Annotated in this window: 48 protein-coding genes and 5 tRNA genes (1 of these 53 only partly in view); 17 read left to right on the top strand and 36 right to left on the bottom strand. The window is 69.8% G+C overall.

Annotated elements, in window-relative coordinates:
- The 5 genes from G447_RS0108275 to glgA all read right to left on the bottom strand — a co-directional run.
- Window positions 1–959: the 5' portion of a glutamine synthetase family protein gene (locus G447_RS0108275; RefSeq protein WP_026430706.1), read on the bottom strand. It extends 379 nt beyond the left edge of the window; only the first 959 of its 1,338 coding nucleotides appear in the window; its start codon is at window positions 957–959; its stop codon lies beyond the left edge, outside the window.
- Window positions 960–1,037: 78 nt separating this feature from the next.
- The gene (locus tag G447_RS0108270) at window positions 1,038–1,985 is read right to left on the bottom strand and encodes an SPFH domain-containing protein (RefSeq protein WP_005871637.1); all 948 of its coding nucleotides are present in this window, start codon (window positions 1,983–1,985) and stop codon (window positions 1,038–1,040) included.
- Between the two features lie 16 nt (window positions 1,986–2,001).
- Window positions 2,002–2,439, bottom strand: coding sequence for an NfeD family protein (locus tag G447_RS0108265; RefSeq protein WP_005871639.1), 438 nt, complete (start codon window positions 2,437–2,439; stop codon window positions 2,002–2,004).
- Between the two features lie 22 nt (window positions 2,440–2,461).
- The gene (locus G447_RS0108260) at window positions 2,462–3,256 is read right to left on the bottom strand and encodes an ABC transporter ATP-binding protein (protein ID WP_026430705.1); all 795 of its coding nucleotides are present in this window, start codon (window positions 3,254–3,256) and stop codon (window positions 2,462–2,464) included.
- Between the two features lie 9 nt (window positions 3,257–3,265).
- Window positions 3,266–4,489 (bottom strand): glycogen synthase, encoded by a 1,224-nt coding sequence (gene glgA / locus G447_RS0108255; RefSeq protein WP_005871652.1) that lies wholly within the window; start codon window positions 4,487–4,489, stop codon window positions 3,266–3,268.
- A 167-nt stretch (window positions 4,490–4,656) separates the two neighbouring features.
- On the opposite strand from glgA, the gene G447_RS0108250 reads away from it, so the two are divergent.
- Together G447_RS0108250 and serB are read left to right on the top strand one after the other, a co-directional pair.
- Window positions 4,657–5,895: a glucose-1-phosphate adenylyltransferase gene (locus G447_RS0108250; protein WP_026430704.1), complete on the top strand. Its 1,239-nt coding sequence runs from the start codon at window positions 4,657–4,659 to the stop codon at window positions 5,893–5,895.
- Window positions 5,892–6,575 carry a phosphoserine phosphatase SerB gene (serB, locus tag G447_RS0108245; RefSeq protein WP_026430703.1) on the top strand — a complete coding sequence of 228 codons (684 nt, stop codon included), beginning with the start codon at window positions 5,892–5,894 and terminating at the stop codon, window positions 6,573–6,575. Before G447_RS0108250 ends, serB begins: the two co-directional genes overlap by 4 nt.
- Before the next feature lie 14 nt (window positions 6,576–6,589).
- Here serB and G447_RS0108240 read toward each other — a convergent pair whose 3' ends face one another.
- The 10 genes from G447_RS0108240 to G447_RS0108195 all read right to left on the bottom strand — a co-directional run bounded on the left by G447_RS0108240 (window position 6,590) and on the right by G447_RS0108195 (window position 17,032).
- Window positions 6,590–7,129 carry an NUDIX hydrolase gene (locus G447_RS0108240; protein WP_005871657.1) on the bottom strand — a complete coding sequence of 180 codons (540 nt, stop codon included), beginning with the start codon at window positions 7,127–7,129 and terminating at the stop codon, window positions 6,590–6,592.
- Window positions 7,126–8,412 (bottom strand): PrsW family intramembrane metalloprotease, encoded by a 1,287-nt coding sequence (locus G447_RS0108235; RefSeq protein ID WP_026430702.1) that lies wholly within the window; start codon window positions 8,410–8,412, stop codon window positions 7,126–7,128. The genes G447_RS0108240 and G447_RS0108235 overlap by 4 nt, the downstream gene beginning before the upstream one ends.
- A 1-nt stretch (window position 8,413) precedes the next feature.
- A complete protein-coding gene (locus G447_RS0108230; protein WP_026430701.1) occupies window positions 8,414–9,037 on the bottom strand; it encodes a hypothetical protein in 624 nt (207 codons plus the stop codon).
- Window positions 9,034–10,206 (bottom strand): glycosyltransferase family 4 protein, encoded by a 1,173-nt coding sequence (locus G447_RS0108225; protein WP_026430700.1) that lies wholly within the window; start codon window positions 10,204–10,206, stop codon window positions 9,034–9,036. Before G447_RS0108225 ends, G447_RS0108230 begins: the two co-directional genes overlap by 4 nt.
- The gene (locus G447_RS0108220; RefSeq protein ID WP_026430699.1) at window positions 10,203–11,129 is read right to left on the bottom strand and encodes a phosphatidylinositol mannoside acyltransferase; all 927 of its coding nucleotides are present in this window, start codon (window positions 11,127–11,129) and stop codon (window positions 10,203–10,205) included. Before G447_RS0108220 ends, G447_RS0108225 begins: the two co-directional genes overlap by 4 nt.
- Window positions 11,126–11,755 (bottom strand): phosphatidylinositol phosphate synthase, encoded by a 630-nt coding sequence (pgsA, locus tag G447_RS0108215; RefSeq protein ID WP_026430698.1) that lies wholly within the window; start codon window positions 11,753–11,755, stop codon window positions 11,126–11,128. The genes G447_RS0108220 and pgsA overlap by 4 nt, the downstream gene beginning before the upstream one ends.
- Before the next feature lie 3 nt (window positions 11,756–11,758).
- Complete coding sequence (locus G447_RS0108210; protein ID WP_034476799.1) at window positions 11,759–12,361, bottom strand: HIT family protein; 603 nt, start codon at window positions 12,359–12,361, stop codon at window positions 11,759–11,761.
- Window positions 12,362–12,363: 2 nt separating this feature from the next.
- Entirely contained in the window at window positions 12,364–14,361 is a 1,998-nt protein-coding gene (thrS, locus tag G447_RS0108205; protein WP_026430697.1) for a threonine--tRNA ligase, read from the bottom strand.
- Window positions 14,362–14,447: 86 nt separating this feature from the next.
- Window positions 14,448–15,473 carry a lipid II:glycine glycyltransferase FemX gene (locus tag G447_RS0108200; RefSeq protein ID WP_026430696.1) on the bottom strand — a complete coding sequence of 342 codons (1,026 nt, stop codon included), beginning with the start codon at window positions 15,471–15,473 and terminating at the stop codon, window positions 14,448–14,450.
- A 308-nt stretch (window positions 15,474–15,781) separates the two neighbouring features.
- Entirely contained in the window at window positions 15,782–17,032 is a 1,251-nt protein-coding gene (locus G447_RS0108195; RefSeq protein WP_026430695.1) for a carboxylate--amine ligase, read from the bottom strand.
- A 168-nt stretch (window positions 17,033–17,200) separates the two neighbouring features.
- Between G447_RS0108195 and G447_RS12390 the strand changes: the two genes are divergently transcribed.
- The 3 genes from G447_RS12390 to G447_RS0108180 all read left to right on the top strand — a co-directional run bounded on the left by G447_RS12390 (window position 17,201) and on the right by G447_RS0108180 (window position 19,800).
- Window positions 17,201–17,365, top strand: coding sequence for a hypothetical protein (locus tag G447_RS12390; protein WP_005871647.1), 165 nt, complete (start codon window positions 17,201–17,203; stop codon window positions 17,363–17,365).
- Window positions 17,366–17,495: 130 nt separating this feature from the next.
- Window positions 17,496–18,047, top strand: coding sequence for a hypothetical protein (locus G447_RS0108185; protein ID WP_243441583.1), 552 nt, complete (start codon window positions 17,496–17,498; stop codon window positions 18,045–18,047).
- A 25-nt stretch (window positions 18,048–18,072) separates the two neighbouring features.
- Entirely contained in the window at window positions 18,073–19,800 is a 1,728-nt protein-coding gene (locus tag G447_RS0108180; protein WP_026430694.1) for an alpha-glucosidase, read from the top strand.
- An 82-nt stretch (window positions 19,801–19,882) separates the two neighbouring features.
- On the opposite strand, the gene G447_RS0108175 is transcribed toward G447_RS0108180, so the two are convergent.
- From G447_RS0108175 to G447_RS0108150, 6 genes are all read right to left on the bottom strand, one after another.
- Complete coding sequence (locus tag G447_RS0108175) at window positions 19,883–21,514, bottom strand: Ig-like domain-containing protein (RefSeq protein WP_026430693.1); 1,632 nt, start codon at window positions 21,512–21,514, stop codon at window positions 19,883–19,885.
- Between the two features lie 546 nt (window positions 21,515–22,060).
- A tRNA-Val gene (locus G447_RS0108170) sits at window positions 22,061–22,135 on the bottom strand.
- 1 nt (window position 22,136) lies between these two features.
- A tRNA-Cys gene (locus G447_RS0108165) sits at window positions 22,137–22,207 on the bottom strand.
- 35 nt (window positions 22,208–22,242) lie between these two features.
- Window positions 22,243–22,315, bottom strand: a tRNA-Gly gene (locus G447_RS0108160).
- 62 nt (window positions 22,316–22,377) lie between these two features.
- Window positions 22,378–22,448 (bottom strand) — tRNA-Val (locus tag G447_RS0108155).
- Window positions 22,449–22,455: 7 nt separating this feature from the next.
- A tRNA-Gly gene (locus G447_RS0108150) sits at window positions 22,456–22,528 on the bottom strand.
- Window positions 22,529–22,694: 166 nt separating this feature from the next.
- Here G447_RS0108150 and glgX point away from each other — a divergent pair.
- From glgX to G447_RS0108135, 3 genes are read left to right on the top strand one after another with little or no spacing between them, the layout of a single operon-like run.
- A complete protein-coding gene (glgX, locus tag G447_RS0108145) occupies window positions 22,695–24,806 on the top strand; it encodes a glycogen debranching protein GlgX (RefSeq protein WP_026430692.1) in 2,112 nt (703 codons plus the stop codon).
- A gap of 47 nt (window positions 24,807–24,853) precedes the next feature.
- On the top strand, window positions 24,854–25,426 hold the full coding sequence (locus G447_RS0108140; RefSeq protein ID WP_051226290.1) for a DUF3000 family protein: 573 nt from the start codon (window positions 24,854–24,856) through the stop codon (window positions 25,424–25,426).
- A gap of 1 nt (window position 25,427) precedes the next feature.
- Window positions 25,428–26,672, top strand: a complete 1,245-nt coding sequence (locus tag G447_RS0108135; protein WP_026430690.1) for an HRDC domain-containing protein — start codon at window positions 25,428–25,430, stop codon at window positions 26,670–26,672.
- A gap of 309 nt (window positions 26,673–26,981) precedes the next feature.
- Here G447_RS0108135 and dxs read toward each other — a convergent pair whose 3' ends face one another.
- The gene (gene dxs, locus G447_RS0108130) at window positions 26,982–28,880 is read right to left on the bottom strand and encodes a 1-deoxy-D-xylulose-5-phosphate synthase (protein WP_026430689.1); all 1,899 of its coding nucleotides are present in this window, start codon (window positions 28,878–28,880) and stop codon (window positions 26,982–26,984) included.
- 96 nt (window positions 28,881–28,976) lie between these two features.
- On the opposite strand from dxs, the gene G447_RS0108125 reads away from it, so the two are divergent.
- Window positions 28,977–30,977, top strand: a complete 2,001-nt coding sequence (locus G447_RS0108125; RefSeq protein WP_026430688.1) for a S9 family peptidase — start codon at window positions 28,977–28,979, stop codon at window positions 30,975–30,977.
- Window positions 30,974–32,836: a chloride channel protein gene (locus tag G447_RS0108120; RefSeq protein ID WP_081697889.1), complete on the top strand. Its 1,863-nt coding sequence runs from the start codon at window positions 30,974–30,976 to the stop codon at window positions 32,834–32,836. The genes G447_RS0108125 and G447_RS0108120 overlap by 4 nt, the downstream gene beginning before the upstream one ends.
- Here G447_RS0108120 and G447_RS0108115 read toward each other — a convergent pair.
- Together G447_RS0108115 and G447_RS0108110 are read right to left on the bottom strand one after the other, a co-directional pair.
- Complete coding sequence (locus G447_RS0108115) at window positions 32,823–34,160, bottom strand: class I SAM-dependent RNA methyltransferase (protein ID WP_207382545.1); 1,338 nt, start codon at window positions 34,158–34,160, stop codon at window positions 32,823–32,825. The two genes, G447_RS0108120 and G447_RS0108115, sit on opposite strands and share 14 nt — an antisense overlap.
- Before the next feature lie 78 nt (window positions 34,161–34,238).
- Window positions 34,239–36,233, bottom strand: a complete 1,995-nt coding sequence (locus G447_RS0108110) for an APC family permease (RefSeq protein WP_243441527.1) — start codon at window positions 36,231–36,233, stop codon at window positions 34,239–34,241.
- 173 nt (window positions 36,234–36,406) lie between these two features.
- Between G447_RS0108110 and G447_RS0108105 the strand changes: the two genes are divergently transcribed.
- On the top strand, window positions 36,407–37,057 hold the full coding sequence (locus G447_RS0108105) for a potassium channel family protein (protein ID WP_034476792.1): 651 nt from the start codon (window positions 36,407–36,409) through the stop codon (window positions 37,055–37,057).
- Between the two features lie 4 nt (window positions 37,058–37,061).
- Complete coding sequence (locus G447_RS0108100) at window positions 37,062–37,751, top strand: potassium channel family protein (RefSeq protein WP_026430684.1); 690 nt, start codon at window positions 37,062–37,064, stop codon at window positions 37,749–37,751.
- Window positions 37,752–37,834: 83 nt separating this feature from the next.
- On the opposite strand, the gene G447_RS11355 is transcribed toward G447_RS0108100, so the two are convergent.
- From G447_RS11355 to G447_RS0108080, 4 genes are read right to left on the bottom strand one after another with little or no spacing between them, the layout of a single operon-like run.
- Window positions 37,835–38,575, bottom strand: a complete 741-nt coding sequence (locus G447_RS11355) for a DUF3159 domain-containing protein (protein ID WP_081697888.1) — start codon at window positions 38,573–38,575, stop codon at window positions 37,835–37,837.
- Window positions 38,575–38,934: an OB-fold nucleic acid binding domain-containing protein gene (locus tag G447_RS0108090; protein WP_005867834.1), complete on the bottom strand. Its 360-nt coding sequence runs from the start codon at window positions 38,932–38,934 to the stop codon at window positions 38,575–38,577. Before G447_RS0108090 ends, G447_RS11355 begins: the two co-directional genes overlap by 1 nt.
- Window positions 38,935–38,953: 19 nt before the next feature.
- On the bottom strand, window positions 38,954–39,595 hold the full coding sequence (locus G447_RS0108085) for a DUF3710 domain-containing protein (RefSeq protein WP_026430683.1): 642 nt from the start codon (window positions 39,593–39,595) through the stop codon (window positions 38,954–38,956).
- A gap of 8 nt (window positions 39,596–39,603) precedes the next feature.
- The gene (locus G447_RS0108080; RefSeq protein WP_005867830.1) at window positions 39,604–39,906 is read right to left on the bottom strand and encodes a DUF4193 domain-containing protein; all 303 of its coding nucleotides are present in this window, start codon (window positions 39,904–39,906) and stop codon (window positions 39,604–39,606) included.
- 162 nt (window positions 39,907–40,068) lie between these two features.
- Here G447_RS0108080 and sepH point away from each other — a divergent pair, with 162 nt between their 5' ends.
- Window positions 40,069–41,388, top strand: coding sequence for a septation protein SepH (sepH, locus tag G447_RS0108075; RefSeq protein WP_026430682.1), 1,320 nt, complete (start codon window positions 40,069–40,071; stop codon window positions 41,386–41,388).
- 41 nt (window positions 41,389–41,429) lie between these two features.
- On the opposite strand, the gene G447_RS0108070 is transcribed toward sepH, so the two are convergent.
- Window positions 41,430–42,572 (bottom strand): alkaline phosphatase family protein, encoded by a 1,143-nt coding sequence (locus G447_RS0108070; RefSeq protein WP_026430681.1) that lies wholly within the window; start codon window positions 42,570–42,572, stop codon window positions 41,430–41,432.
- Window positions 42,565–43,101: a DUF5998 family protein gene (locus G447_RS0108065; RefSeq protein WP_005867827.1), complete on the bottom strand. Its 537-nt coding sequence runs from the start codon at window positions 43,099–43,101 to the stop codon at window positions 42,565–42,567. Before G447_RS0108065 ends, G447_RS0108070 begins: the two co-directional genes overlap by 8 nt.
- A 70-nt stretch (window positions 43,102–43,171) precedes the next feature.
- Between G447_RS0108065 and G447_RS0108060 the strand changes: the two genes are divergently transcribed.
- Complete coding sequence (locus G447_RS0108060) at window positions 43,172–45,637, top strand: DNA gyrase/topoisomerase IV subunit A (protein ID WP_026430680.1); 2,466 nt, start codon at window positions 43,172–43,174, stop codon at window positions 45,635–45,637.
- Window positions 45,638–45,797: 160 nt separating this feature from the next.
- Here G447_RS0108060 and G447_RS0108055 read toward each other — a convergent pair whose 3' ends face one another.
- The 5 genes from G447_RS0108055 to G447_RS0108035 form a co-directional block, all read right to left on the bottom strand.
- The gene (locus G447_RS0108055; RefSeq protein WP_026430679.1) at window positions 45,798–46,748 is read right to left on the bottom strand and encodes a PfkB family carbohydrate kinase; all 951 of its coding nucleotides are present in this window, start codon (window positions 46,746–46,748) and stop codon (window positions 45,798–45,800) included.
- Window positions 46,741–48,216, bottom strand: coding sequence for a sugar porter family MFS transporter (locus G447_RS0108050; protein WP_005871085.1), 1,476 nt, complete (start codon window positions 48,214–48,216; stop codon window positions 46,741–46,743). The genes G447_RS0108055 and G447_RS0108050 overlap by 8 nt, the downstream gene beginning before the upstream one ends.
- 418 nt (window positions 48,217–48,634) lie before the next feature.
- Window positions 48,635–49,660, bottom strand: a complete 1,026-nt coding sequence (locus G447_RS0108045) for an N-acetyltransferase (protein WP_026430678.1) — start codon at window positions 49,658–49,660, stop codon at window positions 48,635–48,637.
- 34 nt (window positions 49,661–49,694) lie between these two features.
- Entirely contained in the window at window positions 49,695–50,714 is a 1,020-nt protein-coding gene (locus tag G447_RS0108040) for a GNAT family N-acetyltransferase (RefSeq protein ID WP_026430677.1), read from the bottom strand.
- A 192-nt stretch (window positions 50,715–50,906) separates the two neighbouring features.
- On the bottom strand, window positions 50,907–53,024 hold the full coding sequence (locus tag G447_RS0108035) for a DNA gyrase/topoisomerase IV subunit B (RefSeq protein ID WP_026430676.1): 2,118 nt from the start codon (window positions 53,022–53,024) through the stop codon (window positions 50,907–50,909).
- 155 nt (window positions 53,025–53,179) lie between these two features.
- Here G447_RS0108035 and G447_RS0108030 point away from each other — a divergent pair, with 155 nt between their 5' ends.
- Window positions 53,180–53,395 carry a DUF7455 domain-containing protein gene (locus G447_RS0108030; protein ID WP_026430675.1) on the top strand — a complete coding sequence of 72 codons (216 nt, stop codon included), beginning with the start codon at window positions 53,180–53,182 and terminating at the stop codon, window positions 53,393–53,395.
- 298 nt (window positions 53,396–53,693) lie between these two features.
- On the opposite strand, the gene G447_RS0108025 is transcribed toward G447_RS0108030, so the two are convergent.
- Window positions 53,694–54,695, bottom strand: coding sequence for a DUF6318 family protein (locus G447_RS0108025; protein ID WP_026430674.1), 1,002 nt, complete (start codon window positions 54,693–54,695; stop codon window positions 53,694–53,696).
- Between the two features lie 811 nt (window positions 54,696–55,506).
- Between G447_RS0108025 and G447_RS0108020 the strand changes: the two genes are divergently transcribed.
- Window positions 55,507–56,037, top strand: coding sequence for a hypothetical protein (locus tag G447_RS0108020; protein WP_026430673.1), 531 nt, complete (start codon window positions 55,507–55,509; stop codon window positions 56,035–56,037).
- 397 nt (window positions 56,038–56,434) lie between these two features.
- Window positions 56,435–57,258, top strand: an 824-nt coding sequence (locus G447_RS12645; RefSeq protein ID WP_243442341.1) for a DUF6318 family protein, incomplete at its 3' end; no start/stop codon positions are given.

Genomic DNA, 57,258 nt, shown 5'->3' with positions numbered 1-57,258 from the left:
ACGCGGACCAGCGCCGAGCGGTTCAAGTGCCCCCAGCACACGTAGGAGGGCGCCTCGCCCCCGCCCCACAGGCGCTTGTAGGAGTTCACGTGCTGGTTGGTGATCGCCGCGATCTCGCCCGCGTGGGCCAGCAGGCCCGCGATGAACCGCCGTCCCGTCTCCGACAGCTGGTAGCGGCCAGTCGGCGCGTGGAAGGCGTTCTCGTCCCCCTCGAAGAGGGACAGGTGGGTGTGCATCCCGGAGCCGGGGTGGTCGATGAACGGCTTGGGCATGAAGGTCGCCATGAGGTCCTCCCCCAACGCGACCTCCTCGATAATGGTCCTGGCCGTCATGATGTTGTCGGCGGCGCGCACGGGGTCGACGGCGCGCAGGTCGATCTCGTTCTGCCCCGGGCCGCCCTCGTGGTGGCTGAACTCCACGGGAATGCCCATGTCCTCCAGGATGCGCACGGCGCGGCGGCGGAAGTTGTTCGACGTGCCCCGCACGACGTGGTCGAAGTACCCGGCGTTGTCGACGGGCACCATGCGCTCGACGGACACCGGCTGGCGCAGCAGGTAGAACTCGATCTCCGGGTGGACCATCACCGTGAAGCCGAGCTCCTGGGCGCGCGCCACCTGCCGGGCCAGCACCCCGCGGGGGTCCGAGGCGGCCTGCCTCCCGTCGGGCGTGTGCACGTCGCAGAACATGCGGGCCACGCGGTCGTCGTCGCCCCCCACCGAGGGGAGCAGCTGGAAGGTCGAGGCGTCGGGGCGCAGCAGCATGTCCGACTCGCAGACGCGGGTCAGGCCCTGTACCGCGGAGCCGTCGAAACCGATTCCCTCGTGGAAGGCGTCCTCGAGCTCGCCCGGGTCGATGGACACGGATTTGAGCACGCCCGCCACATCCGTGAACCAGAGCCGGATGAAGCGGATGTCCTTCTCGGCGACTTCCTGCAGGACGTGTTCTTGTGAGCGGTCCACGCTGCTCCTGTCCGATGGCGGGCGGATACGACTGGGCGGGAGCCGCGCACACGGCCGCCCCCGCCCAGTCTACTCCGGCTACCTGCCGCTGAAGCCCTTCGAAATGGCGTCGAGGGCCCCCGTGAGGTCGGAGGGGAGCACCCACACCTTCGAGGCCTGGCCGTCGGCGATCTTCGGCAGCATCTCCAGGTACTTGTAGGAGAGCAGCGCAGGGCTGGCCCCGCCGGTATTGATGGCGGCGAAGACCGTGGTGATGGCCTCCGCCTCGCCCTGGGCGCGCAGGATCTGGGACTGCCGGGAGCCCTCGGCCCGCAGGATCTGGGCGTCCTTGTCGCCGCGGGCCTGCAGGACCTGCGCCTCCTGCTGGGCGGAGGCAGCCAGGACGGCGGCCTGCTTGGCGCCCTCGGCGCGCTTGATCTGCGCCTCCCTCTCGGCCTCGGCGGAGAGAATGGTGGCGCGCTTGGTGCGCTCAGCAGTGATCTGCTGCTCCATGGCGGCCAGCACCCGCGGCGGCGGCTCGATGGACTTCAGCTCCACGCGGGTGACGCGGATGCCCCACGTGCCCGTCGCCTCGTCGAGGACGCCGCGCAGCTGCTTGTTGATGGAGTCGCGGCTGGTCTGGGTCTGCTCCAGGTCCAGGGAGCCGATCAGGTTGCGCAGCGTGGTGGCGGTGAGCTGCTCGATGGCCTGGATGAAGTTCGCGACCTCGTAGGTGGCGTTGCGCGGGTCAGTGATCTGGTAGTAGATGACCGAGTCGATGGAGACCATCGCCTGGTCGGCGGTGATGACCGACTGCGGTGGGAAGTTGGCCACTTGCTCACGCAGGTCGATGCGCGAGGCCACCCGGTCGACGAAGGGCACCAGTACGTGGAAGCCGCCGTAGAGCACTGCTTGGAAGCGCCCGAGGCGCTCGATGACGTAGGCCTGGGACTGGGGGACGATCCGCACGGAGCGGACCAGGGTGATGACGATTAATATGAAAAGCAGTACCAGAATGAATGCCGTTATCGGCAAACCGTATGACATTGTGCCTTTCTTCCTTTCAGTAGGGTTCCGTTGAGGGCGCGACGATGGCTGTGGCGCCATCGATTCCGATGATGACGACTGGGGCGCCCTCCGGGATCGTGCCCGCCTGGCTCCGCGCGCTCCACTCCGCGCCCCGCAAGCGGGCGCGCCCGTCTCGGACAGTGATCGTGGACAGGGCGTACCCGCCCGCTCCGACGAGGGCGTCCGTGTTGGTACGCACGTCCGGAGTGGACTGGTACAGGCGGCCCTTGAGGAAGGGGCGAACGGCCATGAGCAGCACGACTGACACGACTGCGAAAACGCCGACCTGAGGGTAGGCGCCGCCGCCCGCAGCGGCGACGACCGCCCCGGCCAGCGCCCCCACGCCGAGCATGAGGAACACGAAGCTGACGGAGAGCACCTCGATGATGCCGCAGGCCACTGCGACGACCACCCAGAGCCATACCGGATCCATGACTATCCCTCCTGATTCGTATTCAGTCCTGGGGCGAGGCGGCCCTGGCCCACCATCGCCCGTCCGCCATTCCAGCCAGCAGCGGCAGGGAGAACGCCTCGGACAGGACGACGCCCGTCAGCGTGTCGGCGATGGACCCCTGCGCGATCATCGCACCACCGCGCATCACCGCGCAATGCGTGATGCCGGTGGGGATCTCCTCGATCTGGTGGGTGACCAGGACGACCTGCGGGGAGCGCTTGCCCGCGATGATCTCGTCGAGGGCCGACACCAGCGTCTCGCGGGCGCCCAGATCGAGGCCGGCAGTCGGCTCGTCGAGGATGAGTACCTCCGGGTCGCTCATCAGGGCGCGGGCGAGTTGCACGCGCTGGGCCTCGCCCTCCGACAGGGAGCCGAAGGGGTGGTCCGCCAGGTGCGAGACCCCGAAAGCCGCCATCAGATCGCGGGCCCTCTCCTCGTCCTGGCCCTCGTAGTGCTCGTGGTGGGCGACGTGGACGCCCCACGCGGCGGAGCGGACCGTGTCGAAGGCGCTCTGAGCGCCGCGGATCCTCGACGCGACCGCCGACGAAGCGAGGCTGATCCGCGTCCCGAGCTCGGCGGGGTCGATCCGGTCGACGGGGGCCCCGCCGAGGGCGATGGACCCGGAGGTGAGCGCGACGCGGGCGCAAGCGGCCCGCACCAGGGTAGTCTTGCCCGCACCATTGGGACCCAGGACCACCCAGTGCTCGCCGTCACGGGTCTGCCAGGTCACGTCCTCGAGGATCCGGCGCTCCCCACGGACTACTGTTGCACGGTCAAACGATAGGACGTCGGTCATGTCGTAAGCCTAGACCAGCCTCTTGTAGAGCTCCACGGTCTTCGCGCCGATGGCCTCCCAGGAGAAATGGCTCCTCGCCCGCTCGAGGCCCGCCTGGCCCATGCGGCGCGCCATCGCCGGGTCGTCGAGGACCTTGATGAGGCGCTCGGCCATCGCCTGCTCGAAGGCCTCCGGGTCCAGCGGCGTCCCAGTCCCGTCGGTCTTCTGGTCGATGGGCACCAGGTACCCGGTCTCGCCGTCGACGATGACGTCCGGGATCCCGCCGGTCGCAGTGCCCACGACGGGCAGGCCCAGTGCCATGGCCTCGAGGTTGACGATGCCGAGGGGCTCGTAGACGGACGGCGTGATGAACACGTCGGCGGCGTCCAGGATCGCGGCGACCTCGGGTTGGGGCAGCATCTCCGTAATGAGGACCACTCCAGAGCGCTTCTCCTTGAGCTCGGCGACCAGGCCGTCGACCTCGGCCGCGATCTCCTTCGTGTCGGGGGCGCCCGCGCACAGGACGAGCTGCACGTCGTCGGGCAGTTCGCGCGCCGCCCGCAGGAAGTAGGGCAGCCCCTTCTGACGGGTGATGCGGCCGACGAAGACGACGGTGCGCTTGGACGGGTCAATGCCGTGCTCGGCCAGGACGCGCGCCTGGAGCTCCTCGCCCTGCGGCCCCACCGGGGCGTGCCACTTCGACAGGTCGATGCCGTTGTGGATGACGTGGACGCTATCGGGCTCGACGCGCGGGTAGCAGCGCAGGATGTCCTCGCGCATACCCCGGGAGACTGCGACGATGGCGGCGGCGGACTCGTACGCCGTCTTCTCGACGAAGGACGAAAGGCGGTACCCCCCGCCCAACTGCTCGGCCTTCCACGGGCGCAGCGGCTCCAGCGAGTGGGCCGAGACGACGTGCGGGATACCGCCCAGCAGTGATGCGACGTGCCCCGCGAAGTTCGCGTACCAGGTGTGCGAGTGGACCAGGTCCGCCCCCGTGCACGCGGACGCGATCTGCAAGTCGACCCCCAGCGTCGCCAGGGCCGGGTTCGCGCCCTCCAGCTGGGGCAGGTTGTCGAAACCGGTCACGCCCGGGTCGGCGCCGTCGGTGCCGGGCTGGCGGGGGCCGTCGAACGCGTGGACGCGCAGGTCGTCCACGAGCGGGCGCAGCACCTTGGCCAATTCGAGCACGTGCACGCCGGCTCCGCCGTACACGTGGGGTGGGTATTCGCGGGTGAGCAGATCGACGCGCATGGCATGTCCTTCCGGCGGTGACCACAGTGGTGAGGCCAGACTACCGAATCGAAAAGCGGAACGGCGCATTTTGAGATAGAAGCACACAGCTTCACATCGTGTACTACCATGTGAGAACCCCCACGGATGCAAAGGGGCTCCGTATCAACCGACATAGAGGTGGCCACATGGCGAAAAACCACGTTCTAGCAATAGTCCTGGCGGGCGGCGAGGGGAAGAGGCTCATGCCCCTGACCGAGGTGAGGGCGAAACCCGCGGTCCCCTTCGGCGGCCACTTCCGGCTAATCGACTTCGCGCTGTCGAACCTCGTGAACTCCGGCTACCTCAAGACCGTTGTCCTCACGCAGTACAAGTCCCATTCGCTCGACCGCCACATCACCAAGACCTGGTACACGATCCCTCTGCTGGGCGACTTCATCGCCCCCGTGCCCGCCCAGCAGCGCCGCGGCCCCCACTGGTTCCTGGGCAGCGCGGACGCCATCTACCAGTCGCTGAACATCGTCGACGACGAGCAGCCCGAGTACATCGTCATCATCGGCGCGGACAACATCTACCGTATGGACTTCTCCCAGATGGTCCAGCACCACATCGACTCGGGCCTGCCCGCGACGGTGGCCGGCATCCGCCAGCCCATCGAACTGGCGCCCGCGCTGGGCGTCATCGATGGCGAGGGCGGACGGATCAAGAAGTTCCTGGAGAAGCCCAAGCACGCCGAGGGCCTGCCCGACGACCCCACCAAGGTGCTGGCCTCCATGGGCAACTACGTGTTCACCACGAAGGACCTGGTGGCCGCCCTGCGCGAGGACGCGAAGGACCCCGACTCCAAGCACGACATGGGCGGGAACATCATCCCGTGGTTCGTGGAGCGCGGCGAGTGCGGCGTCTACGACTTCCAGGACAACGACGTGCCCGGATCCACCGACCGCGACCGCGACTACTGGCGCGACGTGGGCACCCTGGACGCCTACTACGAGGCGAACATGGATCTGATCAGCGTCCACCCGGTGTTCAACCTGTACAACCGCGACTGGCCGACCATGACCCTGATCAACGGCTCCCTGCCACCGGCGAAGTTCGTCTACGCGGACGAGGACGGGCGCGTGGGCGTCGCCACCGACTCCTTCGTCTCGCCCGGCGTCATCGTCTCGGGCGGGTCGGTCAAGCGCTCGATCCTGTCCCCGGGGACGTACGTGCACTCGTGGGCGGAGGTCAGCGACTCGGTGGTCATGAACGGCTGCCGCATCGGGCGGCACACGAAGGTCGTCAAGACGATCCTCGACAAGAACGTCGTCGTCGAGGAGGGCGCCATCGTGGGCATCGACTTGGCCCATGACCGCGAACGCGGCTTCACCGTCACCGAGTCGGGGATCACCGTCGTCCCCAAGGGCACGGTCGTCACCAAGTGAGTCCGACAGCCACCGGGCCGGGGCTCCCCCAGTTCTTCGCGGACGGGGGCCCCGGCCTGGTCGTCACCGACGTCGACTCCACGCTGATCGAGCAGGAGGTCATCGAGGAGCTCGCGGCCGCGGCGGGGGCCCGCGAGGCCGTCGCCCGGATCACGGCGCGGGCCATGAACGGCGAGCTCGATTTCGCCCACTCCCTGCGCCAACGGGTGGCGGCCCTGGCGGGGCTCCCCCTGTCCGTGTGCGCCCGTGTGGCCGGGCGCGTCACCGTGACCCGGGGCGCGCGCGAGCTCATCGGCGCTGTTCACCGCGCCGGGGGCCGTTTCGGAGTGGTGTCGGGGGGGTTCGTCGAGGTCGTCGAGCCCCTGGCGCGCTCCCTGGGCATCGACTTCCACGCGGCGAACCGCCTGGAGGCGTCGGACGGGGTCCTCACCGGCAGGGTCGCGGGCCGGATCGTGACCGCGGAAGTCAAGACCGCGTGCCTGCGCCGGTGGGCGGCTCAGTGCTCGGTCCCCCTTTCGCGGACCGTCGCTATCGGAGACGGCGCCAACGACGTTCCCATGATGCGCGAGGCGGGGGTCGGCATCGCGTTCTGCGCGAAGCCCGCCGTGCGCCGACTGGTGGCCCACCAGTTGAACGAGCCCCGGCTCGACGCACTGATCGCCCCCCTGGGGCTCGCCTAGCGGCCCCAGCGGTCTCAGGGCTCGCGCGCCCCGGTCAACGAGATGAGGCGGCCGTCCCAGCCGTCGCGCCATTCGCGAGCGAGCCCCACGAGCTGGCGCGGGTAGACCTCGGCGGCGCCGCCGAGGTCCTCCAACTCGTCCAAGTCCCACCACTTGAGCCCATCGAGGACTTCTTTCTCCAGGTCCGTCCACCCCTCGCGGCTCACCTCGGCGCACTCCGTGCGGGCAACGAAGAACCACTCGTCCTGGCGCGCGGTGACGGCGGCGAAGTCGAACTCGGCGGTGCGGTACATGACCGGCCCCACCAGGTCCTCGACGCCCAGGCGTATCCCCGTCTCCTCGCGGACCTCGCGGACGGCCCCCGAGGCCGGATCCTCGCCCTCCTCGATCCCGCCGCCGATGGTGAACCACCACTGGCGCGCCGGGTCGTCCGCGTCGTGACCGATGGCCAGCAGCAGGCGGCCGCGCTCATCGAAAAGGACGACGCGGGCCGCCTGCCTGTGCGGGTAGCCCTCCGAGTCGCGAGGCCAGTCGCCGGGCCCGTCGGCGCTCACTGGGCGCGCCCCACCGCTCCGGCGACGGCGGTCTGGTCGGAGGCGATTGCGGTCAGCCGCAGGAACTCGGCGCGGTGCTCAGCGGCCTGCGCCAGGAGCCTGCGGTCCTCCTCGATGCGGGCGGGGTCGGGCCCCACCCGGGTCATGAGGCTCTGGTCGAGGCCCAGCGACGCCAGCTCGTTCATGAACCTGCGCATGGCCTTGCGGGCCGGAGCCCCCCCGCGGGCCACCCACTTGCGGGCCGCCTTGCGTTTGCCGCGGTCGGTCACCATCGAGACCTCCGCCGGCAGGATCCACCCGGTGCGGACGTAGGGCACCAGGCCCCTCTTGATCGTCTCCGCCTCGCTGTTCGAAGTGCGGATCAGCACAGTGAGCCACGTGCCGAACAACGGGACCTGGATGAACAGGTACATCTTGAGCAGCGTGGACAGCATGCCGTCAGAGCCCATCGAGTTCCACAGCCCGTGCACCAGCATCGCCGCTCCCCAGCCCGCCAGGAACACGAGGATCCGCGACCACGCGTGTTTGGCGCGGATCGCCCCCCACGCCATCGCGACGCCCGTGAGCGAGGTGGCCATCGAGTGGAGGAAGGGGCTGAGCAGGCCGCGCATCACGAAGATCGCCACCAACGATCCCGTTCCGCTGCTGCCGTAGCGGACGAAGTACTGGATGTCCTCGACGAACATGAAGCCGGCCGCGACGATCCCGCCGTAAACGATCCCGTCGAGCAGTGAGTTGATCGACGTGCGCCGCGCCAGAATGATGACGAGCACGCCCAGGCCCTTGAAAGTCTCCTCCACCACGGGGGCGACGAACACCGCGGCGATGGCCTGCGCCTTCTGGGCGTCCCCGATGACCAGGGCAGTGTTCGTCATCAGGGCGGTGTTAATGATCATGGAGGACACGGTCGCGACGCCCCCGCCCCACAGGAAGGCGATGATCTTCATCTTCAGCGGCTCCGGCTCCCACCGGTCGATGAAGACCATGGCGGACATGACGATGAGCAGCGGCACCACGGCGATCAGGGTCATCACCGCAGTGGTGAGGCCGTCGGCGTCCATGGCGTAGACCATGAAGTAGACGATGCCGGCGACTCCGATGACCACCATGACGATCTCGAACCACGGGACCACCCTAACGGCCTTGGGCGTCTGCCAGATGGGCGCGGCATTGTCCGGGGAGGGCGCGTCCACGTGGATCTCCGCACGGGAACCGGTGCGGTTGATCCGGCTCAGGCGGTAGTCCTCACCGGGACCACCCCACTTCACGACTGCTTCGGTCATGTCAGTATCCTCGTCCGTCGTAGCGAGTGTCATCGTCGAAATCTATGGGCTCGGGCTCGGGGGCGTGCCCGGCCAGGTGGAAGACGCGTACCAGTGCGGTGCCGCGCAGGGAACGGACCTGGGTGACGTCCGTGTTGTGCGCCGAGCGCGCCAACTGGATGCGGTAGCACGTGGCGTCAAGGGCCTCCAGGCGTGCCCGCGCGGGCTCACGGGCCGCGAGCTGCCGGCGGGTGTCGTCGTCCAGGGTGTCGCGGATCGCGCGCGACAGTGCCGACGCCTTCTCCAGGCACCTGCGCACGTCCACGGGGTCGGAGGCGGGTGCGGCGCCGGAGCGCCGGTCGAGTCCGTCACAGCTGAGTTGGTCCGCCGAATCGGCGACCGAGGCGTTGGCGACCTCGGTGAGGCAGGTGCCCGCCCGCGCGCCCAGAGCGTCCTCGCGCGCGAGCAGCAGCGTCTCGGAGGCGCGGCGCACGAGCAGGCGGGACAGGGCGTCCCGATTGGCGAGTATGCGCTGGTGGAGGCGGTCGAGCCTTCTGGCGCCCATCACGCACAGGTAGGCCACGACGGCGGCGAGCACCACCACGACCACTGCGATGACGACGAGGTGCGTCTGGAGGTAGATCATCGGCTTTCCTCCCCTCTGCCGCGGATGAGGTTGCGGGCGCTGCGGCTCCCAGAGGCCGCCGGGCTGCCCGTGTCGATGGCGAGCTTGTACACCTCGTAGACCTTGTCGGCCACGACCTCCCAGTCGTACTGGAGGCTGGCCGCCTCCCCTGCCCTGGCGATCGTCTCCAGCCGCTGCGGATCGCCGAGCAGCGCGATCAGCTCGTCGGCCAGTGACTCGGCGCTGCCCGTCTCGAAGAGGGCGCCGAATCGCCCGTCGCCCAGCACGGCGCGGAACGCCTCGATACTGGAGGCGACGACGGCGGTGCCGGCGGCCATCGCCTCGACGAGGACGATCCCGAAGGACTCGCCGCCCGTCTGGGGGGCCACGTAGGCGCTGGCGCCCGCCAGCAGTGATTCCTTCTCGGGATCGCTGATGCCGCCCAGGAACTGGACGCTGTCGCCGAAGCGGGCGAGTCCGGAGCGGATCGCCTCCGCCTCGCCGCGTCCGGCGATGAGGAACCGCGCGCCAGGGATGGCCTCGAGCACGCGGGGGATGGCGCCGGCGAAGACTGGCAGGCCTTTGCGGGGCTCGTCGAGGCGCCCCAGGAAGACGACCACGGGGGCGCCGTCGCGGGCGCGCCACGGCTCGATGGGCTCTGCGCCGCGGAAGGAGGCCGTGTCCACGCCGTTGGGGATGATGACCGCGTCCCCTCCGTGGTGCTCGATGAGGGTGCGCCGTGCCTCGCTGGACACGGCGATCCGCACGGCGATCCGCTCCATGTAGGGGCGCATGGGCGCCGAGGCGATCGACCGCGACAGCGAGCGCGTGAGGGCAGCGTGGAACGTGGCGACCAGGGGGGCGCCCGACAGGATCGTGGCGGCCATGGACACCGAGGGGACAACCGGCTCGTGCACGTGGACGACATCGAAGTCCCCGTCGGCCAGCCACCTGCGGGTGCGGGCGAAGGCGGCGGGGTTGATCGAGATGTTGGCGACCGAGCCGTTGAAGGGGACTGAGACCGACGACCCGGCGCTGGTGACCCACTCCGGCAGACCGGAGGAGCTGGAGGGGCTGAGCACCCGCACATCGTGCCCGCGGCTGCGCAATTTGAGCGCCAGGTCGCGGATGTGGAAGCCCACTCCCCCAGGGACGTCCCACGAGTAGGGGTTGACGATGCCGATCCTCATTCCCCTGACCCCCTGCTCCGGTGGGCCGCGCGCGCGCGTGCGAGGCGCTCGGGGTCGAGGTCCTCGGTGTAGACCTTCTGCATCATGTGCCAGTCCTCGGGCTTCTTGGCGAGCATCCCCGTGAAGGCGTCCACCCACGCCTGGGTGAGCGCTTCGACTTCGTTCGCGCCCCTGCCCGATGCGGCCGTAATGGGGCCGACGGCCTCGACGCGCACGGAGGCGACGGGCGCATCCTCGTCCCCGTAGAACACGCACACGGCGTACAGGGGGCGCGAGAGCCTGTGGGCGAGGGCGGCGGGACCCGCTGCCACGAGGGCGCGGTGCCCCGCGAAGTCGACCTCGATCCCGGCTCCTGAGATGTCCCGGTCGGCCAGCAGCGGCACGATGACTGAGCGCCCCCTTACGCGCTCGACCAGGGTGTCGAAGACGGACTCGCCCTTGCCCACGCCGATGATCTCCATGCCCACGCCCTCGCGCAGCCGCACGAAGGAGTCGAACAGGGAGGGCGGTTCCACCCGTTCGGCGACGGTGACGACGGTGCGCCCGTGCGCGCAGACCCACGCCCCGGCCCGGTCCCATGATCCGGAGTGCCCGAGCGCGAGGACCACGGGGCCGTCCTCGGACGCCGCTTTGATGCGGTCGAAGTCCTCGAAGACGACACCCTCCAGTAGCGGCGCCCCCTTCGGGGAGCCGAGCATGAGCTGCTCGGCGTAGTTGCGGATGTGGGATTCGACGGCCCGCACCACCAGCGCCTGGTCGGGCTCCCCCCCGGTGAGGCGGCGCAGGTTGGAGCGCAACTGGTCCACATTGGCCCCGCCCCGGCGCGCCGCCAGCCGGGCGCCCGCCCGGGCCGCGGAGAGCACCCACCCCAACGGGAGGCGGGGGGCCAGGGCGAACGCCACCGACAGGGCGGAGAACCTCATGCGCCCTCCACCTCGTCGATGTGCCGCGCCGTGTACCACACGCGCTGCCCGACGGTGATGAACGAGGCCACCGCCACCCACGTCAGCCCCGCGACGAAGACCCACGCGCTGGCGCCCAGGTCCATGATCATCGCGGAGCCCATGGCGATGATGAGCCTATCGGTGCGCTCGGCGATACCGAGTTTCGCGATCACGCCGACGGACTCGGCGCGGGCGCGCGCGTAGGGGACGGCGGCGGCCCCGACGATGGAGGCGAGGCCCGCGACGACCGCCCACGTGCGGGCGGTCCCCTCCTCCATGTGGAAGACCGCGTAGTAGGTGAGGGAGGAGAAGACCGCGCCGTCGCCGAGGCGGTCCAGGGTCGAGTCGAAGAAGGCGCCGAAGCGGGTGCCGCCCGTCGTCATCCTGGCCAGGGTGCCGTCGACGGAGTCCCCGAACATAATGACCGCCAACGCGGTCCCGCCCTGCCAGATCCACCCCTGGGCGACGACGCCGAAGGCGACCGCGATCGTCGCAGCGGTGCCGAAGGCGGTCACCATGTTGGGGGTGACGCCCGCTTTGGCGAGGAGCCTGGCCAGCGGTGTGAAAACGGCCCTTGGGATGGAGCGCCCGTAGTTGCCCAGCATATGTCAGTCCTCCTGGTCCCACGCGGCGGCGAGGGCAGATCGCGCGTCCTCGAGCAGCTCAGGGACGGCCTTGGTGCGGGCGATGATCGGCAGGAAGTTCGCGTCGCCCGACCAGCGGGGCACGATGTGCTGGTGGAGGTGGGCGGCGATGCCCGCGCCTGCGACCTCGCCCTGGTTCATGCCCAGGTTGAAGCCGTGGGGGCCCGAGACTCGGCGCAGGAGGCGCATGGCGGTGGCGGTGAGCTCCCCCAACTCCACCCGCTCCCGGCCGGTGAGCTCCGTGTAGTCGGAGACATGGCGGTACGGGCACACCAGCAGGTGGCCGGAATTGTAAGGGAAGAGATTCATGACCACGAAGCACTCGCTCCCCCGGTGGACGATGAGTCCGTCGGCGTCCTCCTTGCCGGGGGCGGCGCAGAACGGGCACTCGCCACGGGAACCGTCGGCGGGCTTGCCCTCACCGTGGATGTACGCCATCCGGTACGGCGTCCAGAAGCGGTTGAAGGCGTCGGGGACGCCCGCCAGGGACCGGGAGTCCTCGGTGGGAAGCGGCGCTCCCGCCCCGAGGGGGCCCGCGCTGGTCGGTACCGGGGTCTGCTCGCTCATGGTCACGCCCGCTCGATGCCCTCGACGGTGTCGTGGTTGGCGCGCGAGGCCACGTGGCGGACGATGAGCTCCACCGCCCGGTCCACGGGGATCCCGTTGTGCTGGGAACCGTCGCGCAGGCGGAAGGACACGGCCCCCGCCTCGGCGTCCTCCCCGCCCGCGATAAGGGTGAAAGGCACTTTCTCCTTCGCGGCGTTGCGGATCTTCTTGCCGAATCGGTCGTCGGAGAGGTCCGTCTCCACGCGGATGCCGCGCTCGCGCAGCTTGCCTGCGACTTCCTCCACGTAGTCGTCGAAAGCGTTGGCCACGGGCACGAGCCTGACCTGGACGGGGGCGAGCCAGGCCGGGAACGCGCCCGCGTAGTGCTCGGTGAGCACGCCGATGAAGCGCTCGATGGAGCCGAACTTCGCGGAGTGGATCATGACGGGCTCGCGGCGCGTCCCGTCGGGGGCGGTGTACTCCAGGCCGAAGCGGTGCGGCTGGTTGAAGTCGTACTGGATGGTGGACATCTGCCACGTGCGCCCGATGGCGTCCTTGGCCTGGATGGAGATCTTCGGGCCGTAGAACGCGGCGCCCCCCGGGTCGGCCACGCACTGCAGCCCCGTGTCGGCGGCGCAGCGCTCCAGGATCGCGGTGGCCTGCTCCCACTGCTCGTCGGTGCCGATGAACTTGTCCTTCTTCTTGCCGTCGGTGCCGCGCGTGGACAGCTCCAGGTAGAAGTCGGTGAGTCCGAAGTCCTGCAGGAGGCGCAGGATGAAGGTGAGCAGGTGCTTGATCTCGGCCTCGGCCTGCTCGGGCATGACGTAGCTGTGCGAGTCGTCCTGGGTGATGGAGCGCACGCGGGTGAGGCCCTGGAGCACACCGGACTTCTCATCGCGGTAGACGGTGCCGAACTCGAAGAGCCGCAGGGGCAGCTCCCGGTAGGACCGCCCGCGGGCGCGGTAGATGAGGTTGTGCATCGGGCAGTTCATGGCCTTGAGGTAGTAGGCCTGGCCCTCGTCGTCCATCGGGGGGAACATGCCCTCGGCGTAGTAGGGCAGGTGGCCGGAGGTGTGGAACAGGTCCTCCTTGGAGATGTGGGGCGTGCCCACGTACTGGAAGCCGTTGGCGATGTGCGCCTCGCGCACGTAGTCCTCCATGACGCGCTTGAGGACACCGCCCTTGGGGTGGAAGACGGGCAGGCCGGGGCCGATCTCCTCGGGGAAGCTGAACAGGTCCAGCTCTGCGCCGAGGCGCCGGTGGTCGCGGCGCTCCGCTTCCTTGACGCGCTCCTGGTAGGCGACCAGGTCGTCCTTGGATGCCCAAGCCGTGCCGTAGATGCGCTGCAAGTGGTCGCCGTCCTGATCCCCTTTCCAGTAGGCGGCCGACGACTTGGTGAGCGCGAAGCCGTTGCCGATCAGCCTCGTGGAGGGCAGGTGGGGGCCGCGGCACAGGTCCTTCCATGCGACCGTCCCGTCGCGGCGCACGTTGTCGTACATGGTGAGGCCGCTACCGCCGACCTCGACGGAGGCCCCCTCGGCGCCCTTGCCCTTCGTGGTGACCAGTTCGAGCTTGTAGGGCTGATCGGCCAGTTCGACTCGGGCCTCGTCCTCGCTGATCCCGCGGCGCACGAAGCGCTGGCCCTCTTTGACGATGCGCTTCATGCGCTTCTCCAACTCGCGCAGCAACTCGGGCGTGACGGCGTCGATATTGCCGAAGTCGTAGTAGAAGCCATCGGTGATGAAGGGACCGATGCCCAGGTTGACGTCGGGGAAGAGGCCCTGGACGGCCTGGGCGAGCACGTGGGTGGCACTGTGGCGCAGGATGTCCAGTCCGTCCGGGGAGTCCAGGGCGATGGCCTCGACGCGGGTGCCCGCTTCGAGCGCGGTGTCCAGGTCGCGGGGGGCCCCGTCGACTTTGATGGCGACGACGGAGCGGTCGTCCGCGTACCAGGCCGTGCCCGTGGTCCCCGCCTCGATGGTGGTCGCTTGTCCGTCGATGACGAGGTCGATAGTGGGCACGGGGGCTCCTCGGGTCGGTGTGGTCAAAGGCGCGGAAGTCCCCGCGCTCAGGATCAATGGCGATTCTACCCGCTAGTGCGGCGGCTTCAGGACCGGCGCATCCGCCTCTTCACGGACATCGCCGTCCGCAAGGAGCGGTAGGTGGTCTTCTTGATGGGCATCTCCCATCCGCCGGGCACGTCCGTGAAGTGCGAGGCGAAGGCGATCTTGTACTTGCCGACGCGGAACAGCTCGGGGCAGCGCGCCGAGTGGGCGCCCATGAGGTCGAATCCCCTGACCCCCTCGGAGGCCAGGGCGGCGGCGGCCAGGAAGTCCAGTACCGGGGGCTGGCGGAGTTTGCGGGCCTCGTCTGTGGAAGCGCCGTACTCGGCCTGGGCGCGGATCCCCTGGACGAGGCAGAAGTCCCAGCACAGGACTGCGCCCTCGGAGTCGCGCATCGAGAAGATGCGCGCGTGCTCGGGGCCCAGGGACGACAGGAGGTCCAGGTAGACCTGCTTGGGGTGGGGGCGGAAGCCGTCGCGCTCAGCGGTCTCCTCCATGACGGCGTAGTACTCGTCGATGACCTCGGGGGCGCGGCCGGTGTCCTCGTGGAAGGTGACGCCCTCCGCCTCGCCCTTGCGCCTGCCTGAGGTGATCGAGCGCCTCCCCGATTTGGGCATGGCGGCGAGGATCTTCTCCTCGGTGCGCCCGGAGGTGTCGATGACGACGGTGCGGTCGTAGCTGATGGTCTGCATAGGCATGTACAGGTCGGGATGCTGGTACCAGGCGTGGAGCCGGACGAAGACGACGGAGCGGTCGCGGGAGCGGATCTCGCGCAGCAGGTCGGCGCGCAGCGCCTCCTCGCGCTCGGGCGTGGCCTCGCGCAGCCACACGGGCCCCCATTTGGCCCACAGGAAGCGCACGCCCCGCAGCGAGTAGTTGTACAGGGTGAGGAAGGCGATGAGTTTGCCGTCCTCGCACCACTTGTAGCGCCCCCACAGCGAATGGCCCTGCGACGCCTCGAACGCCTCCCACACGCACGCCTGCTCGACGGGCAGAGCGCTGTCCTGGAAACCCGAGGCCGCTGCGGTCTTCTCCTCGACGTCGATGGGTATGAGCTGAGTCTCGGGCATGGCTGTCCTTCGTCGCGTTACGGGCTGTGGCTGGTCAGAGTCTAACAAGCGGGCTCCCCCGATCCGCGGGAGCGGGGCGATCGTGCTGTTCTCCACACGGGCGGCCCGAAGGCCGTTGTCGGCGCCGTCCGCGCGCTGCCCCAGTCGCTCCGGCAACGGACAGGGCCCACCCCCCGGCAATTGTCGGGGTCCTTTCGCGCGGCGGGCGGGGGCGCGCCCGCACCAACAAGGGGCTGGGGCCATGCGCGAGGGGGTACGCGTCGAGCACGCGGGCGCGCCCCGCGGCCCCACTCCCCGGCCGAGCGCCGTCAGTAGGAGGTCTGCGTGGGCTCCGGGTAGTAGCGCGCGAACTTGCGGCGGTGGTTCTGCTTCTGCATCCACACGGCCAAGTTGCGGCGCAGGTTCTTCTCCGCGGGGTTGAGGAGCAGGTCAAAACGGCGCCCGTCGCGGATAATGCCCTTGACCCTCCGTTTGAGGGCGGGGTCGACGATGTAGCGCAGCAGCAGGGAGTCGGGCACCATCGTGTACAGGATCTCGCGCGTGGCGCGCACCTGCTCGCAGCGCTGCCCGTCGATGAGGTCGGCGACCATGGGGACCATGGGGTTCGCGCCCGCGGCCGCCATGTACCAGTTGTTGCGCCCGATCCTGGGATTCACCTCGAAGAACACGGCCCGGCCGTCGCGCGGGTCGATCTTGACGTCGAAGTTCGCGAAGCCCCGGTAGCCCGAACCCGCCAGCAGCCGGACGGCCCCCTCCCACAGCTCGGGGAACTCCTCTGTGATCATCGCGACGGGGTTGCCGATCATCGTGGGCGCGTGGTCCTCCAGCAGGACGCGCGCCGACCCGATCAGGGTGGTCTCCCCGTGGGAGTCGACGTAGGCGGTGATGGAGCGCATCTGCGTGTTGTCGCCGGGTATGAGCTCTTGAACCAGGAAGGAGTCGCGGAACCCCGCGGAGCGCAGGGTACGCCACAGCCCGTCGAGCTCCTCCGGGGAGTCGATGAACCAGATCTTGCGCTTCCCCTCGAACTCGAGGACGTCGTAGGGCTCGCCGTTGGCCGCTTTGGCCACCACCGGGAAGGGGATGTCGATAGAGGGGGCGGCCCACGCCCCTTCGTCGGCTCCGGAGAAGTCCACCACGACGGTGCGCGGCGTGGGGATCCCCGCCTTCTCGCACGCCCGGGTGAAGCGGGCCTTGTCGGTGAGGGCGGCCATGGCCTCCAGCGATGGGAAGGGCAGGGCGTAGTGGCGCCCCAGTTCCTCGTGGTTGCGGGCCACGAACGCGGAGAAGATGTCGTGGTTGGCCATGAGGACGAGCCGCTTGGAGGGGTTGTCCCGCGCGATGCCCATGAGCGCGTCCATGAGCTGGGCGTCCGAGGCGTGGGCCGGGATCCGGCGCACGTCGAAGAAGCCCGACCCGGTGATCGACTCGGTGGGCCGGCTGCCCACGCACAGGCACCTGCAGCCGAAAGCCTCATTGAAGCACCTGCCGATGCCGTAGACGCCGAAGTCCCCCCCGATGATGACGGGCAGGATGTCGGTGCGCGGTGACATTGCCATTAGTCCCCTCCTTCTGGGCGCCCGGGTGCCGGGTGCCCCAAGCCTACCGGTCGGCAACCGGCGGCGCGTCCCGCCCCTCGGAATCGCCGCGGACCGGGCGCCACTGCCTGTACTATTCCCGTGGCGCGAGCCGCACTCAATCATCAACCCACTATTCGGAGGATCACAATGCCGAATCCCCACGAACACGACCGCACCGCCCCCCTGATCCGCAAGAAGGAGGACCTCACGCCCGAGCAGTACGCCCACCAGCGCAAGATGCTCATCGCGACCGGGCTGATCATGGTCGTCGGAATGGCGCTGGCCGCGGGTTTCTTCTACCTGATCGGCTAGTCCACCCACTGGGACCGATCTCCCCCGTGCTTCCAGCCGGGGGAGGCGCTCCCTACAATGGGTGGAGCGCCGGAGACCCGGCGACCGCATTCCCCGCAGTGTCCTCAACTGGAATCCAGGTGGAACAACGATGACGAGCCCATACACACCGAACACAGGTCCCCAAGGCGGCGGCTACGGGGGGCAGATGCCCCCCGTCGGCCCGGTGCCACCCGCTCCGGGGGCGCCCGGACAGCCCCAGATGGCCCCCCGTCCCGTGCCGATGCCGCCGCCGACGTCGAACACGCCCCTCATCGTCGGCCTCGCCGTCGGCGCGCTGGTCGTGGTCCTCGTCGTCGTCGGGCTCCTGTGGTTCAGGCTATGGCGGGTCCCGCGCACCCCCAGCCCCGGCTACAACCCCGGACCCGCGCCCGCCAACAGCGTCATCAAGACGCAGGTCATCGAGGAGTGCCACAGCGCGGTCAAGCAGACGATGCGCAGCTCCATCTTCACCCGTGATTCCGCGACTTACGAGCGCACCGACTCCAACGGCGACCAGCATTGGATTGTCAGTGGCCGGGTCACCGGGGCCAGCACCTCGGGCATGAGCGGCACCTTCGAGTGGAGCTGCACAGCGACCTACTTCGACAAGAACGGCCTCGTCGACGCCTGGTCCTCCGTCGAGACGACCCCCGTCCGTTGAGACCGCCACACCACCGGGGGGCTCCATGCGATTCAACACCGCACTGATACCGTCGCAGCGCTACGAGCCACCCGGCGGCCAGTGGTGGCTGGCCGGAATCGTCTACCAGGTGTACCCGCGCAGCTTCCAGGACTCCGATTCCGACGGTGTCGGCGACCTGCGGGGCCTGCGCTCGCGCCTTGGCTACCTGCAGCGCCTCGGAGTCGATGCTATCTGGCTCTCCCCCGTCTACGCCTCGCCCCAGGAGGACAACGGCTACGACATCAGCGACTACCGGGCCATCGACCCCCTGTTCGGCACGATGGAGGATTTCGTGGCCCTCCTGGATGACGCCCACGCCCGGGGTATGAGGCTCATCATGGACCTCGTCGTCAACCACACCTCCACCCAGCACGAGTGGTTCCGCGAGTCCCGCTCCCCCTCCAGCCCCAAGCGCGACTGGTACTACTGGCGGCCCGCCCGCCCCGGCCACTGCCCCGGCGCACCCGGATCCGAACCCAACAACTGGGAGTCCTTCTTCTCGGGTCCGGCCTGGTGCTTCGACGAGGAGTCCGGCGAGTACTACCTCCACCTGTTCGCCCCCGGGCAGGCGGACCTCAACTGGGAGAACCCCCAGGTGCGCCGTGCCGTCTACGACATGATGAACTGGTGGCTCGACCTGGGGATCGACGGCTTCCGTGTGGACGCCATCGACATGATCGCGAAGGAGGAGGGCCTGCCCGACGGCGGGCCCGCGCGCCCGCCCTTCGGCGTCGGCTACGAGTGCTTCGCGGGCCGTCCCCGCCTGCACGACTTCCTCCAGGAGATGCACCGCGAGGTCTTCGCGGGCCGTCCCGCCGTGTTCACCGTGGGCGAGACCTCCAGCGCCAGCCCGGACAGCGCCCTGCTGTTCTGCGATCCCGCCCGCCGCGAGTTCAGTTCGCTCATCCAGTTCGAGCACGTCAACCTGGGGACCGAGGCGGGCAAGTTCTCCCCCCGCGCCCTGCGGGACGGCGAGCTCGTCGATTCTTTGAGCCGCTGGCAGGACGGAGTGGGCGACCGGGGCTGGAACTGTCTGTACCTCGACAGCCACGACCAGCCCCGCTCCGTCTCCCGCTTCGGGGATCCGGAGCACTGGCGCGCCTCGTCGACCGCATTGGCGACGATGCTGCAGTTGCAGCGGGGCACTCCTTTCATCTACCAGGGCCAGGAACTGGGGATGACGAACGCGGGCTTCACCTCGATCGACCAGTACCGCGACGTCGAGTCGCTCAATCATTACGCGCTGGCCCTCGCCGCTGGTGCCGACGAGCGGACCGTCCTGTCCGGTCTGGCGCGCATGTCGCGGGACAACGCCCGCACGCCCATGCAGTGGGATGCCTCCCCCAACGCCGGTTTCACCACCGGAACGCCGTGGATCGGGCTCTCACGGTCCTGGGCGTCCGGGGACGCCCGCGCCACGGCGGCAGAGCAGGTGGACGACCCTGATTCCGTCTACTCCTACTACCGGGCGCTTGCTGAACTGCGCCACCGCATGCCCGTCGTCGCTCTGGGCTCGTTCAACCGCATCGCCACCGGGGACGCGCGGGTCTTCGCCTACGAGCGCCGCCTCGACGGGGAGTCCGCCCTGGTGGTCGTCGTCAACCTCTCCTCGCAGACCATCGCGCTCCAGTCCGGCGTGGTCCCTGCCGCGGCGCCCCTCGTGCTGTCCAACAGCGGCGGCGAGGGACCGCTGGGCCCATGGGAGGCGCGAGTCCACTTGCTCGCCGACTGAGCCGCCCAGGGCACAACGCGGGAGGCGGGTGGGGTTCCCCCCACCCGCCTCCCAAGCGGTGGTCAGCGCCCGGGGCGCCGGATCACTTCTGGCGGCGGCGCGCCACCATGGTGGCCACGCCCGCAATCGCCAGCAGACCGGCCAGGGCGCCGATGGCGATGGTGCCCGCACCAGTGTTCGCCAGCTTCCGCTTCGGCGCAGCGGCCGGGGTGGTCGTCGTCGCGGTGGCGGCGGGCGTGGTGGTCGACTCCTGCGGGGCCGGCGTCGTGGTGGACTCCCCGGGGGCGGGGGCCGTCGCGTTCACCAGGGTCAGGGAGAAGACGCGGTCCTGCGCGAGGGTGAAGGTGGCCTCGCGGGCGTCAGCCGACAGCGTCACGCCGTCAGCGGCCTCGAAGACCCCGGAGCGATTGGTGTCCCACGCGACCGTCCCGGGCAGGTCGCCCTCCTTGATGGTGACCTTGGTGCCCAGGGGCAGAGCGTCCGCGCTGGTGAAGGTCTCCCCCGCCTTGAGCTTAGCCGTGTACGTGCGGTTGACGGTCGGGTCCGCCTCGTTGCTCACGGTGATGTTCAGGGTGTACTCCAGGGAGGCGTCGGCAGTGCCTTCGAGCTTCTTGGTGACGGAGAACTTCTGGTGGGCCTCGGCGTCGCCCAGGGCGCCGTAGCGCATGAACCTAGTGGACTTCTGGTCCTCCTTGCCGGGGACCGACAGGACTGCGGAGTTCTCGAAGGTGCCACTCAGGGGGTTGTCCGCCGAGGCTCCCGCGACGTGGGCGGGCAGCATGACGATGCCGAACTTTCCAGCGGGGATGTCGGGCAGCTTGAGAGTGACCTTGTTGCGCTCGCACGTCACGCCCACGCCCTTGGCGAAGGCTCCGCCGGTCGTGTCCTTCTCCATCTCGGCACCAGTGGCCGTGCCATCGACCAGGTAGGAGTGGGTGGGAACGAAGGACTGGACCTTGTCGCAGGTGAAGTCCCAGTTGCTGCCGACCACGGAATCGACAATGGTGGCCCCTCGCACGCCGGACTCGCCGCCCGGAACGATCAGGCGGTACGTGAGGGCCTGGTCCTCGTTGTGCGAGTAGTGGATCGACATCCAGCCGTCCTTGCGGAAGGACGTCACGTTTCCGGGGGGTGCGAGGCTGCCGACGCGCTCGGTCTTGATCTCCTTCTTGCCGCCGATCACGTAGGTGGGTTTGGTGATGGAATCACCGTCGTAGCGCATCTGGCCCCAGCTGGTGACGGAGCCCGTCCACGAGGCCGCCTGCTCCGCGCTCTTGGTGAAGACGACGGTGACCTTGCCGTCGGTGCCCCAAGTGCCGCAGCCGACCACTGTGCCGTCAGCGGACTGAACGGGGAAGTTCTTCGCCGCCGTCGGCGCGATAGGCTTGGCGCCGTTCGCCTTGTCTGTGACCGAGGCGTCGTACGTGAAGTAGTCGCCCGCTTTGACCGGCGCGGACGTCGACCACGGCATCTTCACGCCGACGGTCTGCCAATTCACGAAGGTGCGCACCGACTTGCCGTGGTCATCGACCAGGTCGGAGTTGTCGTAGTCGACCGAAACCGCGCTCGTGATGTCTTTCTCCGGCGCCGGGCAGGTGGCATCGGCGTGGGCGGCGCGCTGCCCGAGGACCACTTGCCCCAATCCGACGATTGTGGCGAACACTGCGAGCGCTGCGGCCAATGCGACCCAGCGCCTGGAGCTCCAGGTAGCCATTCTCCATACTCCTGTCGTTCTCTTCCCGCCATATTTCAGGCCTAGCAGCAACAAGCATAGGTCAAACTTCTCTTATTCGGTAGGAAATCAAGGATTCCCCAGCCTCAAGGAACACATGGGCACCTGATATTCGCCTCAATACGGGCATAAACCCCTGGTACCATGGGGAATCTATGATCAGATTCAGATTTGAGTGATCTACGAGATACATCACGACCTGTCCATTTACTGGATAGGGGTGGCCAACATGCGGTCAGCCGCGACGCAGCACGACCGCCCCGGCGGCAGGGCCGCAAGCCCATGGGCGCACGGGCGGGCAGCCCTGGCCGTCCGGCCCAGGCTGCCCGCCCCGGGTTTGGCCTCCGCACGGCGCGCCCCGCGCACGGCCCCTGCCGCAGCGCCGCCGGTCCCGGGCAATATCGATGCCCCACTGTTGCGCGTTTCCGCGCGCAGCCCCGCCGCAAGCCGATCCCGGAGGCGCGGGCCACAGACGAAAAAAGCGCCGACCCCATGGGGTCGGCGCCGAAGAGTAATAGTGTGTGAGTGTGGTGGGCGATACTGGGATCGAACCAGTGACCTCTTCCGTGTGAAGGAAGCGCGCTACCCCTGCGCCAATCGCCCGAGGTGGGTACGGGATTCGAACCCGTGTATACGGCTTTGCAGGCCGCTGCCTCGCCTCTCGGCCAACCCACCGCGCTACGCACGAGAACGATGGATTCCCGTTTGCGAGCGGATGACGGGACTCGAACCCGCGACCCTCACCTTGGCAAGGTGATGCTCTACCAACTGAGCCACATCCGCGTAAGAACCGCATGTGCGGCCGGGGTTCCCCCCGCCATTCCCAGTGGAGACCGGGATGACCGTGGGCGATACTGGGATCGAACCAGTGACCTCTTCCGTGTCAGGGAAGCGCGCTCCCGCTGCGCCAATCGCCACGTATGCCCGGATGACGGGACTCGAACCCGCGACCCTCACCTTGGCAAGGTGATGCTCTACCAACTGAGCCACATCCGCATGCCGTTCGAGCGCCGAACGCCCTCACGAACGGGTAAAACCCTAACAGGGTCGACCATGGAAACGGAAATCGAAGTGACGTTATCCAAGTCACAACGGTGTTGATTTGACGATTATTTGCCCATTCTCACCTGGTCACCGCTCGTTTCATGGCAATCTTGACCACATGAACACTCGCCCCGGCCACCCATATCCACTCGGCGCCACTTTCGACGGAACGGGAACGAACTTCGCGATCTTCTCCTCCGTCGCCACGTCGGTCACGCTGTGCCTGCTCGACGACGACCTCAATGAGACCCGCATCCCAATGACCGAGGTCGACGCCTGGGTGTGGCACGTGTACGTGCCGCGCGTAGGCGCCGGCCAGCGCTACGGATACCGCATCGAGGGCCCATGGGATCCGGACCTGGGCCACAGGTGCGACGTGTCGAAGCTGCTGCTCGACCCCTACGCGAAGGCGATCGACGGCCAGCTCAAGGACTCCCCGTCGCTGCTGTCCTACGACCCCGAGAACCCGGCGCTCCTGCAGCCGCAGGACTCCGCCCGCGCGACGATGCACTCGGTCGTCGTCAACCCCTTTTTCGACTGGGGCGGCGACCACCGGCCCGGGCACGATTACTCGGAGACCATCATCTACGAGGCGCACGTCAAGGGCATGACGATGACCCACCCCGAGGTGCCCGCCGAGATCCGCGGCACCTACGCGGGCATGGCCCATCCGGCCATCATCGCGCACTTGAAGAAGCTGGGCGTGACCGCCGTGGAGCTCATGCCCATCCACCAATACACCAACGACACGACGCTGCAGGCCAAAGGCCTGTCGAACTACTGGGGCTACAACACCATCGGATACTTCGCCCCCCACAACGCGTACTGCTCCTCCGGCGAGCCCGGCGCCCAGGTCGCGGAGTTCAAGGCGATGGTCAAGGCCCTGCACGCCGCCGACATCGAGGTCATCCTCGACGTGGTGTACAACCACACGGCCGAGGGCAACCACATGGGCCCCACCCTGTCGCTGCGCGGCATCGACAACGCCGCCTACTACCGCCTCGTCGACGGGGACCGCCGCCACTACTTCGACACGACGGGCACGGGCAACTCGCTGCTCATGAACTCGCCCCAGGTGCTGCAGCTGATCATGGACTCCCTGCGCTACTGGGTGAGCGAGATGCACGTGGACGGGTTCCGCTTCGACCTGGCCTCCACGCTCGCCCGCCAGTTCGCCGAGGTGGACCGCCTCTCCGCTTTCTTCGACCTCATCCACCAGGACCCCGTCGTCTCCCAGGTCAAGCTCATCGCTGAGCCGTGGGACGTGGGCGCCAACGGCTACCAGGTCGGCGGGTTCCCCCCGCTGTGGTCGGAGTGGAACGGGCGCTACCGCGACACCGTCCGCGACTTCTGGCGGGGCGAGTTCTCCTCCCTGCCGGACTTCGCCTCCCGTCTGGCGGGCTCTTCGGACCTGTACGAGTCGACGGGCCGCAAACCCAGGGCGTCCATCAACTTCGTCATCGCCCACGACGGCTTCACCCTTGCGGACCTGGTGTCCTACAACACGAAGCACAACGAGGCGAACCTGGAGGGCGGCGCCGACGGGGCCAACGACAACCGCTCGTGGAACTGCGGGGCCGAGGGGCCCACCGACGACGAGGAGATCCTGAGCCTGCGCCGCCGCCAGCAGCGCAACTTCCTCACGACACTGATTTTCTCCCAGGGCGTGCCGATGATCGCCCACGGCGACGAGCTCGGCCGCACGCAGTCGGGCAACAACAACACGTACTGCCAGGACAACGAGCTGTCGTGGATCGACTGGGACCTGGACGACGAGCAGCAGGCCCTCCTGGAGTTCACCAGCAAGCTCATCCACCTGCGCCGCGACCACCCCGTCATGCGCCGCAGGCGCTTCCTCAACGGCCCGGCCGTGCGCGGCGGCGAGTCCGACCTGGGTGAGATCGAGTGGTTCACGCCCGCGGGAACGCACATGAAGGAAGAGGAGTGGTCCCAGCCGTGGGCCCGCGCGACGATGGTGTTCTACAACGGCGACGCCATCGGCGAGCCGGACGCCAACGGGCGCCGTATCGAGGACGACGACTTCCTGCTGCTGCTCAACGCCGCCCCCGAGGCCATCGACTTCACACTCCCCGACACCAAGTACGGAGAACTGTGGTGCACCGTGATCGACACCGGAGGGGACGACGACTCCAGCGAGTACCACTCGGGCGACACCGTCACTGTGGGCCCGCGCACGGCCTTCATCCTGCGCAATCCGCGTGGCCTGTAAAACACGGACGTGAGTCCCGGCGTGCCTGCGGGGGTTTGCCTATCGGCATGCGTAGTGTTTCTGACGTGAATGAGATCGCGGCGCCTGACGAGTTCGTCCAGGCACTGCTGTCCCTGCGCGAGGCCCCGGGCCTTCCGCGCATCCTCCTCGAGGAAGTGGCCCCACCCAGCCGCCTGGCGCCGTTCACGGCGGCCGTGGCGATGCGGACCATTGACGAGGACGACGTGGGACAGCCCCTGGGCAGTGGACGCCTCGTCGTCCTGCACGACCCCGACGGCCAGGTCGGCTGGAACAGCACCTTCCGCCTGGTCGCCCAACTGCGGGCCCAGATCGACCCCGAGATGGGGGCCGACCCGTTGCTCGCCGAGGCCCTGTGGGGGTGGACGCAGGACTGCTTGGACGACGCCGGGGCCGGCTACCACGACCTGACGGGCACGGTCACGCGCGAGCTGTCCGAGGCATTCGGCGGCCTCGTGCTGCGGGGGTCGAACCTGTTCGTCGAGATCCGCGCGTCGTGGTCCCCGAACACGAATTTCATCGGTGAGCACATGGTGGGGTGGGCCGCCCTGATCCGGCGCACCGCGGGCGTGGTCCCCAGCCTGTTCCTCGAGGGGATCTGACGTGCTGGTGGCGAATCGTGACGGCCTTCCCCAGGGCGACACGGAGGACCCCGTCCTGATCGCGCAGCCGCGTGGAGGCGTTCCCGCCGTGGTGGACACGCCCTCGGACCTCGAGCGCGCCGCCGCGCGCCTGCGCTCGGGCTCCGCGCCGGTGGCCCTCGACGTCGAGCGCGCCCTCGGCTTCCGCTACGGGTCCGACCCCTACCTGGTGCAGATCAGGCGTGAGGACGTGGGTTCCTTCCTCATCGACTCCCATGCCCTTCCCGACCTGTCCTCGTTGAACGAGGGGGTGGGATCCACGTGGCTGCTGCACGACTGCTCCCAGGATCTGCCGAACCTGCGGGCTGTGGGGCTGCGGTGCCCGGAGCTGTTCGACACGGAGATCGCGGCGCGCCTGGTGGGCATTCGCCGCTTCGGGCTCGCGTCGGTGGCCGAGTCCGTGCTGGGGCTGGCGCTGGTCAAGGACCACCAGGCCGCCGACTGGTCGGTGCGCCCCCTGCCCAAGGACTGGCTCCGCTACGCGGCGCTGGATGTCGAGCTGCTCACAGAGCTCTACCGGCGCCTGTCGACCCGTTTGCACGACCTGGGCCGCTGGGAGTGGGCCGCCCAGGACTTCGCCCACGCCCTGTCCGTCCCAGACCCGCAACCCGACGCGGAGCGCTGGCGCTCCGTGAAGGGCGCCGGAGCCCTCAAGACCCCCCGCCAGCTCGCCTACCTGCGCGAGCTGTGGTCTGCGCGCGAGGGCATCGCCCGGGACCTGGACCTCTCCCCTGGACGCCTCGTGCGCAACTCCGCGCTGATCCGCGCGGCCTCCCGTCCCCCGGCCAACCGCCGGGCACTGCTGTCGATCGGGGAGTTCCGCTCGCCGGTGGCCCGCCAGTACACCGACCAGTGGATGCGGGCGTTGACGCGGGCGCGGACCATGGACGAGGCGCGCCTTCCCAGGCGGCACCGGCGTCCGGCCCCCGGCGAGCTCCCCGACGCGCGCACGCTCAAACGAGTGGACGAGGAGGCGGCGGCCCGCCTCGGGAAGATCCGCTTGGCCGTGGCGGGCGTCGCGTCCGGACTCGACCTGGACCCCGAGGTGGTGCTCGCCCCACGTGTGCAGCGGTACATCGCGTGGGCGCCGCTAGGCCGGGCGCGGACGGGCACGGACGAAGTCGGGGAACGGATGTCAGAATACGGGGCCCGGCCCTGGCAGATCGAGCTGACCGCCGCGCCCGTGCGCGCCGCCCTCGGCCTCTAGCGCGCTCTTCTTCAAGCTGGTCGGGCTGGGACCATGGGCCCATGCGGCGGGCGCGCCGATGGCGCCGCCCGCCCCGACGACCGTTGACGGCACGGAGCCATTACACGGACGCGCGTTGTCGACGACCTGCATGGGATATCGGCACCGACGCGCGTTATATCCCCCTCACGGTGTCGACAACCCCCTCACGGTGTCGACAACGCGCGTCCGTGTTCGTGCCTGGGGCACGCCGAATCCACCAGCGGAAACGGCGGACCCACGCGCCCATTGGCGGCGCTGCACGAGCGCGGCCCCGGCGGAACGGGAGCCCTAAACCCCGGCCGCCTGGGGCGCCAAACGGCCGAGCGCCACGCGCACGGCCCGCTCGATACCGGCGGCGTCGTAGCCGAAACGGGCAATCAAGTCGTCGCGGTCGCCGTGGGCCGGGAACTCTTTGGGCGCCCCCAGGCAGACCACGGGCACGGGCGCCAGCGCATCGCGCAGCGCCCATCCGAAGCCGCCGCTGAGCCCCCCGTCCTCGACGCTCACGACGGCATCCGCGCCCTGGGCGAGTCCGGACAGCTCGGCGGGAACCGGGATGATCCACCGGGGGTCGACCACGCGCACCCCCACCCCGTCGTCCGCCAGGGCGCGCGCCGCCCGCAGGGCGTCGGGCACGGTGGCGCCGGTGGCGACGATGAGCACAGTGCTGGCCCCCGCCTCGTCGAAGAGGACGTCCACGGGACCGCTGCGTCGCAGGGCGGGCATAGGGGCGGGCAGTTGCCCTTTCCGGTAGCGCACCACCGTGGGGGCGTCGTCGGTGCCCACGGCCTCGCGCAGCTCCTCGCGCAGCGTGTCCTCGTCGCGGGGTGCTGCCATCCGCAGCCCGGGGACCATCTGGCACATCGCGATGTCCCACACGCCGTTGTGGGAGGGGCCGTCGGCGCCGGTGACCCCCGCCCGGTCGAGCACGAAGGTGACGGGAGCGCGGTGCAGTGCTACGTCCATGAGGACCTGGTCGAAAGCGCGGTTGAGGAAGGTGGCGTACAGGGCGACGACGGGGTGGGCGCCCTCGTAAGCCATCCCCGCCGCGCAGGCGGCAGCCTCCTGCTCAGCGATCCCCACATCGATGACGCGCCCGGGGAACGCCTCGTGCAGCGGGCCGAGCCCCACTGGCCGCATCATGGCCGCCGTCACGCCGACGACGTCGTCGCGCTCCCGGGCGATGCGGACGATCTCGTCAGCGAACACACTGGTCCACCCGAATCGCGCTGGCGCCACCGGCAGCCCCGTCTCGGGGTGGATCGGGCCGACCGCGTGGAAACGGTCGGCGATGTCCTCCTCGGCCGGGACGTACCCCCTGCCCTTCTGGGTGATGACGTGGACCAGGACCGGCGCGTCCAACGAGGCACCGCGGGCGAGGGCCTCCTCGACGGCCGAAACGGAGTGCCCGTCGACGGGGCCCAGGTACTTGAGCCCCAAGTCCTCGAACATCGCCTGCGGGATGAGGGCGTCCTTGATGCCGGATTTGATGCCGTGGAGGGCGTCGTAGGCGGCGCGCCCCGGTCCGCCGCCGCGCAGGAGCTGCTGCTTGCCCCATGCGAGTGCCCTCTCGTACCCCTGCGACGTGCGCAGGGCGTCGAGGTGGCGGGCGAGACCCCCGATGGTGGGCGCGTAAGAGCGGCCGTTGTCGTTGACGACCACCATGATCCGGCGGTCGGGGGAGGCGGAGATGGAATTGAGGGCCTCCCACGCCATGCCGCCTGTGAGCGCGCCGTCGCCGATCACCGCCACAGTCCACGAGCGGTCGCCGCGACGGTGCTTCTCCCAGGAGATCCCGTCCGCCCACGCCAGGGACGACGAGGCGTGGGACGACTCGACGACGTCGTGGGACGACTCGGCGCGGCTGGGGTAGCCCGACAACCCGCCCTCGGCCCGCAAGCCCGTGAAGTCGTGGCGCCCGGTGAGCAGCTTGTGGACGTAGCACTGGTGGCCCGTGTCGAACACGATCGTGTCCATCGGTGAGCGGAACACCCGGTGGATCGCTATCGTGAGCTCGACGACGCCGAGGTTGGGCCCGAGGTGCCCGCCGGTCCTCGACACGTTCTCGATGAGGAACTCGCGGATCTGCGCCGCCAATTCGATGAGTTCTCTCTCGGAGAGTCCGCGCAGGTCCTGGGGCCCGTTAATGGATGCCAGCAGCGCGGGACGGGGGGCAGTTCGTGGCATAGCCCAAGTCTAACGGACACCCGCGCACAAGTAACTGTGGGGGGCACTAGGATGGTGTGCGTTGGTATGTCCGCCCTCATTCCTCAGGAGGCAACGATGTCACCCACGCAGGCATCCTACGGGTTGTGGAAGTCGCCGATCACCGGGGACTCGTTCACGGCCAGGTCCGTGACCCTGTCCCAGGTCCGCGTCGACGGGCCCGACACCTACTGGGTCGAGGGCCACCCCAAGGAGAACGGGCGATCGACGCTGCTGCGCCACCGGGCGTCCGGGGAGACCACCGAGGTACTGCCGCTCATCGACGGCGCCCGCCTGCCCGACATCCGCACCCGCGTCCACGAGTACGGGGGCAAGGCTTACGCGGTGCACGACGGCGTCATCGTCTTCTCCGACGGTGCCGACGGGCGCGTCTACCGCTTCGACGCGAACAGCCCGCGCGCGGGGGTCCAACCGCTGACGACCCTGTCGGAGGTCCGTTACGGGGATTTCTGGATCGCGGACGTGCGCGGCCTCGTCTACGCCGTCGCCGAGGACCACCGGGGCGAGGGCGAGCCCGTGAACTCGCTGGTCGCGATCCCCCTGGACGGCTCGGCGGCCCGCGACGACGCCAATATCATCCCCGTTTTCTCGGGCACGGATTTCGTCGAGGCCCCGGCCGTGTCGCCCGACGGGACGAAACTGGCGTGGATCACGTGGGACCATCCCGAGATGCCGTGGACCCGTTCGCGCCTGCACGTGGCCAGCATCGGTTTCGAGGGCGCCCTGGGCGCCTCGCGCGTCCTGGTGGACTCGCCCGGCGTGTGCGTCTACGAGCCCCGCTGGACACGCGACGGCGACCTCATCCACGTGGACGACTCGTCCGGGTGGGCGAACCTGTACCGCACCCAGGGGTTCGCGTGGGTCGAGGGCGAGGACCCGGACGCGTGGACGGGGCGCTTGCGCACTCGGGCCCTGCACCCGGGGCGCAGGGCGTTCTCCCACCCGCACTGGAACCTGGGCCTGCACTCCTTCGACAACTTCGACAACGACTTCCTGGTGTGCTCGTGGGCCGAGGACCTGACGTGGCACATCGGCACGGTCCGCATCGACAACGGCCTCGCGGAGGAGTGGGCGACGGGGTGGTGGCCCATCGGCAACGTCGCCTCCGCCGATGGACGCGTGGTCTTCCTGGCGGACTCGGCCACCCACACGCCCGCCATCGTGGAGGTCAAGGACGGGAAGACCCGGGTGATCCGCCCCTCCTCCGAGGCCCAGGCGCCCGCCGAACTCGTCTCCGCCGCACAAATGATCTCGTGGGAATCCGCTGACGGCGAACGCGCCCACGGCTTCTACTACCCGCCGGTCAACCCGGACTACACGGCGCCCGAGGGCGAACTGCCCCCGTTGATCGTCAACGTCCACGGGGGCCCGACCTCGTCGGCGCGCCCCGGACTGTCGATCCCCTTCCAGTACTGGACGAGCCGCGGCTTCGCCGTCCTCGACGTCAACTACCGGGGATCCACCGGCTTCGGCCGCGCCTACCGCGAGCGCCTCAACGGGAACTGGGGCGTCATGGACGTGCAGGACTGCGTGGACGGCGCCCGCTACCTCATCGGGCGCGGCCTGGTGGATCCGGGGCGCGTGGCGATCAGGGGCGCCAGCGCGGGGGGCTTCACGGCGTTGTCGGCGCTGGCCGCGTCGGACGTGTTCACGGCGGGCGCCTCGTTCTCCGGCATCACGGATCTGCGGATGCTCGACGCGGTGGCCCACAAGTTCGAGTCCAGTTACCCCACCCGCCTGCTCGGCTCCTCGGACCCGGCCGACCCGGTGTGGGCCGAGCGCTCCCCCATCAACCGGATCGACCGGATCACGGCGCCCCTGCTGATCCTTCAGGGATCCGACGACCAGGTGGTCCCCCCATCGCAGGCGCGCTCCATGTACGAGGCGCTGCGCGGACGGGGCAACGCGGTGGCCATGAGGATCTACGAGGGCGAGGGCCACGGCTTCCGCTTCGCGGCGCACATCAAGGACGCGTGGCAGACGGAGCTGGCGTTCTACCGCACCGTCTGGGGCATTGCGCAGTCCTCCCCGGTCCACGTGGAGATCGCCAACCTGTGAGCGGTTTCGGGCGCGGCCCCCTGCCCGCGCGCGGGGGGCGGGACGGCGGGGGCTCCCCCTCCCGTCCACTGAGGGCACTGGGCGAGCACCGCTCCCTGCTGGGCGTCGTCGCCGCCGGAGTGGGGGCCGTGGTGGGTGGGGCCGCGGTGCTGTTCAACGCGTTGATCGCGTTGACGGGCCGCCTGGCGACGGGGTACCCGGAGTACACGGAGCACATCGGGGCGGCGCACGGCGCATGGGGGTGGGCGCCGTGGGCGTTCCTCCTGCTGTCGCCCGCAGTGGCGGGCTTGGTCTACGGCCCCCTGATCGCGCGTTTCGCGCCTTCGGCCAAAGGCCACGGGATCCCGGAGGTGATGCTCGCCGTGCGCCGCAAGGGCGGAGCGATCCCCGGGCGGGTCGCCGTCGTGAAGCTGGTGGCCTCGGCGCTCACCATCGGGTCGGGCGGCTCGGCGGGGCGCGAGGGGCCGATCGTCCAGGTCGGCGCGGCGCTCGGCTCGTCGATCGCCTCTACGCTGCGGATGCCGACGGCGCGCGTGGTGCTGTTGGCGGCGTGCGGTTCGGGGGCGGGGATCGCCGCCACCTTCCACGCGCCCTTGGCCGGAGCGGTGTTCGCGCTCGAGGTCATCCTCACCCAGTTCACGGCGGAGGCATTCGGTTTCGTGGTGATCGCGGCCGTCGCCTCGTCGGTGGTGGCCCGCGCGCTCCAGGGGGACGAGGTGGTGGTCTCGGTCGGGCAGGCGTTGTCCTTCACGTCGCTGGGCGATATCGGGTGGGTGGCGCTGGTGGGCCTGGGCGCGGGGCTGGCGGGCCTGGGCTTCTCGAAACTGCTGTACTGGCTGGAGGACGTCATCGACGCGTTCTGGGCGTTCACGCGGCTGCCGCAGTGGTCGCGCCCGGGTGTGCTCGGCCTGGTGCTGGGCGGGGGGCTGGTTGCTTTCCCGTACATGTTCGGTTCGGGCTATCCGCTGGAGGAGCGCGCGATCGGCGGGGAGTACCCGGTCGCGTTCCTGCTCGCCCTGATGGTGGGGCGCGCCGTTTTCACGTCGTTCACGATCGGGATGGGCGGATCGGGCGGGGTTTTCGCGCCCACGCTGTTCATCGGTGCGATGGCGGGCGCGGCTTTCGGGCAGGTGGTCGCCCCGTTGGCGTCCTCTGGCGCGGGAGTGTTCGCGGTCATCGGCATGGGCGCTGCCTTCGCGGGGGCGGCGCGGGCCCCTATGACGGCGGTGCTCATCATCGTGGAGATGACGGGGCAGTTCTCTCTGATCCTGCCGATGATGCTGGCGGTGGTGATCGCCACGGGCGCCTCCCGGTTCCTGACCCGGTCGACGATCTACACGGAGAAGCTGCGCCGCAGGGGCGATGTGCTGGACGATCCGGTCGAGGGCACTTTGCTCGGCACGAAGCCGGTGGCGGCGTGGATGGCCCCCGTTCCGGAGCTGCTGCACGCCTCGGCGGGCGTCGACGAGGCGGTGGCCGCACTGCGGCGCACGCGCGAGTCGGTGCTGCCCGTGGTCCGCGGCGGCGCGTTCGTGGGGCTCGTGACATCGTTGGGGCTCGCCGAGCGCCACCAGTCGGACGGCCGCTCCCCCGTCGCCCTGGGGGACCTGGACCTGGTGGACGTGTCGGTGGACGCCCTGGCGCCGCCGTCGCGGGTGCTCGACGCCCTGCGCGCCTCGGGTTTGCAGGCCATGCCCGTCGTGGACCGCGACCGCCGGGTCGTCGGGTGGGTGTCGGAGCGCGACCTGGTGGACCGGATGTACAGGGATCAGAGGCGCGCCATCGAGGCGCGAGAGCAGTCGTCGTGGGGCTCGCGCTTCCAGGAGCGCCACCCGCGCCGCCGCCCTAAGCGCGGGTGAGGGCCGCCACCATTTCGACGTGGTGGGTGTGGGGGAACAGGTCCCACGCCCGCAGTGACTCCACCCGGTAGCCCGCGCCTGTGAGCGCGCGCAGGTCACGGGCTCCGGCGGCGGGGTCGCAGGAGACCAGGACGAGGCGGGGTGCTCCCAGTGCCGCCATGGCCTCGCACACCCACCGGCCCGCTCCTGCGCGCGGCGGGTCGGCGACGACCACGTCGGGCGGGCAGCCCAGTCCCCCCGCCAGTTCCGCGACCCCTTCGGCGTCGATCCCCCCGATGAAGGTCTGCGCCCACGGGAAGGGCGCCAGGTTGTCGGCGGCGTCGGCCACTGCGCCCTCGTCGCCCTCCAGGCTCGCCAGCCGCCCGCCCTCCCCGACCGCGCGGGCCAGGGGCACGGTGAACAGGCCCGCCCCCGAGTAGAGTTCGAGGACCGCGCCGCCGGTTCCCGCTCGCGCCGCGCCCAGGACCTCTTCGGCCAGCACTTGGGCGCCGCGCACGTGGGTCTGCCAGAACCCGCTGGGGCGCACCCTGTAGACGTATTCCTCGCCGCGGATCTCCACGGGCCACGCCAGGGTTCCGGAGCCGGTCCTGCGGGCATCGGCGTCGTAGACCCCGGAGGCGCACACCACGTAGGCGGAGCCGGGGGTGGGCGACAGGGCGCGGACGCGCTCCCCCGGAGCCCACACCCGCCTCCACGGCGAGTCGTTGTCGAAGAGCCCCAGGCCGGCGATGGCGGGCGCGGCCAGGGGCATGGAGTCGAGGGGGATGAGGCGTTTGCCACGGTAGACGTGCATGCCGGGGGCGCCGTCGGCGCCGATGACGAGTTCGATGCGGTTGCGCCTGTGGGCGAGCTGGTCGCCGGGTTCCCCGTCGCCGGGGGCGGGGGCGACGCGGACGCCCCCGATGGCGGCGACCGCCTCGGCGAGCGCCTCGCCTCCGACCCGGCGGATCTGCCCGGCGATGACGTGCTCCTTCCACCGGCGCTGGGCGGGGGGCGCCACGTGGGAGAGCTCGCCGCCGCCCACGCCCGACGGGCCGGCCTGGGGCCACACGGCGCTGACGCGGTCGTCGCTGGCCTCGACGATCTCGATGGCGTCGGCCCAGGCCAGGGTGTTGCGGACGCTGGTCACGCGGGCGCGGACGCGCTCGCCGGGCAGGGTGTGGCGCACGAACACGACGCGCCCGGAGGTGTCGCGGGCCACGCAGGCCCCGCCGTGGGCGGGTTCCCCGATCCGCAGTTCCAGGACCTCGCCCACGCCCTCGCGGGCGGCCCTGGCCCTTGCTCGGCGCTGGGGGGAGGGACGACGGCGGGCTCGCATGGGCATGATCGGTCCTTCTCGTTCCGGTGATGGGCGCGTCCCATGCTACCGCCCGCGCACTCCCGGCGCGGCCCGCCCCCGGCGTCAGTCCCGGTGGAAGGGGTCGTTGATGGCGCGGGGCCCCTCGACTGCCTCGTCCTCCCCAAGTTTCCACGGGACCATGGTGATGACGACGCCGGGCACGTTCAGCAGGGAGCGCCGTAGGCGCAGGGCGCTCTGGTTGTGGACGAAGTTCTCCCATAGGTGGCTCACCAGGAACTGCGGCATGTAGACGACGAGCATCTCAGAGGGGTTGGCCTGGCGCCTGGAGCGCACGTACTGGAGGATCACCGCGTGGATGTCCCGGTAGGGCGCGGACAGCAGGGTCAGCGGAACGGGCAGCTCGGACTCGTGCCATTGGCACCGTATCCTCTCCCCCTCTTCCTCGCCCTCGACGACGGAGACGAGCTCCAGCGAGGTGGGGTTCGAGGCGCGGGCGGCGGCGACGGCGCGCATCGCGGGCCTGGACAGGGAGGAGATGAGGACGATGGCCCGCACCCGGGTGGGCAGGGTCCGCTTGGCGCCCCAGTCATCGACGCGCAGCTGGCGCCGCACTGTCGTGTAGTGGTGGTTGATGGTGAGCTGGAAGGCCAGGACGGCGGCGATCATGAGCAGGGTGATCCACGCGCCGTGCGCGAACTTGGTGACCAGCACGATCGCCAGCACCAGGCCGGTCATCATGAAGCCGACGACGTTGACGGCCCGAGAGCGCAGGACCTTCCCGCGCTCCGACCCGCTCTGGCGCGTGCGGAGCTGGGCGTTCCAGTGGCGGATCATCCCCAGCTGCGACAGGGTGAAGGAGATGAAGACGCCGACCACGTAGAGCTGGATGAGGCGCGTGGTCTGCGCTTCGAAACCGATGATCAGCACACAGGCGGCGACCGACAGCAGGGCGATCCCGTTCGAGTAGGACAGGCGGTCGCCCCTGCGCACCATCTGGTGGGGCAGGAAGGAGTCGCGCGAGAGCACGGAGGCCAGGGTCGGGAAGCCGTTGAAAGCCGTGTTGGCCGCCAGGACCAGGATGAACCCGGTGACTACTGTGACCAGCAGGAACAGGGCGGAACCGGGGCCGAAGACAGCGGAGGCGATCTGGGAGATGGCGGGGGCGACGGGCGTGTCCTCGGGCACGGGGGCTCCGCCCTGGGAGAGCTGGAGGGCGGGGTCGTCGACGATCTTCACTCCGGTGGCGCGCGCGAGCAGCAGGATGGAGAGCATCATGGCGGCGGCGATGGAGCCCAGCATGGCCAGTGTGGTGGCCGCGTTCTTCGACTTGGGGCGCCGGAAGACGGGGACGCCGTTGGAGATCGCCTCGACGCCCGTCAGCGCGGCGCACCCCGACGAGAAGGCGCGCATGAGCAGGAACACCCCGCCCAGCCCCACGATCCCGTCCACGTGCCCGGGGGCGGTGACGAGCTCGTAGCCGGCCGTGGGGGCCTGCCCGAGGTGGCCGGTGGCCCACTGGGTGAATCCGACGGCCACCATGAGGCCGATGGCGGCCATGTACAGGTAGGTGGGGACCGCGAAGGCGCCGCCCGCTTCCTTCGTGCCGCGCAGGTTGAGTGTGGCCAGGACCACCACGAGGACGACGGCGACGGTGACCTGGTGCCCGTCGAGGGCGGGGATCGCCGTGGTGATGTACGCGGCTCCCGAGGAGATGGAGACCGCGACTGTGAGGATGTAGTCGACCAGCAGCGCGGAGGCGACCACGAGGCCCCATGTGCGCCCCAGGTTGGTGGTGACGACCTCGTAGTCGCCGCCGCCCGAGGGGTAGGCGTGGACGGTCTGCCGGTACGACAGGACGACCACGGCGAGCACCAGGGCGACCACGACCCCGACCCAGATGGACTGGAGGGCCGCCAGGGAACCGGACAGGGCGAGGGTAAGCAGGATCTCGTCGGGCGCGTAGGCGACCGAACTGAGCGCGTCGGAGGCGAAGACCGGCAGGGCGATGCGCTTGGGCAGCAGCTGGTGGCCCATCGCGTCGGTTCGCATCGGGCGTCCGATGAGGACGCGTTTGGCGCGGCTCAACAGGTTGTGCAACACGGTGGCAAGCGTACTCCCTCGCCGCGCCGACGACGAGGCGGGCGCCCTCCCGGTGCGTATGGACGGCGCGTCGCGGGAGGCGGACACACGGTCGCCGGTCGCGCGTTTTCCCCGTGCGCTTGGACAGCGCGCGATGCGGGGGTAGGTTTGGAGGCGTGCATTTTGTGATTATGGGTTGCGGGCGCGTGGGAGCGCGCCTGGCGACCACCCTGGACTCGATGGGGCACTCCGTGTCCGTCATCGATGTGGACTCCAAGGCGTTCAACCGCCTGCCCTCCGATTTCTCCGGCCGCCGCGTGACGGGCGTGGGCATGGACCGCGCCGCGATGCGCCAGGCGGGCATCAAGGGCGCCTACGCCTTCGCCGCCGTCTCCAGCGGCGACAACTCGAATATCATCGCCGCCCGCATCGCCCGCGAGGTCTTCGACGTCGAGCACGTCGTCGCGCGCATCTACGACCCCACGCGCGCCTACCTCTACGAGCGGCTCGGCATCCCCACGGTCGCGTCGGTGCAGCGCACCACCGAGTCGGTCCTGCGCAGAGTGCTGCCCCCCGACGCCTCCCTCACGTGGTCGCACCCGACGGGGTCGGTGGCGCTCGTCAACGCAACGCCCACGCCAGCGTGGTACGGTGTCGCGTTCCCCACAGTCGAGGAGCTCACGGGCTGCCGCATCGCTTTCACGTCGCGGTTGGGAGCGGTGCAGCCCGCCAGCAGCGACCTCGTCGTCCAGGAGCACGACCAGCTGTACTTCGCGATCGCGGGCACGGACACGACGCGCCTGCGCGACCTCATGTCGAACCCGCCCCGTTTGGAGGACTGAGCCCATGAAGATCGTCATCGCGGGCGCGGGATCGGTTGGCCGGTCAGTCGCCCTGGAATTGCTGGAGCACGGCCATGAGATCACTCTCATCGACCACCAGCCGGAGAAACTGCGGATCGCGTCGGTGGCCGACGCGGACTGGGTGCTGGCCGACGCGTGCTCGCCCGACGCACTGCGCGACGCGGGGATCCTGGACGCGGACGTCATGGTGGCGGCCACCGGCGACGACAAAGCCAACCTGGTGATCTCCCTGCTGGCGAAAACGGAGTTCGCGGTCCCCCGGGTGGTGGCCCGCCTCAACAACCCGAAGAACGAGTGGCTCTTCGACCAGTCGTGGGGCGTGGACGTGTCGGTGTCCACTCCGCGGATCATGACGTCGCTGGTGGAGGAGGCCGTGTCCGTGGGCATCCCCGTGCGGCTCTTCTCCTTCAACACCGCCGAGGTGTCGATGCACGCCATCATCCTCCCCCAGGACTCCCCTGTGGTGGCGCGCCGGGTGACCTCGGTCCTCCTTCCCGCGAACACTGTGCTCGCCGCCCTGCTGCGCGACGGGCGCCCACTGACACCGTCCTCCGATGACGTGTTCGAGGCGGGCGACGAGCTGCTCGTCCTGGTACCCGACACCGACTCGGACGCCGTTGCGGAGCTGCGGCGCATGGTGAACCCCGAGCCCGCGCAACCGGCCCAGGACTGAGCGCCCCCGGGGCGGAGGACCTGCACCCGGCTGGCCGACCGCTGGCGCGCAGCGACGCGGCGTGGCGTGGGGGCGTGGGCCGCTTACTGCCCCGGTCGGCCCCCGCTGGCGCGCAGCGACGCGGCGTGGGGGCGCAGGCCCGCCCAGGTCGCCCACCCGGCCACCGCGAACAGCGGCAGGCCGAGGGCGATTTTCACAATGCCAAGGGGCGCCACCAGTCCCAGGGCCCACAGCGGCGTCTGCGCGGCCACGCGCAGTGCGAACACGCCGAACCACAGCCACGTCAGCGCAGCGCAGCGCCGCGCGAGCGGACGCATCCCGGGCTCGCGCCACTGCCCTCCGATGCCGTAGAGGAAGCCGACCGCCAGGCCCACCAGCGGCCGCCTCACGATGAGGGACACGGCCAGGGCCAGGGCGCTGACGGCGTTCGTGGCGATCCCCCACACGAAGTAGTCCTCCGCCCTGCCCGACAGTGACGCGACGAGGACGCCGATGCCGACGCCCAGGACGCCCGAGGCGGCCTGGGTGAGGGGCTGTCTGGCCAGCAGGCGGGCGGCGCAGGCCACCAGCGCCACGCCGAGCGCCGCGGCCAGGGTCCACACGAGGGAGCGGGTGAGGGCGTAGACGACGACGAAGACCAGCCCCGGCGCCACGGACTCGACGACGCCGCGGGGGCCGCCGAGGGCCTGCGACCATGAGAAGGAATCGCCGGTGGCCTGCTGGAGCCACGCGGGCGCGGCCGCGCGCGCAGTCGCTGGCCCCGGCCCGGCCGCTGACCCGGAAGCCGGCGCACGCGCCGACTCTGGCGCGGGGTGCTCCCCCATCACGCCTCCATTGCGATGACGCGGTACAGGGGGTTGATGATGACAGCGGCGTCGCCCTGCTTGCTCACAGTCCCTTCGGCCTCGATGTGCGCGCCCACGTGCAGGCCCGGTATCCCGGAGCGGCCGGGCCACCTGAGCTCGATGGAGGCGGTGCCGTCGTAGAGCCGGGCCACAAGGATCTGGGGGCCCGAGGCCGGTGGGTAGGTCATGGACAGCACCGTGCCGAACAGGTGCGCGCGCTCGCGGTCGGTAACGCTGGCGATGGGTTCGACGCCCCTCGCCAGCCGTGACCGGGCCTCGTCGTCGGCCTCGTCGATCTGGCGCTGGTCGGTGTCGAGCAGTGCGCGCAACCGCTGCACGGGTCCGCGTCGGTTCCGTTCACGCACGTTTGACCTCGGCAGCTCCATCGGGCACGTGCAGGGGCAGTAGCTCCAGGCGCGTGCGGGGGTGCTTGTCGCGGCGCACGACGATCCGGTCGATGACCTTCTCGATGCCCTCGCCCGCCTCGGGCGAAGCCGCCGCCGGGCCCAGTACGTCGATGCGCGCGAACCAGCGGTCCCCCTCGCGGCCGATGATCCGCATCCGGGAGGTCCCCGAGCGCCCGTCGGGCATCCGCATGGGCATATCGACCAGCAGCTCGTCGCCGTAGCGCGACTCGACGTCTGTGACGGTGGCCCCCTGGGAGGCGAAGCCAGAGCGGATCTCCTCGCGGACCTCGTCCCACACGCCCCCCGAGCGGGGCGCCGCGGCGACGCTCATCTGAACGCCGGAGTTGCCCAGCACCACCAGGATCTGCAGGACTGTGGAGCCGTCGTCGGCTACCTGGGTGCGCAGCTGCATCCCCGGGACCGCGGGGAAGAGGATGGAGCCCATGTCGACGTACCCGTCGGAGGTGTCCACCTCCCCCGCGTTGCGGGGGCCGGGCTCCTCCCAGATCGGGTCGTCGTCCTCCAGGGTGGGCAGGGCGGGGGCCTGGGGGGCCTCCTCCTGGTCGGCGTGGCGCTTCTTCCGTCCGAACATGGCGCTCCTCAGCCCGCGCACTCAGTGCACACCGGCTGCCCGGCGGCGTCCGTGTACGCCAACTGCGAGGAGTGGTGCACCAGGAAGCACTGGGAGCAGGTGAACTCGTCGTCCTGGCGGGGGACGACGTGGACGGTGAGCTCCTCTTTGGACAGGTCCGCGCCCGGGAGCTCGAAGTTCTCGGCGGCCTCGGTCTCGTCCTCCTCGATCTCCGCGCTCCCGGCGTCGTTGCGCCGGGACTTGAGTTCCTCGATCGAATCCTCGGAGACGTCGTCTTCGTTCTTACGAGGCGCGTCGTAGTCGGTTGCCATTGCGTTCCCCTTCCCCCACCGGGCTCCCATGCCGATGGTGCGATCGCAGGGAGGATAGCACTTCGGTGAGGACTGCGCCATTGAATCACAGACACGCGTCACAACGCGGGCATTTTGCTTCCGTATTTGAGACGATTCGACTAACACATCCAGGAGGTATCAATGATCGAGCTCGAGCTGCTTGGTACGAGCGGCGACGGCGGGTCCCTGGTGTTCACCGACGCGGACGGCCAGCGCTACAGCGTCTTGATCACCGACGAGCTGCGGGGCGCCACCCGGCGGGACCGCCCGAGGATGGAGGTGGCCACCGCCCGCCCGTCGCTGGCCCCCCGCGAGATCCAGGCGCTCTTGCGCTCGGGGGCGACGGTCCAGGAGATCGCTTCCCGCCACGGCATGGAAGTGGCGACGGTGGCCCGTTTCGAGGCGCCCGTGCAGGCGGAGAAGGAGTACGCGCTCTCCCGGGCGCTCGGCGTCCGCATCGGCGACGAGGCGGAGGGCCCGGCGATGGGCGACCTGGTCGTGGACCGGTTGGCGGCGCGCGGCGTCGATCCCGATTCGCTGCGGTGGAGCGCCCAGCGCAAGGCCCACGAGCCCTGGCAGGTCATCCTCACGTTCGTGCAGGGCGCGGCCGAGCACGGCGCTCATTGGCGGCTGCTCCCCTCGGGGGAGGTCGAGGCCGTGGACCAGGAGGCGCAGTGGCTCACGGAGACCGTCGCGCCCGCTCCCGCGGCGACATCGATCTTCGCCTCGATGACCCGGGCTTGTGCGGTCGACGCCAACGAGGAGGAGATCCGCAAGCGCGAGGCCCTGGTCGACCAGCTCAACGCCGCCCGGGGCAAGCGCCAGCAGATCGAAATCGACTTCGACGACGACGAAGTCGATGAGGAAGCGGAGTACTTGGCGGCTATCAGCGACGAGGAGCACCGGGAGCCCCCGGCGATCACCGGGCCCATCTCCGCGCAGATCTACTCCCTGGCGCACGCGCGCACGAGGAGCGCTCCGCCTGCGCCCCCCGTTCCAGTGCTCGAGGGGACGGGGATCCCCTCGGCCGTCCCACAGGTTAGCGGCGAGATCCCGGTGATCGGGCACCGCGAGGCCCCGGCGGAGGATTCCGACGACGGGGAGGGCGCAGAACCGGGGAAGACCACGCCGGACGCGGGCGAGGTGCCCTCCGCGTCCGGTCAGGGTGTTGTGCCGTCGGGCAGCGGCTCCCCAAGGGCATCGGTCGCCCGCAGCGCACCGTCCGCCCCAAGGGGCGGGGAGCCGGGGGCCTCCCCGGCGCGCGAGGGCGCGCCTCCCCTGCCGGACGCGGAGGCGAAGCCGGACGAGGACGCGACCACGAAGACGCGCTCGGTCGCGGGCGGTCGCGAGTCGGCTGCCCCCGAATCCGCGCGCCCCACGGCCGCTGGCGCGAAGCGGACGCGCAGGGGGCGCCGGCCCATGCCCAGCTGGGACGAGATCCTGTTCGGCACCCGCCCCTGAGCCCGCGCGGGCAGCACTGGACGATTCGGTTCCACGTACGCCTAGGCGAGGCGCACCAAGGGGATGCGCATCTCTTCGGCGCTGAGTGAGCCGTGGACGCCGGGCATCGCGAGCATCGCCGCGCTCTGGACACGGGAGTCGACGACGCCGCCGCGCCCCCTCGCCAGCACCAGCAGGTCCCCGACCGCGTCCGCGCCCGGGCCCTGGCCGATGAGGGCGCCCATCTGGTCCCTGTTGAGGATCCACGCCCCCTCCCCCAGTTCCCCGCGCCACCGCTCCTCGACGCTCCGGGCCCGCCCGGGCTCGGCGTGGACGTGGACCGCGCGGGTCTCACCCGCGATGAGCCGCACGTCCTGGGCGAGGGCCGGCGAGTCGGCCAGGTCCCGCAGCGAGGAGGGGTCGATGTTCACCATGCCGTGGTCGGCGGTGAGCAGCGCGCGCACGCCGCCCGGCAGTCGGCGCAGCAGGCCCGCCAGTCCGGCGTCGAAGGACTCCAGCGCGCCCGTCCACTCGTGGGAGCCGACGCCGCGGGAGTGGCCCCAATGATCGATGTCCGCCCAGTAGAGGTAGACGACGGGCGTTCCCGCGCGCAGTTCGCGCAGCGCCGCCTCGCACCGCTGCTCCAAGGTGTTGGCGGCCACGTGCCTCGCCCCGCGCAGCGCCGCGCGCGTCAGTCCCGAGCCCGCGAAGGAGGCGGGCGAGATGACGGCGCTGTCCACTCCGGCCCCGGCGAGGCGCTGGAAGTGGGTGGGCACGCTCTGCCACTGCTCGGCGGGCGGGCCGCCCTCGAAGGCGAGGAGGTTCATGGTGCCGTCGCCGTGGGCAACGCAGAAGCCCACCATGCGGGTGGCTCCGGGCTGGGCGCCCGTTCCGAACGCGGTGATGGCCGCGGCCGTGGTCGACGGCACGACCGTGTGCAGGGAGCGGATCGATGAGCGGAACGCCCGCAGCGTGGGAGCGTGCCCGAAATGGTCCTCCAGGAGCGCCGTTCCCAGTCCGTCGGCCAGGACGAGCAGCAACTGGCGGGCGCCCGCGTCGATGCCGAGCGCCGCGCGGGCCGCCTCGTCGGCCCCGGGCAGCCCGGCGTCGAGGCTGGCCAGGCCGGCCCCGACGATGTCGGTGATCCGGGGGTCGCCGGGTCCGGGCAGGTCGGCGCCGTCGAGGGTCGGGAGGGCATCAGCCACCGCGGACCCCCATGAGAGCGGCCAGGGCCTCGACGAACTCCTCCGCCTCGGCCAGCGCGTCCTCGCCGTCGGCGGCCGCCGACACCCGGATCGATAGGTCGTCGGGGAAGGACTGCGCCGTGTAGCCGTGGTCGGCCGCGCAATCGGGGTCGTCGCAGTGCGCGGGTTCCAACTCGATGCGCCTGGTGCCCCGGAGGTTGACCGCGACGGTGATCTCCGACAGTCCCCGCGCTCTTTGCGGGTCGTCCAGGATCTCCATCGTCGAGTACCCGGCGATGTCCGCGCTTCGGTGGATGGAGGTCGCCACGGAGGCGCCGCCGTCCTCCAGCTCATCGACGTGGAGCTGGACAACGCAGTCACGGGTCAGCGTCGCGACAGTGAGGTGGCGGAACACGGAGCCGCGGTCGAAAGCGGCGTCCACCTGGCACAGGGACGCCACCGGCGCCTCGCCGCCCAGCGCCCGCCGCAGGGCCTGTTTCACCACCTGCGGGTAGAAGCCCGTGCGGTCGATTCTCTTCCACGTGTCCACGTCCCTCATTGTGCCCGGTCGCGGCGTGGTAGTCGACACGGGCGGGCGCCCGGCGGCGATAATGGACCCCATGGCGAAAAAGGACCAGGTCGTGGACGTCCCCGAGGCGGACGAGAACATCTCGGAGATCGACGTCTCGGCGGAGATGAGGGGCTCGTTCCTGGAGTACGCGGTCTCGGTCATCTACGCGCGCGCCCTGCCCGACGCGCGCGATGGCCTCAAGCCCGTGCAGCGGCGGATCCTCTACCAGATGGACCAGATGGGGTTGCGCCCTGACCGCGGGCACGTGAAGTCCCAGCGCGTGGTCGGCGAGGTCATGGGCAAGCTGCACCCGCACGGGGATTCGGCGATCTACGAGGCGCTGGTGCGCCTCGCCCAGCCCTTCAACCTGCGCCTGCCCCTGGTCGATGGGCACGGCAACTTCGGGTCCCTCGACGACGGCCCCGCCGCGGCCCGGTACACGGAGGCGCGCATGGCGCCCGCCGCAGTGGACCTGGTGACGGGCCTGGGCGAGGACACCGTGGACTTCGTGCCCAACTACGACAACCAGTTCACGCAGCCGGAGGTCCTGCCCGCCGCGTTCCCCCAGCTGCTCGTCAACGGGGCCTCGGGCATCGCCGTGGGGATGGCGACCAATATCGCGCCCCACAACCTGGCGGAGACGATCGCAGGAGCGATCCACCTGCTCGACCATCCCGATGCCACGGTCGCGGACCTGATGCGCTTCGTTCCCGGGCCGGATCTGCCCGAGGGCGGGGTCATCGTGGGCCTGGAGGGCGTGAAAGAGGCCTACGAGACCGGGCGCGGGGCCTTCAAGACGCGGGCGAAGGTGTCGGTCGAGCGCGTCACCGCCCGCAAGATGGGCCTCGTCGTCACGCAGCTGCCCTACATGGTGGGCCCTGAGAAGGTCATCGAGAAGATCAAGGAGAATGTGGCCGCCGGCCGCCTGAAAGGCATTTCGTCGGTGCAGAACCTCACGGACCGCGTCCACGGGCTGCGCCTGGTCATCGAGGTGAAGAACGGTTTCAACCCCGAGGCGGTCCTCCAGCAGCTGTACCAGCGCACCCCGCTCGAGGACTCCTTCTCGATCAACGCGGTCGCCCTGGTGGGTGGGCAGCCGCAGGTGATGGGCCTCAAGCAGATCCTGCGGGTCTTCGTCGACCACCGCCTCGATGTGACGACGCGCCGCAGCCGGTTCCGGTTGGGCAAGTGCGAGGAGCGCCTCCACCTGGTGGAGGGCCTGCTCATCGCGATCCTCGACATCGACGACGTGATCGCCATCATCCGTTCCTCGGACGACGCCGATGTGGCACGCGAGCGCCTGATGACGGCCTTCGACTTGTCGCAGGCGCAGGCGGATTACATCCTGGAGCTGCGCCTGCGCAGGCTCACGAAGTTCTCGCGCATCGAGCTGGAGGCCGAGCGCGACGAGCTGGCCGCCAGGATCGCCGAGCTGCGCGAGGTCCTGGAATCGCCGGAGCTGCTGCGCGCGCTGGTCAAGCGCGAGCTCGCCGAGGTGTCCGAGCGCCTCGGCACGCCCAGGCGCACCGTCCTGCTCGCCGCCTCCGGCACCCCCGTGGTCGGCGGGGCCGGGGCGTCGTCGTTGGCCGCCCTGCCCAGCGTGTCGCGCTCGGGCAAGGGCCTGGAGCTGCAGATCCCCGACGACCCGTGCCAGGTGGTGCTCTCCGCCACGGGCGCCCTGGCCAGGGTCGAGGGCGCCGATCCTTTGGAGCCGGGTCCCCGCGCCGCCTTCGACGGCTGGCGGGCGCAGTTGCCGTCTTCGGCGCGCTCGCAGGTGGCCGTCGTGACCGAGGACGGCATAGCCCACCGCATCGACGTGGTGGACCTGCCTGCCCTGCCGCGCTTCGACACAGGGATGTCCCTGGCGGGGGCGATGCCCGCTTCGGAGCTGCTCCACTCGGACTCGCGGCCCGTCGGCCTGCTGGATCCCGATGGCAGTGCGGTGACCGCGATGGGCACGGCGCACGGGACGGTGAAGCGGTTGCGCCCCGATGTCCTCCAGCGCGACGAGTGGGAGGTGATCGCCCTGGATCCGGGTGACCGCCTGATCGGCTTCGCGGCGTGCCCCGACGACGCGGACGTGGTCTTCATCTCGGGCGACGCCCAATTGCTGCGCACCCCGGCGGAGAGGATCCGGCCGCAGGGGCGCACAGCGGGGGGCGTGGCGGGGATGCGCCTGTCCCCGGGCGTGGAGGCCATCGGCTTCTGGGTGGTGGACGCCCCCGCCGAGTCGGTCGTTGTCACCGTCGCCGCCGCGGAGGGCGCCCTGCCGGGCACCGGCCAGACGACCGTGAAGGTCACTCCCTTCGACGTGTACCCGTCGAAGGGCAGGGGCGGGCAGGGCGTGCGCGCCCAGCGGTTCCTGCGCGGTGAGGACCGCCTCGACGTCGCATGGGTGGGGGCGGGGCCTCGTGCCTCGACATCCGACGGCGCCCCCGTGGACCTTCCCGCGCACGATGGGCGCCGCGACGGCTCGGGCTCCCCGATCACGCTGCCCATCGCGACTATCGGCTGAGGGAGCACGGGCGGCAGCGCGCGGATTCGAGCCGCCCGTTTCGCCGCCGCAGTGCTTTCTCGTGCGGCGATCCGACCGGCACCGCCTCCGGCGGACGACAGAGAGGGGCGGGGGCCGTCGCCGGCCTGCCCCGCCCCTCCGCCGCCGCGTTCAGCGGCTCTCAGCCCCGCAGGTTCTTGCTCACTGCCAGGATGGCCGCGACCTCGGCCCTGGTGGGCGAGTAGGCGCCCTCGTGGTACACCGTGATCCCCGAGGTGATGATCCCCCGGTGGATCGCGGGCATCAGGTCGCCCCAGCGCGCCTCGCGCAGGCGCTGCTTCGCCTCGGCGCTGCCCAGCAGGCCGGCGTCGACGAGGCCGGAGATGAGGCCCGCCATGAGCGAGTCCCCGGCTCCGACGGTGTCCTCCAGTTCCACGTCCAGGGGGTCGGCGACCAGCATGTCGCGCTCGGCCGCCGTCTTGATGTAGACCCCCCAGGGGCCCCGCGTGCACAGCACGAGGGCAGGGCCGGCCTGGCTCCACTCGCGGATGATCTCCTCGACAGGCCGGCCCGGGTACAGCCACTCGAGGTCCTCGTCGGACGCCTTGACGACGTCGGAGAGGGCGACGATGGCCTCGACCTGCGGGCGCGTCTCCTCGGGGGTTCCGAGCAGGGCGGGCCGGATGTTCGGGTCGTAGGAGACGGTCCCGTGGATGGCCTGCCGCTTGACGGCGGCGAGCACTTTGGCGGCACCCGGCTGGAACGTCGCCGCGTAGGACCCGGTGTGGACGTGGCCGACGTCGTCCTGGTCGGGGATGGGCGGAACATCCCACAGCACGTCGAACTCGTAGGTGGCGCGCGCCTTCTCGTCGATGGTCGCGTGGGCGACCGTCGTGAACTCCGCGCCGTCGGAGCCCTCGACCAGGGCCACGCCGGCCTCCTCGGCGTGTGTGCGGACCTTGGCGCCGCGTTCGTCCCGGCCGATCCACGTGGCCAGCTCGGACTCGTGCCCCAGACGGGTCAGGCCCGCGGCGACGTTGAGCATCGAGCCGCCGACGACCTCGACGGGCGCGGTATTGGGACGGTTGATCTCATCGATGAGCGCTTCACCGATGTTGAGGATTCTAGTCATCACTCAACCCCAGTTTCTCTTCCATTTCCTCGAGCGGAATGCCCTTGGTCTCGGGCATGACCTTCAGGACCCAGAATAGCTGGCCGACCATGCACAGGAAGAAGATTCCGAATGCGAATCCGCCGCCGACCGAAGAAATGAGAACGGGGAAGGCGTAGGTCGTGATGAAAGCGAAGGTCCAGTGCGTGAGAGAGCCGAAGGACTGGCCGCGGGCGCGCACGCGGTTGGGGAAGATCTCGGAGATGAACACCCAGATGACCGACCCCTGGCCGAATGCGTGGGAGGCGATGAACAGCAAGAGGCCGCAGAGCACCATCCAGAACGCCTTGGAATCAGTCTTCTCGATGATCCCGTTCTCGTAGGAGTACACCACCGCGGCGAGGAAGCCCAGAGAGACCAAGTAACCGATAGAGCCGACGATCATGAGCTGGCGGCGGCCCAGCTTGTCGATGACGGTGAGGGCGGCCATCGTCGCGATCAGGTTCATCGCACCGACGACGACCGAAGCCATGTAAGGCACCGACGCGGCGCTCACACCGAGAATCGTGTTCTCGCCGACGACGATCGCCATGACCTTGGGGGCGTAGTAGAGGATCGCGTTGATGCCCGAGAGCTGGTTGAACATGGCGATGCAGAAGGCCATGAGGATGACCTTGCGGTAGCGCCGCGTGAAGAAGGGGACGTGTCCGGCGGCCCGGTCCTCGGCCAGCTGGTCGGCGATCTCCTTCATCTGCTCCTCGGACTCCTCCGCCGAGTTCGTCAGGCGGGTGGAGATGGCCCGGGCCTCGTCCTCGCGCCTGTGGGCGAAGAGCCAGCGCGGAGTCTCGGGAACGGCCATGAGGAAGAGCAGGAAGAAGACGGCGGGCACGGCCATGACGCCGAGCATCCAGCGCCACGCGGTCTCCTCGTGCGCTATCTCGCGGATGATGGCGTTCGAAGCGTAGGCCAGCAGGATGCCGAAGACGATGTTGAACTGGACCAGGCCGACCAGGCGGCCGCGCACGCGCGCGGGCGCGATCTCCGCCGTGTAGATGGGGGCGACCACGGAGGACATGCCCACGCCCACACCGCCCAGGAAGCGGAAAAACAGGAAGTATGTGATGGGAAGGGACGATGCCGCCGTCAGGGTTCCGTCAGCGGCAGTGACCAACCCGGGCGTGGGCGCGAGCGCGGTGGTCAGCGCCCCGACGCCGAAGAGGATGCCGATCACGAACAGGATCGGCTTGCGCCCGAAGTGATCGGCGAGGCGGCCCGCGACGATCGCGCCAAGGATCGTTCCGATGGTCGCGATGGCGACGATCATCCCCTCGCCGACCGCGGACAGCGCGTAGAGCTCTTTGAGCTTCTCCTCGGCGCCCGAGATGACGGCGGTGTCGAAACCGAATAGCAGGCCGCCCAGGGAGGCGACGATGGCGCTTCGGATGACGAGCGACGAGGTCTTTGACTGGGATGCAGACGGCGTAGTCATACATGCCTCCGTGTCGAATAGTGTTGGAACGCGCGGGATCCCGCGCATCGAAGCCCCCACGGGGACGCAGAGGTTTCTTCTGTGATGGTAGGCATACAGTTAGCAGTATCATAGGTGACCTATCACACATTACCGGCAAAATGGTGGACGATTGACCGACTCCGCACTATTTATTACGAAACATGAAGTGGCTCACATATAGATCGTTAGCGCTGCCAACGTCCAAAGAGTGAGCAAATGGGGACCAAAGTCGCAGGTGATGCGGGAGAACGCGGCGCGGGAGGGGGAACACGATAAGCCGGGAAAACCGGATCGGTCCGGGGAAACGCGTTGCGGGCGGGAGAACGTGACAGTCCGGGCGGCACTCGCACTGCCGCGGCGAACACGGCGGTCCGGGCGAACGCGGCCCGGGTACCGTTCAGACTTCGCGGGCGTACAGGCGGGTCTGCCCCACCGTGCGGAACCCCAGGTAGTCGTAGACGGCCAGGGCGCCCGAGTGGTTCGCCGACCCCAGTCCCGTGCCCGTGCGCTCCATGCCGTCTCCGGCCTGGGCGTGCATCGAGGCGATGATGAGCGCATCCACGGCCCTGCTCTGCCGGTAGGCGCCGAGCACTCCCATCTGGTCGATGTACCCCTCGCGCCAGCCCAGGGCGGCCCAGTCCTGCTCGTAGCGCGAGGCGATGAGGAAGCCCCCCACGCGCAGTCTGTCGCCCCGGCGGTCCACCAGCAGGAACGACCACTCGGGCACGAAGGACATGCGGCCCTGGAACCACTGCTCCTCAGTGAGCGGCGGGCGCCCCCACTCGACCTCGTTGAGCAGGTTCGCCGCCTGGCGCGCCGGCTCCTCCCACTCCGGTGCCCACGCCTCCAACGACAGGTAGGCCCCCAGGGAGGGCCGCTCGGGCAGGACGGACAGATCGGCGCGCATCTCGTAGTAGGTGCGCGACCAGTGGAACCCGTGGGACTGCAGCTGCGCCTCGAGGTCCTCCTGACCGGCCTCGACGTGGCAGACGATCTGGGCCGGCCCCCCCGAGCCCGCGGTCCCGATCATGGCGCGGGCCGCCCCCTCCTGCCAGTCGACAATGGCCCCTCCCAGGCCGATGCGCCGGAAGTCGGGGTCCACTCCCCCGCTGCACACGCACTCGACGCGCCCGGGGTGGCGGATGGTGACCTGCGCGTAGGCGATCATGCGCCCGGCGGCGAGGCCCCGCGTGACGAACCCGGCGATCCCGGACCACTGCGTGGCTCCCCCCAGCATCTCGGCGACCTCGCCGGGGCTGGTGCGGTACGGGGGGTTGTCCCGGGCCTCCATTCTGGCAAAAAGCGTGGCCAGTGCCTGGTGGTGGGCGGGGGCCAGGGGCTCCCACACGATGCCGTGGTGGCTGGCGGGCATGGGGACGTCGGCGCATGCGTCGGCTCCGACGCGCGGCGCTGTGTCGCTCATGTTCTCCTCTTCTGCGGGTCCGTCTCTGCGCCACTCACTGGTCGATGACGTAGAACACTTCGGCCGCTTCGTCCACGAATCCGAGGTGCTCGTAGATCGCGTGGGCGTTCGACGGGTTGCGGGTGTCCACCTCGATCCCGATGCGGGGCATTCCCGAGGCGGAGGCGGCCGCCACGGAATGCCTGATCAGCGCCGAGCACACGGACTTCCCCCTGTGCCGGGGCAGGACTCCCACCAGGGAGATGCCCGCCTCGGGCCTGCCCGTGGACACCCACCGCTGGGCGGGGCGCTCCGTCACGATGTAGCCGACGACCGCGCCGTCGGGATCGAGGGCCAGGAAGGACCAGCGCCGCTCCATCGAGGCCACGGCGTCATCCCACCAGCGGGCGCGGTTCCACGACCAGAACAGGTCGCGGCTGACCTCCATGTGCAATTCCCGCACTTGGTCCCGCAGAGCGCTGTCCCAGGGGACCACGGTGTAGCCGCCGCGGACGCGGGGGGCGCTCTCGGAGCCCTCCAGGTCCCGGTACATGACTTGCAGCGTGCGCTTCGCGTAGAAGCCCGCGGCGATGTAGAGGCGCCGCCTGTCCGTCATATGGGCATCGACGAAGTTGGCGATCGAGGCGGGGATGGTGCTGTCCGGCCCGTAGGTCTCGACCAGCATCTCGCGGGCGCGCCCGTCCTGCCAGTGCAGGAGCGCCCGCCCCAGGCCGCGCCCCCGCCAGTGGGGGTGGACGTAGGCGGAGACGATCGCGATCGCGCTGTCGCTGGCGCCGCGCACGACGCGCACGCAGCCGACGGCGCTGATGCTGCTGTTGCGGTCGAGCCCGACGATGGCGTCGACCCAGTCGGCGCCGCCGCGGCCCTCGACCATGTCCGCGATCCCCTCGGCCCCCGTCCGGTGGATCGCATCGTCAGCGGATTCGACCGCGCGCACGAGGTCGTAGACGGCGGGTGCGTCGCGGCTGATGAGGGGCCGCCAACGCAGCCCGAGGTGGTTCCCCGGGTACGGGACGGACCCGGGCGGCGAGAGGCGCTGCGCAAGTCCAGTCATAGGACAATAGTAAGGCCAATGCGGGCCTTTGGTCACATGCGTCACGAGGCGGGGGCCGCCGCGCCGATGCCGGCCCGGCCCCGGCGGAGCGAGCGCGAGGAGCCGCACCACCGCGGCCCCCGACCCGCGCGGACCGCCGGGCTGACCGCGTCCGGACGCCCCAGAACCGCTGAGCCCGGGAGCCATCGCCTGTCAGGCGTCGATGCGGTCGCGGTCCAGGCCCGCCGACTCCTCGACGATGAACTCGCGCCGAGGGCCCACCGTGGAGCCCATGAGGAGTTCGAAGACGTCTTCGGCGCGGCGCAGGGCCTCCTCGTCGGCCAGGGTGATGCGGCGCAGGGAGCGGTGGGCGCGATCCATCGTGGTCTCGGCCAGTTGATCGGCGTCCATTTCGCCCAGGCCCTTGTAGCGCTGGATGGGTTCTTTCCACGTGCGCCCCGATTTGCGCAGGGCTGCGAGTCTGCGGTGCAGCTCGTCCTCGGAGTAGGTGTAGATGTACTCCCGTTTCCTGCGGCCCTTGCCCGCCACCTCGATGCGGTGCAGGGGAGGCACGGCGGCGTAGATGCGCCCCGCCTCGACCATGGGCCGCATGTAGCGGAAGAACAGGGTGAGCAGCAAGGTGCGGATGTGGGCACCGTCCACGTCGGCGTCGGTCATGAGGATGACCTTTCCGTAGCGGGCCGACTCCAAGTCGAAGGTGCGCCCCGACCCCGCGCCTATGACTTGGATGATGTTCGCGCACTCCGCGTTGGCCAGCATGTCGGCGGTGGAGGCCTTCTGGACGTTGAGGATCTTGCCGCGGATCGGGAAGAGCGCCTGGTAGTGGCTGTTGCGCGCGGCCTTGGCGGTGCCCAGCGCCGAGTCGCCCTCGACGATGAACAGTTCCGTCTCCCCCACGTCCCCGAGGCGGCAGTCCGCCAGTTTCGCGGGCAGGGACGAGGTCTCCAGGGCGTTCTTCTTGCGGGAGATCTCCTTGTGGATGCGCGCCGAGACGCGGGCCTTCATCTCGCCGACGACCTTCTCCATGAGCTGGGAGGCCTGTTGCTTGTCGTCACGCTTGGGGGAGGTGAGTTTGGCGCCCAGCCAGTCCCCCACCACTTTGGACACGACGGAGCGGATCTGCGGCGTGCCCAGGATCTCCTTGGTCTGCCCCTCGAACTGCGGCTCCGGGAAGCGAACGGTGATGACGGCCGTCATCCCCGCCAGCACATCGTCCTTCTCGGGGCGCCCATCCTTGGCGCCCACCTTGAGTTTGCGGGAGTTCTTATCGATCTGGGCGCGCAGCACGCGCAGGACGGCCTGCTCGAACCCAGCGACATGGGTGCCGCCCTTGGGGGTGGCGATGATGTTGACGAAGGAGCGCACGGCGGTGTCGTAGCCGATCCCCCACCGCAGGGCGATGTCGACGGAGCACACTCGCTCCAGCTCGGTGGCCGTCAGGTGCCCGGTGTCGGCGTCGAGGACCTGCACGGTTTCCGTGTACGCGCCCTCCCCCGTGATGTGCCACGTGTCGGTGACGGGCCCGTCGGTGGCCAGCCAGTTCGCGAAGTCGACCACGCCGCCGTCGAAGCGGAAGGACTCGGAGCGCTCCTCCTCACCGCGCTCGTCGACGCAGTTGATGGTGAGGCCGGGCACCAGGAAGGCGGTCTGGCGCGCCCGGGCCAGCAGGGACTCCCAGGAGAAGCCCTCTGTGGCGGGGAAAATCTGGAAGTCCGCCCAGAAACGCACCCGCGTGCCCGTCTTGGTCCTCTTCACCTTGCCGACGGTCTTGAGCTTGGACTGGTCGGTGAAGGGGGTGAAGGGCGAGTTGGGAGTGCGCTGCCTGGAGTCGTCGAACTCACCGGGCTCGCCCCGCCTGAAGCACATCTCGTAGGTCTTCGAGCCGCGGTCCACCTGCACGTCCATGCGCGCCGACAAGGCGTTGACCACGGACGCGCCCACGCCGTGCAGCCCCCCGGCCGCACCGTAGGAGCCCCCGCCGAACTTGCCGCCCGCGTGGAGTTTCGTGTAGACCACCTCCACGCCGCTCAGGCCCACGCCGGGGACCTCGTCGACGGGGACGCCGCGCCCGTTGTCTGACACGGAGGCGGAGTGGTCCGGGTGCAGGCGCACGTCAATGGTGTCGCAGTGCCCCTCCAGCGCCTCGTCCACGGCGTTGTCGATGATCTCCCACAGGCAGTGCATGAGGCCCCGGTGGTCGGTGGACCCGATGTACATGCCGGGGCGCTTGCGCACGGCCTCCAGCCCCTCCAGGACGGAGAGGTGCCGGGCGCTGTAGTCGGATGCTTTGGTCTGGCTCACGGGTCTCATGGTAGGAAACGGCGTGCGCATCTGCGCGCAACCCGGCCGCTGCCAGGGCGAATGTGGGGCGTTCGAGGCGGGCCGGGGGCTCTCCGGGCGCCCGGCGATTGCGCCACCGGTGAACAATCGTGCGGCCGGGGCGGCTGGTGGTGTGTGATGGGGGCATGAACGCTTCGACTCTCGAACGGACCGCAGTCCCCGAACCCACTTTGACTGCTGCCGACCGCTGCGACGCCTGCGGGGCGCGGGCGTGGGTCCGCGTCACCATGCCGACGGGCGGGCGCCTGTTCTTCTGCGGACACCACGCCAACGCGCACTTGGCGGCCCTGGTGGGCTCCGGCGCCGATATCCTCGACGAGCGCCAGCTCATGAACGCCTGAGGGCGGCGGGCACTCGTTCCCAAACGGCGGGCACTTGTTCGCAAGCGGCAGTCGGCCCGTTCCCAAACGGCAAGCGCTCATTCCCAAACGGCAAAGCGCCCACTCGACTCACTCGGACTTCCCCGGCCCCGCAGGCACTCCCTGCGGGGCCGCGGCCGTTGTGCTGCGCGACTTAGCTCTGCCCCCCACCGGGAAATGGAACCCGCACCGCACGCTCCGGCGTCTTTCCCCGCCCTCCCCTGTCCCCTCGCCGCGGAGCAGAGCCCGCACTACCGTAGGGTCCGTTGTGCTGCGCGACCTAGCTCTGCCTCTGGCCCGCCTGGGCTTTGAGCTCGTCGAGCGCCGGGTAGTAGGCGTCAATGCTCCCCACGTGGTTGACGGTCATTCCTGCGAGGCGCCACTGCCCCCGCTGCCACACCAGGTCGAAAGTCACGTCCTGGGTGGCGTCGATGGTGGTGTCCTTGCCATCATTGGTTGTCCACCGGTCGGCGTGCGACAGGTACACGCAGCGCAGGCCAACGGCCTGGAGTTCTCCGCCGCTGTCGCTGGTCCGATCGACGACGGGGCACTCCACGCCGCGCGACCGCATCCCGTCGGTCCTCGTCCGCCCTGTCGGCACCTCTTCGATATGGCCGATCTCGATGGAGCACGCCTCGCACTCGGGCGTCATGAGGTCGCTCAGCGGATGGGTGTCCGACGTGTTCCTGGCGTGGTCGATCACCGATATCGCGTAAACGACGGAACCCGTTGCCCCTTCGATCGTGCGGTCGGTGAGGGACTCAGAGCCCGCGAGAGCGGCACCCGGGGAGGAGACACCGCCCGTCCTGCCGGATCGGCCTCCACCGCCGCTCGCCCCGGCCTGGGCACCCGGCCCATTGGACTGATCGGCGGATCCTGTGCCGTGCGCGTCCCCACTGCCGCGCACCGACTGGTCCGAAACGTGGAGGACAGCGTAGACGATGAGGATAAGGACTGCGGCGATCACCAGCGGCAGCAGGAGGACTGCGCCAGTCCTCCACCGGCTGTCCCGGAATCCCTCGTTGCCCTCAACGGTTTGGGCGCCCGCCCGCGGGCCCGGAGCCGGGGCGCCGGGGATGCTTGCCGGGTCCAGGGCCGGGGAAACCGGTTTGTTCTCCGTTGCGGAGGCAGCGGCACTGCTTCCCGGGTCTGAGACCGGGGAATCCGTGCTGTTCGCAGCGCCCGAGGCGGGGGCGCCCTCCTGGTCATCGGCCGGATTCACCGACTGCGGGCGCGCCGACGCGGCGCGGTCGGGGTCGGACAAGTGCTTGGGGCTGCTCATCTGTATCACTCCTTCGTGATGGGGGGTCCGCCTGCGGAATCGTGGGGCGTTCCACCGAACGTAAGCCCCGACTCGCTGCCGCTACAACGCGGCCGTTGGCGCTTGTGGACAAGGAGCTAGGGGCATCCGTGCTTGTGGATAACCCCAGAGAGGAGAGCGGCCTGTGGACAACTGGAGGAACATCCCACCACCGGGGCAGGGGAATGCCTCGGACGGATACGCCCTGGTCCGCCATCGGGAGCATCCCATCACCCGGGCAGAGGGAGGCTTCGGACGGATACCCCCTGGGCGCGCCGTCGGGCACCACCAGAACTGTCGGCACCGCTACGCCGACGCGCGTTGTCGACAACCTGCATGGGATATCGGCACCAGCGCGCGTTATATCCCCCTCACAGTGTCGACAACCCCCTCGCGGTGCCGACAACGCGCGCCCGCGCGGGGCGCGCGTTCCCGACAAATCGGGATCTCCGACGCACTCCCCCCGGGTTACGCACACAAGGACCTCGATTTACGAAACACCCGATGCACACAACGGCTTGATTTCGCCCTTGTGTGCGACCCCATGTTTCCTAATTCCCTCCCTTGTGTGCGGCCCCGAGGGGGACGGGCGGACAACGGACGCACCTCGGCCGCCGAATCCGTGTCGGCACCGCTTTCGACTGTGCCCGCGCGCTCCGCCCCTGCCCCGCTCCCGGGGCGCTGCGGTCGAGCTCCGCCTGCCGCTGGTGCGCCGCCCGGTCCCCTGCGCACCGTGCGCGTAGTGTGGGGGCCGAGAGCGATGACAGGAGGCACCCATGGGCAGGGAAGCGTCATGACCGAGTACACGATCCGGACCGTGCATTCGACAATGGGTAAGTTCGACGCCTACGACTTCGACCAGACCCCCGACTCGATCGCCGAGCAGGTCGAGCAGCACCTGCTCAACCCGGACTTCCTGGACGGCGAGGGATGGTTCGCCCTCAGCGTGCAGCCCGCTCCGCCGGGCGCCGGGCTCCGCCCGCCCGACCAGTACCCGCCTCCCACGCGCTACCTGCTGGCGGCGGGCAGGGCCCACGAGATGGCCTTGGAGCTGTACCTCACCCACCCGGATGGCTCCACCGGCACGTACGTCGTGGCGCGCGAGAGGGTGCGCGACCCCGACGAGCGGGTCGCTTTGAAATGGCGGATGGGCCCCCACGCCATCAACCTGGTCCACGTGCACCCCCAGGAGGTGTTCACCGGTGAGCAGGCCGTCCCCTTCTTCCGGGACTTCATCATCGAGGACCGCGCCCCCGATTTCTCGCTGCTCCGCTGCATCCGGGGGCGACGCATGCCCAGGCCCACCCGGCCGCATTGCCTCTGAGGGGTTGCGCCGGGCGGCGGGGGCCGTGCTAGAACAGAGGGACCGCACCACCCGCGCAGCACCCAGGGGGCCCGCCCGCTGGGCAGGCGCATCCCCACCCAGAGGTATAAGCAACGCTTATGGCCCCGACCCGACGGGCATGCCGCCCAGACCTCGGCTCCCGCCCGCTGCCGGCGCTGGCACCCGTGAGTCGACTCATTGCGCTCTGTGGCATAGCCGGCATTCCGCAGAGTCCAGAACGATCCACCGCTCAACCCGATGTCTGAAAACGGTCGCAATAGTTATCCACAGACCATGACGAGGGTCTAGCGCCGGGAGTGCGCAAGGCGTTAGCATCGGAAGCAGGTGAAGCAGGCCACCACTGTGACCTGCGGTTGGCACAAGGATGTGGTACCGCGTGAACACAGACGATGAGCATGCCATGGACAGCACCAGGCTCAGCGCCGGGCTCGCAAGCGACCATGCCGCACCGGGAAGGACCGTCGACGATCCGGCCATCAACGAGCCCGCCGGCGCTTCCAGCCTCCGGGACCGCCCCACTGACGGGCCCACCGGCAGCGGGTTATCAATCGGCGATCCGGATTCAGACGAAACCTCGCCCGGCGGTGACCAGTCGGTTGATGGCGATTCTGCCGGCGACGGGTTGTCTGACGGTCCTATCGACGACCTGCCCACTGACAGCCTCGCCGACAATCTGCCTGCTGGGGGTCCCACTAGCGGCCTGCCCGACGGTGGTCCTGTTGATGATTTGCCCGATGGTGGTGGTGGGATGTCGCCGGTGGTGCGTGAGTATGTGGAGGGGTTGCGGAGTGAGGCGTTGGCTCGGGATGCGCAGTTGCGGGCGCAAGGCATCGACCCGTACAAGGGGACTCCTGTGGATGAGGGGCCCCGCCGCCGGTGGGGCGCGCGGGCGTTGGCAGCACTGGTTGTCCTGGTGGCTGCGGTGTCGGTGGGCGCGTACGTGGTGTTCTTCCACGGCGAGCCGGATTACGGGATGAGCCACGGCTACCAGGTCCAGTCCGACGGGAGCCTCAAGCGCCCCAGCGCTCCAGTGCACCAGCCCAGCGCCCCGGCCGAACTCCTGCGGTTCACCGACGACGCCAGCGAGATCGCCGCAACACACTACTTCGAGGCAGTGGCCTACGCGTGGAACACCGGGGACACCCAGTACATGAGAGCATTCAGCTCACCAGACTGCCAGTTCTGCCAAAAAACCGCAGA

Source organism: Schaalia georgiae DSM 6843, assembly GCF_000429245.1.
GTDB classification, from domain to species: domain Bacteria; phylum Actinomycetota; class Actinomycetes; order Actinomycetales; family Actinomycetaceae; genus Pauljensenia; species Pauljensenia georgiae.
Note: the sequence above shows the minus strand (reverse complement) of the source record. Positions and strands in the feature narration are given on the sequence as shown.

Excerpts from the sequence above, each read along its gene's own strand:
- G447_RS0108270 (WP_005871637.1), bottom strand. The coding sequence starts at position 1,985 with ATGTCATACGGTTTGCCGATAACGGCATTCATTCTGGTACTGCTTTTC.
- G447_RS0108265 (WP_005871639.1), bottom strand. The coding sequence starts at position 2,439 with ATGGATCCGGTATGGCTCTGGGTGGTCGTCGCAGTGGCCTGCGGCATC.
- G447_RS0108260 (WP_026430705.1), bottom strand. The coding sequence starts at position 3,256 with ATGACCGACGTCCTATCGTTTGACCGTGCAACAGTAGTCCGTGGGGAG.
- glgA (WP_005871652.1), bottom strand. The coding sequence starts at position 4,489 with ATGCGCGTCGATCTGCTCACCCGCGAATACCCACCCCACGTGTACGGC.
- G447_RS0108250 (WP_026430704.1), top strand. The coding sequence starts at position 4,657 with ATGGCGAAAAACCACGTTCTAGCAATAGTCCTGGCGGGCGGCGAGGGG.
- G447_RS0108235 (WP_026430702.1), bottom strand. The coding sequence starts at position 8,412 with ATGACCGAAGCAGTCGTGAAGTGGGGTGGTCCCGGTGAGGACTACCGC.
- G447_RS0108230 (WP_026430701.1), bottom strand. The coding sequence starts at position 9,037 with ATGATCTACCTCCAGACGCACCTCGTCGTCATCGCAGTGGTCGTGGTG.
- G447_RS0108225 (WP_026430700.1), bottom strand. The coding sequence starts at position 10,206 with ATGAGGATCGGCATCGTCAACCCCTACTCGTGGGACGTCCCTGGGGGA.
- G447_RS0108220 (WP_026430699.1), bottom strand. The coding sequence starts at position 11,129 with ATGAGGTTCTCCGCCCTGTCGGTGGCGTTCGCCCTGGCCCCCCGCCTC.
- pgsA (WP_026430698.1), bottom strand. The coding sequence starts at position 11,755 with ATGCTGGGCAACTACGGGCGCTCCATCCCAAGGGCCGTTTTCACACCG.
- G447_RS0108210 (WP_034476799.1), bottom strand. The coding sequence starts at position 12,361 with ATGAGCGAGCAGACCCCGGTACCGACCAGCGCGGGCCCCCTCGGGGCG.
- G447_RS0108200 (WP_026430696.1), bottom strand. The coding sequence starts at position 15,473 with ATGCCCGAGACTCAGCTCATACCCATCGACGTCGAGGAGAAGACCGCA.
- G447_RS0108195 (WP_026430695.1), bottom strand. The coding sequence starts at position 17,032 with ATGGCAATGTCACCGCGCACCGACATCCTGCCCGTCATCATCGGGGGG.
- G447_RS12390 (WP_005871647.1), top strand. The coding sequence starts at position 17,201 with ATGCCGAATCCCCACGAACACGACCGCACCGCCCCCCTGATCCGCAAG.
- G447_RS0108185 (WP_243441583.1), top strand. The coding sequence starts at position 17,496 with ATGACGAGCCCATACACACCGAACACAGGTCCCCAAGGCGGCGGCTAC.
- G447_RS0108180 (WP_026430694.1), top strand. The coding sequence starts at position 18,073 with ATGCGATTCAACACCGCACTGATACCGTCGCAGCGCTACGAGCCACCC.
- G447_RS0108175 (WP_026430693.1), bottom strand. The coding sequence starts at position 21,514 with ATGGCTACCTGGAGCTCCAGGCGCTGGGTCGCATTGGCCGCAGCGCTC.
- glgX (WP_026430692.1), top strand. The coding sequence starts at position 22,695 with ATGAACACTCGCCCCGGCCACCCATATCCACTCGGCGCCACTTTCGAC.
- G447_RS0108140 (WP_051226290.1), top strand. The coding sequence starts at position 24,854 with ATGCGTAGTGTTTCTGACGTGAATGAGATCGCGGCGCCTGACGAGTTC.
- dxs (WP_026430689.1), bottom strand. The coding sequence starts at position 28,880 with ATGCCACGAACTGCCCCCCGTCCCGCGCTGCTGGCATCCATTAACGGG.
- G447_RS0108125 (WP_026430688.1), top strand. The coding sequence starts at position 28,977 with ATGTCACCCACGCAGGCATCCTACGGGTTGTGGAAGTCGCCGATCACC.
- G447_RS0108115 (WP_207382545.1), bottom strand. The coding sequence starts at position 34,160 with ATGCCCATGCGAGCCCGCCGTCGTCCCTCCCCCCAGCGCCGAGCAAGG.
- G447_RS0108105 (WP_034476792.1), top strand. The coding sequence starts at position 36,407 with ATGGGTTGCGGGCGCGTGGGAGCGCGCCTGGCGACCACCCTGGACTCG.
- G447_RS0108100 (WP_026430684.1), top strand. The coding sequence starts at position 37,062 with ATGAAGATCGTCATCGCGGGCGCGGGATCGGTTGGCCGGTCAGTCGCC.
- G447_RS11355 (WP_081697888.1), bottom strand. The coding sequence starts at position 38,575 with ATGGGGGAGCACCCCGCGCCAGAGTCGGCGCGTGCGCCGGCTTCCGGG.
- G447_RS0108085 (WP_026430683.1), bottom strand. The coding sequence starts at position 39,595 with ATGTTCGGACGGAAGAAGCGCCACGCCGACCAGGAGGAGGCCCCCCAG.
- G447_RS0108080 (WP_005867830.1), bottom strand. The coding sequence starts at position 39,906 with ATGGCAACCGACTACGACGCGCCTCGTAAGAACGAAGACGACGTCTCC.
- sepH (WP_026430682.1), top strand. The coding sequence starts at position 40,069 with ATGATCGAGCTCGAGCTGCTTGGTACGAGCGGCGACGGCGGGTCCCTG.
- G447_RS0108060 (WP_026430680.1), top strand. The coding sequence starts at position 43,172 with ATGGCGAAAAAGGACCAGGTCGTGGACGTCCCCGAGGCGGACGAGAAC.
- G447_RS0108055 (WP_026430679.1), bottom strand. The coding sequence starts at position 46,748 with ATGACTAGAATCCTCAACATCGGTGAAGCGCTCATCGATGAGATCAAC.
- G447_RS0108050 (WP_005871085.1), bottom strand. The coding sequence starts at position 48,216 with ATGACTACGCCGTCTGCATCCCAGTCAAAGACCTCGTCGCTCGTCATC.
- G447_RS0108045 (WP_026430678.1), bottom strand. The coding sequence starts at position 49,660 with ATGAGCGACACAGCGCCGCGCGTCGGAGCCGACGCATGCGCCGACGTC.
- G447_RS0108040 (WP_026430677.1), bottom strand. The coding sequence starts at position 50,714 with ATGACTGGACTTGCGCAGCGCCTCTCGCCGCCCGGGTCCGTCCCGTAC.
- G447_RS0108035 (WP_026430676.1), bottom strand. The coding sequence starts at position 53,024 with ATGAGACCCGTGAGCCAGACCAAAGCATCCGACTACAGCGCCCGGCAC.
- G447_RS0108030 (WP_026430675.1), top strand. The coding sequence starts at position 53,180 with ATGAACGCTTCGACTCTCGAACGGACCGCAGTCCCCGAACCCACTTTG.
- G447_RS0108025 (WP_026430674.1), bottom strand. The coding sequence starts at position 54,695 with ATGAGCAGCCCCAAGCACTTGTCCGACCCCGACCGCGCCGCGTCGGCG.
- G447_RS0108020 (WP_026430673.1), top strand. The coding sequence starts at position 55,507 with ATGACCGAGTACACGATCCGGACCGTGCATTCGACAATGGGTAAGTTC.